Here is a 57671-nt window from a genome sequence, read left to right as displayed (position 1 = left end):
TTAATTAAATATCAATCATTTTGTCATAATTACTCATTGTTACCTACCAATTTGTGATTGTTTCTTAAGTTTTTGTTAATTGACGGCACCACCACGTCCTACAATGGGGGGTTAAATAAAAAATAAGTATACTTTTGAAGACATAACCCCATAGAATAATGGGTTTAGTTATATTTTTTTAGTTCTTTTTATAATTATTACCCCATAAAATAGCGCCATATAAAAAATACAGACAACTCAGGAAGGAAACTTAAAATGTATGTTTAACCCTAAAGAATGCTCAAAATGAAAAAACTTGTTACTGTAATCTTCTCATCACTGCTGCTGCTCACTGCAACAGTTGGTATAGCTCAGGAATCAAAAGGCTCCTGGGATGTTGGAGCAGATCTCTACAACCGTTACGTCTGGAGGGGTACCGATTTCGGTAATTCACCTGTTGTACAACCTACCATTGAATATTCGGTTGGTGGATTTGCCATTGGTGCATGGGGCAGTTACTCTCTCAGTGCCAACACTGGAGGAACCGAAGCTGACCTTTACATGAGTTATGCCTTCGATTCGGGACTAAGTTTCACATTTACCAACTACTATTTCCCCGTTGAACCAGGAAACACGGGTAATTATTTTGACTTTAGCAACAAATACCACACTTACGAAATTGGCGCATCACAAGCCTTGGGTGATTTCTCCCTTTCGGGATACTACTACCTGAATGCCAACAATGACCTTTACTTCGAAGCTGGTTACAACTTTAAACAAGTGAATCTTTTTGTCGGTGCCGGTAACGAAAGCTACACAACAGACAGCAATTTCAATGTAGTCAACATTGGCATTTCAACTTCCAAGGAAATTCCGATTACTGAGAAGTTTTCACTTCCGCTTACAGGTAGTGTTATTGTCAACCCTGACAAAGAGCAAATCTTTTTTGTCGTAGGTATTTCTCTCTAAACCATCATCAAGAAAAAATCACATACACATGAAAAAAATTGAAGCAATTATCCGCAAAACAAAATTCGATGAGGTGAAAGAAGCCCTCAACGAAGTAGGGATTGATTTCTTCTCGTACTGGGATGTCCGGGGTATCGGTCAGGCCCGCCAGGAAAGAGTCTATCGCGGAGTGGTTTACGACACGAGTTCCATTGAGCGTACCAAACTCTCGATTATTGTACGCAACAAAAACGTGGACAAAACGATAAAAGCCATCCTTGCTACGGCACAGACTGGTGAAATTGGCGACGGTAAAATCTTCGTCGTTGACATCCAGCAGGCTTATCGGATCAGGACCGGTGAGTCTGGTGATGAGGCCTTATTTATAAAAGGTCGGGAGGAGTAAAATCGGAAACCAAAACACTCAATATAGTAGATTATGCAAGAAACTTTGAAAATAACAGATATTGCGTCGGCGGTTAGCTCCAACGCAACCTCACTCGATACCGTCTGGGTACTCGTGGCAGCCGTTTTGGTCATGTTCATGCAACCTGGCTTTGCAATGGTCGAAGCTGGTTTTACCCGGGCAAAAAACACCGCCAATATCCTAATGAAAAACCTGATGGATTTCAGCGTTGGTTCATTGGCCTTTTGGTTGGTTGGATTTAGTCTGATGTTCGGCGGCGACATCGGTGGCCTTATTGGTAAACCGAATCTCTTCTTCACTGCAAGTTACGGAAATGACATTCCGGATTTAGCCATCCTGTTTTTCCAGACCGTATTTGCAGCTACTGCGGCTACGATTGTTTCCGGTGCCGTTGCTGAACGGACTAAGTTTAGTACGTACCTAATTTTCAGTGTCGTTATAACCCTTTTTATTTATCCTGTTTCAGGCCATTGGGTCTGGGGAGGAGGTTGGCTTTCGGAACTTGGCTTTCATGATTTTGCCGGCTCGACCGTTGTTCACTCTGTAGGTGCCTGGTTAGGCCTGGCTGGCGCCATTATGGTTGGACCCCGTATCGGGAAATACAACGGCAAATCAAAAGCCATTCCTGGCCATAACCTCACCTTCGGAGCCCTTGGCGTATTTATTCTGTGGTTTGGATGGTTTGGATTTAACCCTGGCTCACAGCTTGCCGCTGCCGGATCAGATAACTCCCATGCCATCTCATTAATATTTATTACGACTAACCTGGCTGCAGCGGCGGGAGCGCTGTCATCCATGCTGGTATCATGGGGACGGTACAAATTCCCGTCACTGTCATTAACCCTGAACGGTGCTTTGGCAGGATTGGTAGCCATTACAGCCGGCTGTGACACCGTCACTCCCGGTGGCGCTATAGCGATTGGTGCTATTGCCGGAATCATCCTGGTATTTGGTGTCGAATTTATCGACCAGAAACTACACATAGACGACCCCGTGGGTGCTGTATCGGTTCATGGATTGGGTGGGGCCGCCGGAACCTTGATGGTTGGTCTATTCTCTACCAATGGTGGTTTGTTCTACGGCGGTGGAGCACACTTACTGGGAATCCAGGCTCTTGGAGTACTGGCTGTTATGGCCTGGAGCCTGGGTACTGGCTATATCCTGTTCAAGCTTTTGAAATCAACTATTGGACTGCGTGTTTCACGCCGGATCGAAGAAGAAGGCCTGGATGTTTACGAACACGGAGAATCGGCTTACAACTAACTGCCATAGGTTAGTTATAAGACAGGGGGGAGTTGTTTATTCAGCTCCCCTTTTGTTTTCTTCATATCACCTCAATCTTCTATTCTCAATCCGCCATACTTGCCCATCTTTCAGATTTTCCTAACTTAGAAACCCCGAATTGAAAACAAACGTAATGAGCAAAGAACCTCAACAAACGGGACCTTTACTTAAAAATCCCAACCTTTATATCATCTTTTTCATTACACTAATGGCCGTCATGGGTGTAGCCAGCATTACACCGGCTTTCCCCGACGTTATTCACTATTTTAAAATCAGCCCCGCCGAAGTTGGGCTACTCATCACCTCTTTTACCCTGCCAGGCGTTTTACTAACTCCGGTTGCCGGCATTTTAGCCGACCGGCTGGGGCGGAAAAATATTCTGGTCCCGTCACTTATCCTATTCGGAATAGCAGGCCTGGCTTGCATGTTCACTCGCTCGTTTGATGTCTTGCTGGCACTCCGTTTCATACAAGGTATTGGAGCAGCCTCATTAGGAAGCCTGAACATTACACTCATTGGCGATTTGTTTGCCGGGCAGCAACGTGCAGCTGCCATGGGATACAATGCCAGCGTGCTAAGTATCGGAACAGCATCGTATCCGGCAATTGGCGGAATACTGGCCATGTACGGTTGGCAATATCCGTTTATATTGCCTGTTCTTGCCGTCCCCGTGGCTATTTGGGTTTTAACCCGATTGAAAAATCCGGAACCTGACAAGCAACCCGATTTAAGAACTTACCTGAAACGTGCCTGGAAAAACATTAACAAGCATGATGTATGGGGCCTATTTATCATGAATATCCTCATTTTCGTCATTTTGTATGGAGCCTACCTCTCCTATTTCCCTCTCTTACTAAAAAACAGATTGCATGCTAATGCCCTCCAAATTGGACTGACGATGTCCGGTTTTTCCATCGTTACCGCTATCACTTCTTCTCAATTAAAAAAAATTAACCGATGGTTTAAACCGCGGACCCAACTGATTTTTAGTTTTATTTTCTACTTAATTGCCATGGCCTTCATGTCCTTCGCTTCTTCCTGGACAATACTTCTGATTCCTGTCGTCACTTTCGGCCTTGGACACGGGATGGCCATTCCGGGAATCCAGAATCTCCTGGTAGGTTTTGCACCCATGAAGGAAAGGGCTGCATTCATGTCCATCAACAGCATGGTTTTGCGACTTGGACAAACGCTCGGGCCACTGTTTATCGGAATATTTTACAGCCTCGGAGGAATTACCACAGCATTTGTTGCCGGCGCCGGCGTTGCCTTCGTCATGGTAACACTTGCACTGTTCGTTATCAAGCTAAAACCCACGACAGAACCAACATCGTAAGAAACTTTTTCAATAAGCTGTATTATTACTAACGAAATTAATCTCAAAAGTACATGCGAAAAGACGATATAAAACTGGGAGAAGCCGTTTCGATGGGTATCGGAGGCATGGTTGGCGGAGGTATCTTTGCCGTTCTCGGGCTGGCCATCGCATTGAGCAAAGGAGGGACACCTGTCGCATTTATGTTGGCCGGGATTATCACTTTGTTAACGGCTTATGCCTATTCCAAACTCTCCCTAAAATATCCCAGCAAAGGTGGCACTGTTAATTTCATCAACAAGGCATTTGGTAAAAACGTTTTCAGCGGAGGCACGAATAACCTGTTATGGATAAGCTACATCATTATGCTTTCGTTATACTCCTCTGCATTCGGCAGTTATGCCGGCAATTTATTTCATATCGTCAGTGACAACACGCTCAACAAACACATTTTTATAACGGGAATCATTGTATTTTCTGCCATACTAAATTACCTGAGCGTGCGTATCATAGCCGAAGCCGAATCGATAGCCGTGTATATCAAAATGACGATTCTCACGCTATTTATTCTGATAGGTGGTTACGGCTTATTTCATACCAATCATCTGATGCAGTTCGAATTCAGCAACTGGACCGGTCCTGTAAAATTATTTAGTGGCGGCATGGTCATTTTTGTGGCTTACGAAGGATTTGAATTGATTGCCAATGCTTCACCAAACATTGTTAATCCGAAAAGAAATATTCCCAGGGCTTATTTCATCGCTATTTCCATTGTCATTTTACTCTATGTGCTTATTTCTTTCGTTACGGTAGCTTCACTCACCTTCGATAAAATTCAGAAGGCCCAGGAATATGTTTTAGCCGAAGCCGCCAAACCGGAACTGGGACAAGTGGGATTTACCATTATTTCACTGGCGGCAATGATTTCGACGTTTACAGCTATTAATTCCACCCTCTTTGGCGGAAGCCGTGTCAACTACGAACTGGGAGTAGATGACGAACTACCTCACGAGTTCACCAAACATTTCTGGAACCAACCCGTGGGAATTCTATTTACTTCCGTCTTCACTTTATTGGTTGCAAACACACTTGACCTGGAAAGCATCTCCACGTCGGGAAGTGCCGGCTTCCTCATCATTTTTGCGATTGTCAACCTGGCTAACGTCAGGTTATACAAAGAGACCGCTTCCAAGCGGTACATATCGATTGCCGGTTTTGCTATGTGCACAATCGCTTTTCTCTTTCTGTTGAAAAACCAACTGGGCAATAATTTCACGGGGATGATAATTTCGCTGGGAATTATTGCGGCATCGTATGTAATGGAATACATATACAAAGCCACTGAAAAAAAGAAAAATCCGGGATCGGCTTATTCCGAAGACTGACGAAAACAGCCTCTCTCCGCGCGGGACCAACGGGAATATAAAACCTCTGACCCTTTTGACTGTTTTATCTATGAAATATCGTAAAACAAGCTAAGATGAACCTGGAAGATATTACCCGATTAATCAAAGAAAGAAGAACACATCCGACCCGTTTTTTTAACGAACAGGGAGTCCCGAAAGAACTCATCAGGCAGTTGCTTGAGAATGGCAACCGAGCTCCAAACCACAAAAATACTGAGCCCTGGAGATTCATTGTTTACAGTGGCGAAGGCAGAGAAAAGTTCATTACGGAAGTTAAAAACACGCTTGAACAGGCACAGCAAAAAGGGACCAAAGTTCCTACCGATAAAGTAACTAAGTTTGCCTTACACTTCCGGAAAGCGCCGGTAGCTATTGCCATTGTCGCCAACCTCGATGCAGAACACCGTCTTCCCGAATGGGAAGAAATGGCCGCTGTATCGATGGCGGTTCAAAACATCTGGCTGTCAGCCACGGCTGCCGGACTAAGTGTTTTTTGGGCTACCCCATCGTTCATTAATCTGTTGGGCAGTTCTCTCGATTTGAAACCGAACCAGAAATCGATGGGCTTTCTATTCCTGGGCTATGCCAACCGTCCGTTTCCGGCAAACGGCAGAGAATCTATCGAAAATAAAATCGTCTGGAAAGAATGATCCATTTTTCTTATGCATTTCATGACAGAATATCCATTTATTTACTAACAACACAACTATGACATCGTCAGAAGATACCAAACTAGCCGTATTGATTGACGGCGATAATGTCCCCAACCGGAGCGTGAAAGAGATGATGCAGGAGATCGCCAAATACGGAAATGCAACCATTAAACGGATTTATGGTGACTGGACCCGTCCAAACCTGAGTGGATGGAAAGCGGTCCTTCTCGAAAATGCCATTACCCCAATTCAGCAATATGGCTATACCACTGGCAAAAATGCCACCGACTCAGCCATGATTATTGATGCCATGGACATTCTCTATTCAAAAAAAGCCGATGGTTTTTTCCTGGTTTCCAGCGATAGTGATTTTACCCGACTTGCGACCCGTCTCCGGGAGGCTGGAATGAAAGTTTACGGTATGGGTGAGAAGAAAACGCCTGATCCCTTCATTGTGGCTTGTGACAAATTCATTTATATTGAAATTCTTCAAGGTGACAATGAGCCGGATTCAAGAGCCGGTGAATCCACGAGCGCCAAAGGAAAAAGTACCCGCAAGAAAACATTTGACAAAATTACCGGTAAAGTAATCCGACTCATCGAATCAACAATTAACGATACAGCTGATGAGGATGGATGGTCATTCATGGGAGACGTGGGGACATTATTGTTGAAGAAACAGCCGAACTTCGATCCACGTAATTTCGGCTACCAGAAACTAACTCCGCTTATCAGTTCAATAGACAAATTTGAGATTGAGCAACGTGCCAATCAAAGAGGTAAATCCAATTTGATATACGTACGGAATAAAGAAGACTGAGACCTTAATCTCTTCGGGAAATGACCTGTTTTCCCGTGTGCCTGAGGTTATTTTAGCCTACGCAAGAATTAGTAACTTGCTGTTATCTAACATCTAATAATACTGTTTTCGCACACGGCAAATAACCTATAGCACTGTTTTATTCTAAGGAAAAGTCCTATATTTAGCGATACTAACCATGTATTTTTCTCGATGACAGATGACCGCAAAATATGGAATGACTTCAAATCGAGCAAAGATTACGCCCTTTCCCATATTTACCACCATCACATCGATCTCCTCTTTCGCTATGGCCGGAAGTTCTCCAGGGATGAAGAGCTAATTAAAGATTCTATCCAGGAACTTTTTTTCGATTTAATAAGAAATAGAGAAAATTTGGGCGATACAGACAATATCCAATTCTACCTTCTCAAGTCGCTAAAAAACAAGCTAATAAGAGCCATACAGAAAGACCGGAAGTACATACATCAGGTAACAGAAATGACCGGACCTGAATTTTCATCTGTCTATTCGCAGGAGGAGGACCTGGTTGAACGTGAAGACAGGGAACGAAACGAACAATTACTTTTAAAAGGATTCGACAAACTCTCTCCGAGGCAACGCGAGATTCTTTTTTATCGTTTTACCTGTGAACTTGACTACGCAGAAATTTGTGACATCATGTCCATTAAATATGACTCAGCCAGAAAGATGGTTTTCAGAGCATTGAACAAACTTAGGGAGGTACTCAGCGCAAGCGATATCATACTTCTCTTTTTACTGAAGTCATGTTAATGTTAATTAATTTTAAATTTTTTTAAAATTTTCTGTCCACAAACTTCCCTATTGTGTCTTTACTACTTAAAAGCATAACTGTAAAGACACATTCAATTGAAAATTAAGTACCTTAAATACACGACCGAGGAACTGATTGACAACAAGCATTTTATGGCTTGGATACTGCACGGAAAGAAACAGGAAAAATGGAAAGAGCTTACCGTCCAGTTTCCGGAATTTGAGGAAAAAGTGCAAAAAGCGCGGAAAATCATCCTCTTTTTACACGAAAACGGAACAAATTCTCAATCCGTTACGGTACATGAACTTTGGAACGAGATTCAACAATATAACAAGAATATAAATCGCCGAAAGCAATTCATCCGTTTCGGAGGATATCTTAAATATGCTGCCGTTGTTGTTTTTGCCCTGCTTCTGGCAGGTGTTGGATACCATGCCCTACGTAATGATGACAACACCTACCATTTCACTGAGAATTCAGCAACACAGGATGGAAATGATGCCAAACTGGTCCTGTCAAACGGCCGGCATATTGCCCTTCGCAAAAACGAGTCCTCGATTCGGGTTGATAATAGAAATGAGGCGATAAAAATCGATAACGACAGTGTCATCTATATGGATCAACTTGATGCACATAACAATGGACAAGGACTAAACGAAGTAACAATCCCTTACGGGAAGAAGAGCTATATCGAACTAACCGATGGGACAAAAGTGTGGTTGAATGCCGGAAGTAAATTTGCTTTTCCAACACATTTCAACGGGAAAAAGCGCCTGGTCTACCTCACAGGTGAGGCATATTTCGAAGTAAAACATAACGCTAAGCAGCCGTTTGAGGTGAGTGCCGGGGGAATCATCGTAAAAGACATCGGAACTCGTTTCAATATCTCGGCTTATGATTCGGACAAAAATATTAAAACGGTCTTGCTCGATGGAGAAGTCTCGCTGAAAGAAGCCGAGGGAATAAGTCTGCTAAATAAAGAGATTGTTATGACACCGGGGCACAAAGCTTCGTTCGATAAATCAAAAAAGGTTTTCAACGTCGTTCCCGAACCGAATGCCGACCAATATATTACCTGGATAAATGGGTGGTATCAATTCTCGGGACAACGAATTGACGACGTATTTAAACGGCTGGAAAGATATTACAATGTACAGTTCCTTTATCGTCGGCCATTCCCTTCATCCGAATTGATTGCCGGCAAACTGGACCTGAAAGATTCTCTAAGCAAAGTATTAACAACCTTGTCAGATATCGTACCAATCGATTACCGGATTTCGGGCAATCAGGTAATCGTAAACCAAAAAATAAATGAATTAAATCTAAGAAATTAAAACAATGAAGGCCGGGAGTCTGCCAACTCCCGGCCTTCTAAAAATCAATGTAACATAAGTCTCACATTAACAGTTCAAATGTATGAAAAAAATCTGTAGTAAATTGTGCCCTTCACAAGGGGGTACATTTAATCTCTTGCTCAAAATGAAGCTATTAGTTGTCTTCGTTTTTGCCGCTTTCTCAACCTACGCGGCAACAAGTTACTCCCAGGAAGTAATGTTTAACTTCAACCTGAGATCTGTCACTGTTAAACAGGTGTTCGATCAAATCGAAAATAACAGTGAGTTTATCTTGATCTACAACGAAAAAGCAGTCGATTTAAACCGGACGGTTTCTGTTCGTGCACGGAATGAATCTGTTCAGGACATTCTCGATCAGGTTTTCAGAAAAACCGGTAATACTTATAACATCTACGATCGTCAGATCGTTATTAAAGCGCCGGAACAGTCTTCCAGTATGCCGAAAGTCCGCACTTCCGGACAGCAGCAAAAAACCATTTCAGGAACCGTGGTTGACGAAGACGGCATGGCGCTGCCAGGCGTAACTGTTGTTATTCCGGGCACAACCACCGGTACGGTAACCGATATCAATGGTAAGTTTTCGCTCGACATTCCGACCGATGCCAAGAGCCTTTCTTTCTCGTTTATCGGTTATTCAACCCAGGTGGTCCCGGTTGGTCAGTTGACGACCTTTAATATTACCCTGAAGCCGGAAACGACCCAGCTGGGAGAAGTTGTGGCTGTCGGTTATGGTGTTCAGCGCAAAAGCGACATGACCGGTGCCACCGACCGCCTGACATCTGAAAATATGAACAAGAGCGTCGCCACTTCTCCTGTCGAGATGATGCAGGGACGTGTATCCGGTGTAAACATCACCCAAGACAGTGGTGAACCGGGAACCGGGATGACCGTCCGGATTCGGGGTTCCAACTCGATCCGTTCAGGACAGACCCCTTTGTATGTTGTGGATGGTGTGCCATTGGACAATAACAACATTACTCCTGCCGGAGGTTCTGCGTCTGGATATGGAGGTGGGGCAAACCTGAATCCCATCAGTTTTCTTAACCCGGATGATATCGAATCGATCGATATCCTGAAGGATGCTTCCTCTACCGCTATTTATGGCGCCCGTGGCGCTAACGGTGTAATTATTATTACCACCAAAAAAGGTAAACAAGGAAAAGGTACCATTACCTATGATGGTTACATGGGGGTATCGCAAATTCGTAAGAAACTGGATTTACTTAGTGCCAGCGAATTCCGTAGCTATACCAAGGCTGACGGGAGCAAACTGCTCGATATGGGGGCAAGTAATAATTGGCAGGATAAAATCTTTACCACAGCCATTACACAAAGCCATAATCTTAGCTATGGTGGTGGTACCGAAAACTTTACCTACCGATCTTCTTTCGGCTATCTCGACCAGAAAGGTATTGTTAACGGAACCGGTATGACGAAAATGAACGGTAGCATTAAAGTATCGCAAATAGCCTTCAATGGCAAGCTGAAACTGGATGGTAACCTGACGGTTTCCCATATAGAAGACCAACGTGCTCCTATTACTAGTGGCGCAAGTGGTGGGGGTTATGAAGGTGACCTTATCCTAACGGCACTTAAGCTGAATCCAACGTATCCGGTCTTCAATCAAGACGGAACCTACTATCAGAACGCCGTCGACCAACGTAACCCGGTAGCCATGCTCAACCTGGTAGATGACCAGACACAAACCGATCGCATCCTGGCCAACGTGGCTGCTGAATACGAAATCATCAAGAATTTCAAATACAAATTCAATTTAGGATTTGACCGTACCAATGCTGAACGTCGGGTTAACCAAAATAAACAATTATCTTACTTATCAAATAAAGGTGAAGCCGATATTAATAATATCACGGCCAATAACCGTTTGGTCAATAACTATTTCACTTATCTGACGAAAATCGGTGATGACCATTCATTTAACTTCCTATTGGGACATGAGTACCAATATGTAAAAGTAACCACGCATAATACCCATGTTAATGGATTTGAATCAGAAGGTATTAAATACACCAACAGCCTCGGTTACGGGAACTTCTCCAATGCCGATGTTTCGTCATCAGCTATCGAACGGGAACTTCAGTCGTTCTTTGGAAGGGTTAATTATAACTACAAACAGAAATACCTGTTCACCTTTACCGGACGTTACGATGGTTCATCCAAATTTGGTAAGAACAAAAAGTATGGTTTCTTCCCATCTGCTGCATTAGCATGGAGACTTTCACAGGAAGATTTCCTGAATAGTTCGACAACCATTAGTAACCTGAAACTTCGTTTAGGATGGGGACAGACTGGTAACCAGGAAATTCCCGATAAAATTTCGCTGATGGCTGTAGGAACATCTGCCGATGCAAATGGATATTTCAATGGTACCCTGTTACCGGGCATTACTTTCCAGAGAACTCCCAATCCAGACATCCAATGGGAAACAACCGAACAAACAGACGTGGGCCTTGACTTTGGATTCTGGGACAACCGTCTGTCAGGTACTATCGATTATTTCCATAAGAAAACAACCGATGTACTATTGGAAATTCCTTCAAAACAACCTGCTGCAACTCCAACACAATGGCAGAATGTTCCCGGACTAAAGATCCTCAACAATGGTATTGAACTCTCATTAAACGCCCTTTTGGTGCAGAAAAAAGACTTTACCTGGGAACTGGGAGGTAACTTCTCTTACGTCAAAAACGAGGTGAAAGATTTGCCTGTTAAATTAATCGAGACAGGTGTTGCCACTGGACAGGGACTTTCTGATACCCGGGTTCAGATTATTACCAACGGTGAACCCGTCGGAACTTTCTATGGAATGGTATTCCAGGGATTCGATGCCAATGGCATCAGCACCTATAAAACTGATGTTGATGGAAATCCGGTGAAGGAGCCTTTAGGATCGGCCCTGCCAGATTTCACCTACAGTTTTACGTCCAAGATTCAGTTCAAAGGATTTGATTTGAGCATGCTCTGGTATGGCTCACATGGAAATAAGGTGTATAATAATACCGCCAATGCATTGTTCACCAAAACTGCCCTTGATAAAGGGTATAACGTAACCCAGGAGGTATTTCACTCTAAAGAAAATCCCGATAACTCAAACGCGTATTCATCACGTTTCATTGAGGACGCTTCATTCTTAAGATGGTCTAATCTCACCATTGGCTATACTTTCAATACGAAAAACATCAGCTGGTTAGGTAGTGCACGTGTATACGTAACAGGTAACAACCTGGCGCTCATCACCAACTACTCCGGTTTTGACCCGGAAGTGAATATTGATGCCAACTACAAAGGCGTTCCTTCCCTGGGAATTGACTACACTCAATATCCGAAACCACGCACATTTACCTTTGGTGTTAACCTTACGTTCTAATGCTTAAAAATAACAAATATGAAAATGCTTAAGTTAATTAAATATAGTGCAGTACTCTTCCTGTTGGGAACGATCTCCTGTACCAATCTTGATGAAAACGTGCTCGATGAACAATTGGGCACCAACCTGGTAAATGACCCATCCAACGTCCAGTCATTAATCAATTCTCCTTATGCCAGCTTACGCCATACTATTGAATGGTTTGACTACTGGGCACTGCAGGAAGTAACTTCCGATGAAGTAATCGTTCCGACTCGTGGTTCTGACTGGTATGACAATGGCGCATGGATTCAGCTGCACTTGCAAACATGGACTCCTGACCATATCCGCATGAAGAACGTTTGGAATGCACTTAATCAAGGTGTTTCAAGGGCAAATACTGCGATTTATTATATCGGACAGTTTCCACAAAATGCAACTAACGATCTGAATATCGATGAAGCCCGTTTCCTTCGTGCATACTATATGTACCTGATTAATGACCTATACGGACAAGTGCCTTTCCGTTTAGCAAATGACCTTGATTTTTCGATGTCACCGCAAGTGCTTAACAGAAAAGAAGCCGCCGACTACGTTATTTCGGAGTTGAAGGCCATTCTGCCAAATCTGAAAACCAAGTCAGAAGTTGGCTCTGCAAGGGTTACACAAGGTGCAGCGGAAGCACTTCTTGCCAAAGTATACCTGAACTATGAGGTATATACGGGTGACGCAAAATGGGACAGCTGTAAATATTATTGTGATCAGCTGATTAGCAGCCCCGATTACGCTGTAGCAGATGACTACTGGTCCATGTTCCAGAAAGATGTAGCAGAGCATCCGGAGTTCATTCTGCGTGTTCCGATGGATGACAACGTGACCATGGGCAGTGGTAGTGTTTGGGTGAACTTTACCTTACACTACAGCCAGGTCTTTGGCAACATTACCAGTACATGGAATGGACCTTCCACTACTTCAACTTTTTTTAATACCTGGGATACGCAGGATCAGCAAAACGATGTACGTTTTTATGACGATCGCATCAAGAGCGAAACCGGTTTTAACCAGGGATTTTTGGTTGGCCAGCAATATGGACTGGATGGAACAGCATTGGAACAACGTAATGGAGATCCTTTGGTATTTGTTCCGGAAGTCAACCTGACCAGCTCTCCTGAAAATGCAGGTATTCGTGTTGTTAAATTTGCTCCAAATCCGGATACCCAGGACCAGTTCTCTTCACCGAATGACGTTCCGATCATGCGTATATCCGACATTTACCTAATACGGGCTGAAGCTGAACTGAGAATGGGCGATGAACCAGGCGCCCTGGCCGATGTAAACTATCTTCGCTCAAAACGCAGTGCACCGGGGCATACTTTAGCAGCCTATACAACCCTTACCCTCGATGATATCCTGAAAGAACGTGGACACGAGCTGTATTGGGAAGGCCTGCGCCGTCAGGATCAGATCCGTTTTGGCAAATTTACCGATGCATGGCAGGAAAAACCTGCGACTGATGCAACAAAAGAACTCTTTCCACTCCCACAATCAGCAGTCGATGTTAACGAAAATCTGATTCAAAATCCTGGTTATTAATCCGGGACAATTTCATAAGTGGATTAATAGAAAGATGCTGCCCCGGATTGGGGCAGCTCTTGTTTTAACATTGGCTAATTGAGTTTATGCATGACTTTTCAACGACTTTTTACCGCTGACCATGAAATATACCCTTGTCCTGCTTCTCCTTCTGTGGGTAGGAAGTAACGCTTCAACTGCGGCAGGTAATCAGAAAGACGGATGGAGAATAACGGCAACCGATTCGACAAACTATATAGGAATTGCCCTGGCAAACGGACGAATAGGACTCTTACCGTCCTCATCTCCCTTCAAAGTTAAATCCATCATCCTGAACAATGTATTCGATGAATACATGTACAACAAAAAGGAACGGCTTATCACCAGCCGGGTGTTATTGGGAATCAACTTTGCCAACCTGGATATGTTAATTGACGGAGATACTGTTACTGCAAATAACATCTCTAAATGGAAACAAGTCCTGAATATGAAAGATGCAAAACTGACAACCACCTTTCAATTCAAGAACAAGGCAATTATTTCTTACACCGTTTACGCTTTGCGTGGAATGCCCTATGCGGGTATGATGGATGTCAACGTAAAGGCACTGAAAAAAGATGTCAAAATATCGGTATCCGGACAAATCATTTGTCCTGAGGATTATAATCATGTGGTACAAGTTTTTAAAACTCCTCAGGACAATGACATCCGGATGCCTTTATTGCAAACGGTGGCGTTAAGTCCTACCGGGAAACACAAACTGGCAACAACGGCCACGTTCATTTTCAACAACAATGAAGAACCCGAACTCAAAGAATCGGTGGAATCTCAATACGAGCACGATCTTGCCTTTTCCAGGGAAGTAAAAAGCGGCACAGATTTCAGTTTTGCCTGGGCCGGGGCCGTTTGTACCTCAAAAGATTTCAGTGATCCGCAAAGTGAATCGGAACGAATGGCTATCTACATCATGCGCGGAAACAAACAGGCAGTGATTGATCAGCACACCCATCTGTGGCATCAACTCTGGCAGGGAGATATTCAGGTAGAAGGCGATTTGGAATCGCAACGCGATATTCGCCTGGCTCTTTACCATCTGTATGCCTTTTCCCGTGAGGGTTCCAATCTCAGTTTGTCTCCCATGGGACTTTCATCACAAGGCTACAACGGGCATGTTTTCTGGGACACCGAAATATGGATGTATCCACCATTGCTGATCTTTAACCAGGGAATCGCCCGTTCACTCCTGAACTACCGGGCTGATCGTCTGGATAAAGCCAAACAAAAAGCTTCCGATTACGGATATAAAGGAGCCATGTTCCCATGGGAATCGGACGATACCGGCGAAGAAGCCACACCGACTTTTGCTTTAACCGGGGCTTTCGAACAACACATTACCGCTGATGTAGGCATTGCTTTCTGGAACTATTTCCGGGTAACCGGAAACAAAGATTGGCTGAAAGAGACCGGTTATCCCGTTATCAAAGCAACAGCCAATTTTTGGGCCAGCCGTGCCGTCGAAAATCCCGATGGATCCTACTCCATCAACAATGTAGTGGGCGCAGATGAATTCGCACCAAATGTGGACGACAATGCCTTCACCAACGGCTCTGCGCAAACCGTGATGCGATATGCCGAAAAAGCAGCCACGCTACTCAACGAAAAACCCAACCCCCAATGGGAAAAAGTGGCTTCCAACCTCCGTTTTTATCATTTCCCGGATGGCGTCATCAAGGAACACAAAACCTACAAAGGTGAAATCATCAAGCAGGCCGATGTCAATTTGCTCGCGTACCCGCTGCAGATAGAAACTGACACGTCTGCTATCCGCCGTGATTTGGCCTACTACGAACCCAAAATGGCCAAAGACGGACCCGCCATGGGACATTCGATTGTTTCAATACTCTATTCCCGTTTAGGAAATGCAGAAAAAGCTTTTCTTATGTTCAAAAAAGCCTATGTTCCCAACAAGCGGCCTCCATTCGGCGCCCTGGCCGAATCAGCGACCAGCAACAACCCCTATTTTGCCACAGGTGCCGGGGGAATGCTTCAGGCTGTCATCTTCGGCTTTGCCGGATTGGAAATCACCAGCCAGGGCATCGTTCAGCATACACCATGCCTGCCTCAACAGTGGAAAAAGCTGACCATTACAGGTGTTGGCCCCGACAAGAAAACCTATACCATCACACATCACAATTAGTTTAGCTAGCAAACATTTGTTCTTATGTTTATTTAATTCTTATTGCTATGAATGTCAGAAAATATTTTGCGCTACTAACCGTAGCCATTTTAACAGCCATGGCGGCATGCCAGTCGCCCACGAAAAAGAATGACCAGGCTATTCCTGACCGCAAATGGTGGAAGGAAGCAGTCGTTTACCAGATTTATCCGCGAAGTTTCAAGGATAGCAACGGCGACGGTGTCGGCGACCTGAAGGGTATTATTTCGAAGCTTGATTACATCAAAAGCCTGGGGATCGATGTCATCTGGCTGAACCCAATCTATGCCTCACCTAACAACGACAATGGCTACGACATCAGCGACTACCGGAAAATTATGAAAGAGTTTGGTACGATGGCTGATTTCGACAGCTTATTAAACGGTATGCACCGCCGCGATCTAAAACTGGTGCTGGACCTGGTGGTCAATCATACGAGCAGTCAGCATGAGTGGTTCAAAGAATCGCGTAGTTCACGGACCAGTCCATATCGGAATTATTACCACTGGTGGCCGGCCGAAAAGGGAAAACCAGCCAAACGGTACAGCTATTTCGATGTCGATAACAATGCATGGAAATACGATTCAACTACCAATGCTTATTATCTGCACTACTTTGCCCGCTCGCAACCCGATCTGAACTGGGAAAACCCGGAAGTCCGCCAGAAAATCTACAGCATGATGCAATATTGGTTTGACAAAGGCATCGACGGTTTCCGGATGGATGTGATTCCTTACATCTCGAAGGATACTACTTTTCCTCCGATTCCGGCAAAATACCATGGCAATTTTCTCCACTACTATGCCAACGGACCGCATTTGCACCAGTACCTGCACGAAATGAACCAGAAAGTGCTCAGCCATTACGATATCATGACCGTAGCCGAAGGCGCCGGAGTAACCAGCGACGAGGCGATGAACTTTGTCGATCCCCAACGGGAGGAACTGAATATGCTGTACAACTTCGAAGTGATGGGGCTTGGACTGAGAGGTGGTGAATACAGAGACCTGGATTCCAGTGGAGTCAGCCTGGTTCAGTTCAAGAAAATCTTCACCAAATGGGACAGCGTCTACGGCTACAGAGGCTGGGGCACCATCTTTTTGGGGAATCACGATATGCCCAGGATGGTTACCCGCTGGGGAAATGATTCTCCTGAATACCGGGTGCTTTCGTCAAAAATGCTGACAACTTTCCTCCTGACAATGCACGGAACACCTTACTACTATTTTGGCGATGAGTTGGGAATGGATAACATCAAATTCGACAGCATCAGCAACTACCGTGATATTGAAACATTAAACATCTACAAACACATCAAAGAAACCGGCGGTGATTTACAGCGCTTCCTGAACAACGAAAAAATGATTGCCCGCGATAATGGCCGCACCCCTTTCCAATGGGACACCACCGCCAATGCCGGATTTACTTCCGGGACACCCTGGATTAACGTGAACCCGAATTATAAAACGGTTAACGAAGTGGTAGAGGAGAAAAATCCGGGGTCACCGCTCAATTATTTCCGCAAAATAGTTCAGTTCCGGAAAAATAACCTCGTGCTGGTTTACGGAAAATATGAATTGCTCGACCAGGACAATCCCAACGTATACGCATATACCCGCGAACTCAATGGCCGGAAGATGTTGATTCTGCTCAATTTTACCGACCATCAGGCGGAGGCCCACCTTCCAATAAAAATGAAGAATGCCAAACAGCTAATGGGCAACTATTCGGAGCCCGCTGAAAATGAAAATCCATTGTCGTTGAGGCCTTACGAAGCCAAAGTCTACCGACTGTAAATTTCAAGCACCGTGAGTTCGATGTAAAACAGAAGCTTATCCCCTGCCGGGCAAAACCGAATAGTACGGCAGGGGATGTTCCTGCTGTCAGGGCATGTGAGGTTTTTGTTGCTGCGCCCCGATGTAACCCCGGCACCATTGCACCTATTTAGCCGTTATCCCAACCAACAAAGTGCACGCGGGGCCAAAAAAGTAATCAAGATTATTACTAATTTTAATCGTCATTACCTTCATTTTAATGATGATTCAATTTATTTTAATCAGGATTCATTTTTTTCTAATGAGCTTTAGAAATATAATATAAAACCAAAAAGGTGGCACTGCAATTTAAAATCATGTCGACCCTTAAGCCCGGGCAAAACGAAGAAAAAAAGCCTGCAAATCGAATGATTTACAGGCCATTTCCCCGGTGGTCGGTCTGCAGGGGCTCGAACCCTGGACCCGCTGATTAAGAGTCAGCTGCTCTGCCAGCTGAGCTACAGACCGTTTTTCGGACACAAAAATAGAAAATATTCCGTATCTCGGCGCTCGAAAACACCTTTTAATTCGAGGTTTCGCTTCCATGCTCCCTGCCGGTTTATTTTTCAACGTGCCAAACAATTTTCTGCTTCGATGGTATGTATGTAGGGATGAACGAAAAAGAAAAAAAGCATTTACCCCGGAATACCGATTTACTGATTGTCGGGCAGGGACTGGCCGGAACCATGCTGGCGTTTGAATTGCATCGAAATGGTAAAGATTTCGTGGTAGTCGATTCTCCTTCCGGTGAAAAAACCAGTCGCGTGGCTGCCGGCATCATTAACCCGGTTGTCTTTCGCCGCCTGACCAAGTCGTGGCTGGTGGATGATCTTTTTCCGGTACTGAAAGATACCTACCGTGAATTGGAAGGACTTCTCTCCTGCCCGTTGCTGCATCCGTTGAAAATTGACAAAATTTTAGGCACGGAAGAAGGTTCGTTCTGGCGGACTAAATCGGTTGAAAATAAACTGGAAGCTTACATACACTCCGAACCGGATAACAATTTTCAGAAAGAAGGCATAGACACACCGTTCGGAGTTGGCAAAGTTTTTAACGCTTTTCGTGTCGGTTTACCTTTGCTAATCGACCGTTTCCGGGAATTTTTAGTCCGGGAAAACCGCTTTATTGTTGAAGAACTGGACACCAAAGATATCATCCGGAAAAACGGAAAAGTGCAATGGAAAGACATCACCGCTCAAAAAATCATTTTCTGCCAGGGATTCCGCGCCAGCGATAATCCATTCTTTCAACCGGTTAAATTCAAACACACCAAAGGCCAGGTATTGGATTTGGAGATTCCCGGGCTGGAAATTACGGACATGGTCAACAAGGGAATGTTTATGCTGCCGCTTGGCGAAAATCGTTTCCGGGCAGGGGCAACCTACCGTTGGGAATTCCAGGATACCCGTCCCGATGAGGAGGCAACAGCTGAGTTAACAGAAAAGCTGGAAAAGATTGTCAAATTACCTTATACCATCACTAAAGAACGGGCAGGCATTCGCCCAACTGCCCATGATCGCCGGCCGGTAATCGGCCTACATCCGGAATATCCGGAAATCGGCATTTTTAATGGATTGGGCTCAAAAGGAGCTATGCTGGCCCCCTGGTTTGCCCGTGAGTTTGTCCGCTTCCTTTGCGAAGAATCCGGTATCATTCATCCGGAAGTGAATGTTCTCCGGTATTACCGGAAAAAATAACCGGTTTAAGAACCAGTCTGAAAAAGGGTTGGCGGATTCTTCCATTTGATACCACATCCGGCAGAAGGTTTCTGCCCTTCCGGAACAGGTTTTCCATTCAGGACCGCATCGAGCGCTGCCCGCAAATCTTTTCCGGTTACCGGCACATCATTCTTCGGACGGGCTTCGTCCATCTGTCCGCGATACACACATTTCAAATCTTTGTCGAACACAAAGAAATCGGGGGTACAGGCAGCCAGATATGCTTTGGCAACTTCCTGGGTTTCGTCATACAGATAAGGGAACGGATACCCTTCTTTTGCGGCCACTTCTTTCATCAACTCCGGCGCATCATCGGGATAACTATCCACATCGTTGGAGTTGATGCCGACAAAACGGATTCCCTTTGCACCATATTCATTGGCAATGGCCGTAATTTCATGATTCACATGCTTGACGTACGGGCAGTGATTGCAAATAAACATCACGACCGTAGCTACATCAGATTTGATTTCTCCCAGCGAAATGGACTTACCCGACACGGTATCGGGCAACTCAAATTCTGGCGCTTTCCCGCCCAGCGGAAACATTCTCGAAAAAGTAAGTGACATAATAATTATCTTCTTTTCTTCACCCCCGTTTAACGAAAAAAATCCGTCATGGTTTAGAAAAATAAGGAGAAGGTCAGGCTCAAACTATTTTCAAATCTTCGAGTAACCCGATATAAGTATCAATACCGCTGCGAATTTCTTCTTCCAGAATATATTCATCCGGCGTGTGCGAGCGGGCTGAATCACCCGGCCCAACTTTCACGGTAGTAAATGGTAACACCGCCTGATCGGAAGTCGTTGGCGAGCCATAGGGTTGCAATCCCAACTCAAGGCCACGCTTCACCAACGGATGGTCAAGCGGAATACCCGAAGAATTAAGCCGGCAGGAACGGGCTTTCAGGTTACTTCCAAGTAAACCGGAAAGCATATCGAAAACTTCTTCGTTGGAGTAGCATTCATTTGTTCGCACATCGATAACAAACCGGCAACTATCGGGAACCACATTATGCTGATGTCCGGCTTCGATTTGGGTAACCGTCGTTTTTACCGGGCCCAGGACGGGTGATTCATCCGGAAATTTGAAATCCAGCAGACGCTGAATATCGGCCAGTGCTTTGTATATAGCATTCTCGCCTTCGTTGCGGGCTGCGTGACCGGTTTTACCAACAGCTTCTGCATCAATAACCAGCAGTCCCTTTTCGGCGATAGCCAGGTTCATCCCGGTAGGTTCGCCCACCAGGCCCAAATCAACTGGCCCCAACTCATCTAAAATGGAAGTGACACCATGGGCCCCGGAAATTTCTTCTTCTGCGGTAGCGCTCCAAATCAGGTTGAATGGCAGTTCCGCCAATTCGTTGAAATAGCGAAAAGCGGCCAATTGGGCCACCACCGAAGCGCCGGCATCGTTACTGCCTAATCCAGTCAGCCTGCCGTTATGCACAACAGGTGTAAATGGGTCGTTAGTCCAACCATTGGCCGGTTTCACTGTGTCTATATGCGAGTTAAACAACACCACCGGTTTACCATCCTGCCATTTTCTGTTTCTCAGCCAAAGATTGTTTCCCTTCCGGGAAGGAACCAGGTCCCACTCCTTTAACTGATTTTCCAAAAATGTAGCTACCGCACCCTCGTCCCGGCTTAGCGATGAAATGCCAATCATTTCTTGCAGCAAACGATATGCGTCGCTGTGTAGTTTTTCGATCGAAAGATTCATAACATAAGAAATCGCTACCTCCCGGACGAGAGGCAGCATCAGATAAGTACGTTCAACTATTTTTCCCCTTCTTCGTGGAATAGTACCAGACGGGTCCCACTTTTCGAACCGGATAGCACCGAGGCATTGGTGACCACAACGGAATTAACACCTTGTTTCATTGCATTGAAACCGGTTGTCAGCTTGGGAATCATTCCGCCATTGACCACTCCGCTTGCCTTCATTTCCTCAAATTCGGCCATGGTCATCTCATCTATTACCGAATTGTCATCCGATTCATCCATCAATACGCCGCGCTTATCGAAGCAATATATCAGGGTAACCCGGTAACTGGAGCTTAATGCAATAGCCAGTTCCGAAGCAATGGTATCGGCATTGGTGTTGAATAACTGGCCATCACCGTCATGCGTGATGGGTGCAATCACCGGAACCGCACCATTCATCAGCAATTCGCGAAGCATGCGATTATTAACATTTACCACATCGCCTACAAAACCGTAATCGACATCAACAACCGGACGCTTCTTCGCCCGGATAATGTCCAGGTCAGCGCCGGTTAATCCCAGCGCATTGGTCCCGAAAGCCTGAAGCCGGGAAACCAGATTTTTGTTTACCAAACCGGCATACACCATGGTAACAGCCTGCAGCGTCGCTTCATCGGTAATGCGGCGTCCTTCAACCATTTTCGGTTTGACGCCCAACTTTTCACCGATGGTGGTCGCCATGCTACCACCGCCATGTACCAGAATTTTATTCCCGGCAATGCGCGAGAAATCCCGAAGCAGGTTTTGAATCGATTCCTTTTCCTCAACCAGCTTTCCACCCACTTTGATGATGGTCAGATGTTCGATCATTTTAGTTCCTCCAATATCATTTTTAGCACGGCCTGTGCCGACACTTCGCGGTTGGCTGCCTCTTGAATGACGATGGAATTCGGACTGTCGATTACTCCATCAGAGACGACCATATTCCGGCGAACCGGCAAGCAATGCATGAATTTAGCCTGATTGGTCAGTGCCATTTTCTCCTCGTCAACTGTCCAATCTCTGTCGAGGGAAAGTACCTGCCCATAACTACTGTAAGATGCCCAATTTTTTGCATAAATAAAATCGGCACCCGAAAAAGCTTTCTTCTGATGGTATTCGACTTTGATATCTCCTATAAATTCAGGCGCTAACTCGTATCCTTCAGGATGCGTAACCACCAGCTCGTAGTCGGTTTGGCGCAGCCATTCCACAAACGAGTTGGGCACGGCCTGGGGCAATGCCTTCGGATGAGGCGCCCAGGTGAGCACTACTTTCGGCTTTTCTTTGGTCTTGAATTCCTCGATGGTAAAGTGGTCGGCAAACGACTGCAAAGGATGCCGTGTGGCTGCTTCCATACTCACCACCGGTACACCGGAGTAATCAACGAACTGATTGATGATTTTTTCCTGGTAATCGTCATCTTTATTTTTGAACTGCGCGAACGCACGAACTCCGATAATGTCGCAATACGAACCGATAACCGGAACCGCTTCACGTAAGTGCTCGGGTTTATCGCCATCCATCACTACGCCCAACCCTGATTCCAGCTGCCATCCTTCCTGATTGACGTTCAGCACCATGGTATTCATGCCAAGGTTCATGGCCGCCTTCTGCGTACTGAGCCGCGTACGCAAACTGGAATTGAAGAAAATCAAAATCATGGTTTTGTCCTTCCCAAGATGCTGATAAGCAAACGGATTTTTTTTCACTTCGAAGGCCGTTTCCAGCGCTTCGTTCAGGTTGGGTAAATCGTATACCGATGTGAAATGTCTCATCTTATTTTTTCAGTTTCATGATTTGTTTTGAATGCTTCAGCTCATTATTTGGGACGAACCTGGCCATCACCTTCTATCAGCCACTTGTAGCTGGTTAGTTCTTCCAGTGCCATCGGCCCACGGGCATGTAGCTTTTGCGTACTGATACCAATTTCGGCACCCAGCCCGAATTGCGATCCATCGGTAAAAGCCGTGCTGGCATTGGTATACACCGAAGAGGCATCCACCAGTTTACGAAACAGTTCGAGATGTTCATGGTTCCCGGAAACGATAGCTTCGCTGTGCTTTGAGCTGTACTTCGCAATGTGATCGAGCGCTTCTTCGAAGGAAGCGACCGTTTTGATGGCCATCTTGTAATCGAGGAATTCGGTCCCAAATGACTCTTCAGTAGCCGGTTTCAATAAATCTTCAGGATAATGATCTTTCAATGCTTCCATTGCCTGCTCGTCGGCAAAAATTTCCACCTGGCTTTCCGGCAGCAATTCGGCCAGATAGGGCAAATCGCCCAACCGCGACTCGTGAATAATCAGGCAGTCAAGTGCATTACACACACTGGGACGGCGTGTTTTCGCATTATTGATAATTTCGCGCCCTTTCTCCTCGTCACCGAACTCGTCAAAATAAGTGTGGCAAATGCCGGCGCCCGTTTCGATGACCGGGATAGTGGCATTTTCACGCACATAATTAATCAATCCCTGGCTTCCCCGGGGAATGATCAAATCAACATACCCCCGGGCATTCAGCAATTCGCCGGTTGATTCCCTTCCGGGAGGAAGCAAGGTGAGCACTTGCGTATCGATATTGAAAGCTTGAAGCACTTTATGAATGATGGACACAATGGCTTTGTTCGAATCGCCCGCATCGCTTCCCCCTTTCAGCACACATACGTTTCCTGATTTCAGGCAAAGCGAGAAGACGTCGAATGTTACGTTGGGACGTGCTTCGTAAATGATGCCGATAACGCCAAAAGGCACGCTGACGCGTTTAATGTACAGACCATTCGGGCGTGTTGTTTCCGACAACACTTTCCCCAATGGGGAAGACATGGATGCCACATTCCGCATATCTGCAGCAATTCCTTCAATGCGCCCAGCCGTCAACTTCAATCGATCATATTTTGGATCGAATGGAGCCATCCGCTGCAAATCTTTTTCGTTCTCCGCCAGAATAAATTCTGTCTCTTTTACGGCTTCATCGGCAACAGCCAGCAACACCTGATTGATGGTTTCTTCTGTTACCAGACTTAGTTTCCTGCTTGCCTGAAGCGCCTGCTCAAATTGTTCACGATACTGCATGTCCGGTCGTTTTTTTTCAGTTTCTGTTGTTTCAATAAGTGGGCCCTGTTATTCTTCCCCAACAGTGGAGAACAATATTCTTTAAACGATTTGCGCCCCATTAAAATTATTTAGCTATTTCTCAAACTATTTTGGATATTTCTTAAACCGTCTTAGATAACTATCGAAATTAACTAGAGCGATTTCTATATTGTATTACTTTTTATATGTCTTTTTATGATACTTCCCTAATTATTATCAATTTTTTACTGAATTGATTCAATACCTATAAAAATTCTATTGATGTTTTTCATAAATATATTGATGTCATTTAAATAGTTTTTGTCACCTTGCTGAAGTGTTTTAATTTTTCTAAAATTTCTTACAGACAATTCATTCGACTCCCCTAATTTTCCAACATCTCCAGAGAGAAACACCTCCGCTAAAACCGGGCGCTACCCCAGGTAAAGGTAATCGTAATGAATAAATGGCTTGTCGTATTTAACACCCATCTCGCGCTCCACTATTTTGGATGAAAAACCCGCTTTCCCCAGACCGAGTAGTTTACCATTACCATCTTTTACCCGCACGATGTCGCCGGTTTTAAACTGGCCCTGCACACCGGTAATCCCGATGGTGAGCAGACTGGTTGCTCTTTCTGAAAGCAGCGCATCGCGGGCGCCATCGTTCACAAAGACTTCGCCTCGCGCAAAATCGTCGGAGTGGGCCAGCCACTTTTTCACCGTATTTGATTTCCTTTTCTCCGGCTCGAACCAGGTATGCGGAAGCGCTGAACCCTTCTCCATTAGATCGGTGATGACATTGAGCCGAATACCGTTGGCAATGTGTACCGCTACTCCCTGACTGGCTAGTTTGGAAGCAATAGAACTTTTGGTTAGCATGCCCCCCCTGCCGAAATTCGATTTTTGAGCCGAGACCAAATCCTTCGGAATTCTTTCCCCTGCCGGGATGTGTTCGATCAACCCGCTTCCCGGAACGTCGGGACTTCCCCTGAATACACCATCCACATTGGTCAGAAGAAACAGCGCTTCAACATCCATCATCGAAGCGATTAAGCCGGAGAGCTCATCGTTATCGGTGAACATCAACTCCGTAACTGAAATCGCATCGTTCTCATTAATAATCGGTATGACACTGCTCTCGAGCAACGTATTGATGCAATTGCGCATGTTCAGGTAGTGCTGCCGATCGCTGAAATTTTCCTTGGTTGTCAACACCTGGGCACATGTCAATCCGTGTTCCCGAAACAGGTCGGCATACCGGTTGATGAGCTTAACCTGCCCCACCGCCGACCACAATTGCCTTCGCGAAACGGTATCGTGTTTTTTCTGCGGTTCCACTTCTGCCCGTCCTGCCGCCACTGCGCCCGAAGAAACAAGAATGACCCGGACTCCCTTCTTCTGCAAAGCAGCAATCTGATCGACAAAGTGGGCCATACGGGCCACGTTCAGCATGCCATCGTCACGGGTGAGCAAATTGCTCCCGATTTTTACCACAATACTGGAATAGCGATTTGCCATGGGAAGAATGCTTTTTTTTTCCTGAAAAGTACATTTCAGGTGAATCGTGTCCCACATTTTTAGAGACAGATATTTAACCGTTGTTAATTTTATTGTACGAAACCAATAACCCCTGGATGAGTGCCGATGAAAATCCCTGATGTTCCATCGCGTTAAGCCCGGAAATGGTGATTCCTTTCGGCGTGGTTACTTTGTCGATCTCCCTTTCGGGATGATGGCCGGTTTGCAGAATCAGTTCGGTAGCCCCTTTCACTGTTTGGGCCACAATTTCCTGTGCCACTTCGGCTCCGAAGCCAATTTCAATTCCGCCTTGCGTTGCTGCGCGAATAAAACGAAGCGCAAAAGCAATTCCGCAAGCACCCAAAACAGTGGCGGCGGCCATCAGTTCTTCGTTGATATAGATAACTTTTCCCAACGTTTCGAACAGTTCCTGAATTACTTCTTTTTGCCCATCATTGCAATCAGGCGCCGAAATACAGGTCATCGATTCCTGCAAAGCGATAGCCGTATTGGGCATCACCCGGAACGGGATAACGGTTTCGGGCAACCACAATTTCAGACTTTCGAGACTCACACCGGTCATCAACGAAGCCAGCATTTGACCGGGAATCAAAGAACTACGAATTCCCTGAAGTACACCTTCAGCCTGGTAGGGTTTGACTGCCATAATAACCAAATCGGCTCCTTTCACTGCAGCGGCATTGTCTGCAGTAACACGAACACCTTGTTTCGCCAAATCTTCCAGCAGGTGTGGCCGCCGACGGGTAACCACCAGCTGTTTAGCCGGCATTCCGGCTTTCAAAAAGCCTTCGGCTATGGCACGTCCCAGATTTCCTCCGCCAATGATGCAAATATTCAGGTTCTTCATAGCTATCTACGTTTTTTTATATTGTATTCCACATTACCACAAACCTAAAGCAGAATCAAAATAAGACATTCAATTTAATACATTTTGCCAGTATTTTTAACCAATTATTAACCCAATACCTTTTCAAGCGCCGATAAAAACCGATCGACTTGCTCACGTGTAACGCTTAGGGGAGGTAAGAGCCTGATAGTGTGGGTGCCGGTGACTCCGGTAAATATCTTTTCTTCGAAGAGCAATTTCTTCCTGATTACTGCAATGGGCTGGTCAAATTCCAGTCCGATCATCAGACCGCGGCCCCGAACTTCCTTGATTTTATCAATGCCGGCCAGCGATGTCATCAGGTAATTACCAATGATTTCGGCATTTTCGATCAATTGTTCGCTCTGCATGATATCCAGCACAGCAATGCCGGCTACACAAGCAAGGTAATTTCCACCGAACGTAGTTCCCAGCATTCCTTTCCGGGCTTCGAATTCCGGGCTAATCAACACACCGCCTACCGGGAAACCGTTTCCCATGCCTTTCGCTACGGTGATAAGATCGGGTTTTACGTTGGCATACTGGTGTGCAAAGAATTTGCCGCTTCGTCCGTAACCCGACTGAATTTCATCGAGAATAAGCACGGTTCCATAACGACGACACAGTCTTCCGGCTTCTTCCAGGAAAGAAGGTTCTGGTACACGGCAACCGCCAATGCCCTGAATTCCTTCCACGATAACGGCAGCTACATCGCCTTCCATGAGTTCGTTTTCCAACGCATCTATATCATTCAGCGGGAGGATGATTCGGTCGACAGTATCGTTCAGTGGTGATATAATGGCTGGATTATCGGTGACGGCCACTGCTGCCGAAGTTCGTCCATGAAAGGATTTTTCGAATGATACAATGCGGGCTCTTTCGGTATGGAACGAAGCCAGCTTTAACGCATTTTCATTGGCTTCGGCACCGGAGTTACACAAGAAAAGTGAATAATCTTCGTAACCGGAAAGAGCTCCCAACTTATGAGCTAGTTCATGTTGCAGCGGATTCTGTACCGAGTTGGAATAGAATCCGATCTTTTTCAATTGCCCAACCAGCACCTGCACGTAATAGGGATGCGAATGCCCCACTGAAATAACGGCGTGCCCGCCATACAAATCGAGATACTCAACGCCATTTTTATCGGTAATGATACATCCTTTGGCTGTCACCGGTTCCACTTCGAACAGCGGATATACATCGAAAAGTTCCATATGTTTCGAATTTATTTTCGGGATTAAAATGCGACCGGCTTCAGGTTGAGGCCGGCTGTCTCATTCAACCCGAACATCAGGTTCATATTTTGTACGGCCTGTCCCGAGGCGCCTTTCAACAGGTTATCAATGCATGACAGGATGAGCAGTTTCCCGTCGTGTTTTTCCAGGTAAAGCAATGCTTTGTTGGTATTCACTACCTGTTTCAGGTCGGGATTACCGGGCGACAGGTGCACAAACGGATGCCCTTCGTAATAGCGTCGATACAATGCGCGGGCCTCTTCAACTGTTCCTTCAAAACCGGTGTACACCGAAGCAAAGATGCCACGTGTGTGGTTTCCCCTTACGGGAATGAAGTTCAGCCGCTGCTCAAATTGTCCCTGTAACTGCGCCAGACTTTGCCGGATTTCGCCCAAATGCTGATGCTGAAAAGCTTTGTACACCGACACGTTGCCGTTACGCCAGCTAAAATGTGACGTACCCGAAGGCGACTGTCCTGCCCCGGTTGAACCGGTAATAGCATGCACGTGCACTTCCTGCGTAAGCAAACGGGCCGAAGCCAGCGGCAGTAAAGCCAACTGAATGCCGGTAGCAAAACATCCCGGGTTGGCAATGCGCTTCGCCGAGCGAACCGCTTCGCGGTTCAACTCAGGCAAACCGTACAGAAAGTCATTCCCTTCCCGCTTTAAGCGGAAATCGTGGCTCAGATCGATAATTTTAACCCGCTGCGGGACATTGTTCTTTTCCAGGTATTCGGCCGACTTGCCATGTCCCATGCACAGGAAAATTACATCAACGGCATCGAAGTCAATATCCGAAAACACCAAATCGGTTTCCCCGATTAAATCTTTGTGCACCGAAGTAACCGGTTGCCCGTCGTTACTGGAACTTTGTATACAGGAAACATCGGCAGCCGGATGATTTAACAGGATGCGCAAAAGCTCACCCGCCGTATAACCCGCACCGCCCACGATCCCTGTGCTTACTGTAGCCATTGAATGCGTTTATTTCTTATTGACCGAATAGAAAATCTTCAACTGGTTGCCCAGAATTTTGGTAAACCCTTTGGCGTCATCGGCTGTCCAGCCTTTGTTCATCTCGCCGTATTCACCAAATTCCGACTTCATCAAATCGTGCTCCGATTCAATTCCCACCAACTGGAAGGTGTAGGGACGAAGTTTGATAATCACTTTGCCGGTGACATTTTCCTGCGTACTTTCCAGAAATTTCTCGATGTCGCGCATGACCGGTTCCAGGTACATCGCTTCGTGAAGGAACATCCCATACCAGTTGCCCAGCTGATCTTTCCAGTATTGTTGCCATTTGGTCAGCGTATGTTTTTCCAGCATCTGGTGCGCTTTGATGATGAGCATTGGGGCGGCAGCCTCGAATCCCACACGGCCTTTGATACCAATGATGGTATCGCCGATGTGCATATCACGGCCGATGGCCCACACCGAACCGATTTCTTCCACTTCGCGAATAGCATCAATGGAGCTGAAATGCTTGTTACCATTCACTCCTTTCAGCTGTCCTTTCACAAAATCGAGGGTCAGTATCCCCTCACCTTCCTTCTTCAGCTGGCTCGGATAAGCCTCTTCCGGAAGTGCCTGATTGCTGGTCAAAGTCTCCTTGCCGCCGATACTGGTTCCCCATAGTCCGGCGTTGATGGAGTAAGTCATTTTATTGTAATCGGCTTTCACGCCATGCTCTTTGAGATAGTTGATCTCAAATTCACGGGTCAGCTCCATGTCACGCGTTGGCGTAATAATTTCGATTTCGGGAGCCAAAACCTGGAAAGCCAAATCGAACCGAACCTGGTCGTTTCCGGCCCCGGTACTACCGTGAGCCACATATTTGGCGCCAATTTTTTTCGCATACTCAATGATGGCGATGGCCTGAAAAATGCGCTCCGAACTGACGGAAATCGGATACGTATTGTTTCGCAATACGTTACCATACACCATGTACTTAATGCCTTTCTGGTAATACTCTTCCGTTACGTCAAGCATTTTATGACTCTTCACGCCCAGTGCGTAAGCCCGTTTTTCAATATCGGCCAGTTCTTCCGGAGAAAATCCTCCAGTATTGGCAATTGCCGTATGAACTTCCAGGTCCTTTTCTTTCGACAGATAGATGGCACAATACGATGTATCCAAACCTCCGCTAAATGCCAGAACTACTTTTTCACTCATAACTGTTTATGCTTTTTTCCGTTAACCGGATAAGATGATTACTCTGATTTTTTCCCGTTTTTGTTTTCGGCCAGCGCCTGTTTTTCCGCTTTGCGTTTATCGACCCACTCGCGAAATACCTGGAAAGGCGTTTTCCCCTTTTTCCCGTTGCCATTTTTCCATGCAGGATCGTAAAGCATTCCGGTACAAAGGCATTTGCTACGACTGGTACGCTGCAGAATATCGTAGTTCACACAGCTCTGGCAGCCTTTCCAGAATTGCTCGTCGTCGGTTAGCTCCGAGAACGTGACCGGCTTGTACCCCAGGTCGGAGTTGATTTTCATTACGGCCAGACCGGTAGTCAAACCAAAAATCTTGGCCTCCGGAAATTTGGAACGCGACAATTCGAAAGCACGCTGCTTGATGCGCCGGGCCAAACCATGTCCCCGGTAATCGCGCGGCACAATCAACCCCGAGTTGGCCACAAATTTATTGGTACCGAAGGTTTCGATGTAACAAAAACCGGCAAACGTATCACCGTCGAGGGCAATAATGGCTTTGCCTTCTTTAATCTTCGATTCAATGTATTCATGTGTCCGGCGCGCAATACCCGTACCGCGCTCCTTCGAAGCCAGGTCGATGGCGTCGTTCACTTCGTCCACATACTTAACGTGCACCTCGGTGGCCACAACGACCTTGATGGCAGATTTTTCGTCTTTGTTATTCTTCTTTAGCGGAAACATCTTTTGCCTTATTAATCAATTTTATCTTCCAGTTTGGGCATGGTCATCGTTAACACGTTGATGACATCATTACGACCAACTCCCTCTCTGACAATTAGCAGGATGGTATCGTCACCTGCAACCGTTCCTAATATTTCAAATAAATTTGCTTTATCAATTACCGATGCAATGCTGCTGGCATACCCGGGCAGTGTTCGTACTACGCCCAAATTTCCTGAGAATTCCACCTTCAGAAAACCGTCGGCCAAAAAATTGGCATGCGACATATCGGGCATTGATTCATCGATATCCGCCAGATTTTCACGCAAACGGTATATATATCCATGTTGTGAATCGCTGATTTTCATTACCTGAAGCGATTTTAAATCACGCGAAAGCGTCGCCTGCGTCACCTCATATCCCTCTTTATTCAACCGAATCAGCAACTCGTCCTGGCTGCTGATTCGGTCACCGGAGATGATTTTTTTGATGGCCAACAGACGTTGTGTCCGATTCTTCATTATGAATATTTATTTATCTTGATTGCAATTTTATGCATTAACATCGAACTTTTATGCATTTAAATGTAAATTTATTCATAATTTTGACCCATACGCAAAAGGTGATGAATAATTATTAATTATTTTACATTGAAATTTTGGGCTCATTGCAGGAAATAACCTATTTTTGTGCCGTGCAACATGTCTTTAGAATATCAGAAAGACACGCTGAGAAATGCGTTTTTACTGCCGGGTCCAAGGCAGTGGGAACGCATTTTTTTTGTCCATGTGTTTCGAAAAATCAATACACTCAGCAATAAAACCAACCGGAAATGCAAAACGTGCAGAAAGCAAAACTGATTCTTGAGGACGGGACTGTATTCGAAGGAAAATCATTTGGATACGACAAGTCGGTGGCCGGAGAAGTGGTATTTTACACGGCTATGACGGGTTACCCCGAGAGCCTCACTGATCCTTCCTACACCGGGCAAATCCTGGTATCGACTTACCCCATGATTGGAAACTACGGTGTTCCGAACGACAGGGAAGAAGATGGAATATTCAGGTATTTTGAGTCGGACAAAATTCATGTGAGCGCACTTATCGTGTCGGATTATTCATTTGAATACAGTCACTGGAACGCCATGAAAAGCCTGGGAAACTGGCTGAAGGAAAACAAAGTACCGGGACTGTTTGATATCGACACCCGCGCCCTGGCCAAAATACTTAGGGAAAAGGGTTCGATGCTTGGTAAGATTGTTTTCGATGGCGATGCCATCGATTTTTACGACCCGAACGAGGAAAACCTGGTTTCCCGCGTGAGTACCGATAATGTGGTTACCTACGGAAACGGCGACCACAAAGTAGTATTGGTCGACTGTGGAGTGAAAAACAACATTATCCGGTGCTTGCTGCAACGAAACACAACCGTTATCAAGGTTCCATGGGACTACGATTTTAACCGGGTAACGTGCGACGGCATTTTCCTCTCCAACGGCCCCGGCGACCCTGCCATGGTGCAGGAAACCGTCGAGAATGTTGGCAAAGCAATAGACGAAGTAAAACCCATTATGGGTATCTGCCTGGGTAATCAGCTGCTGGGACGCGCTGCCGGAGCCGATACCTATAAATTGAAATACGGTCACCGCAGCCACAACCAGCCGGTTTTGCTTACCGGAACCGATAAATGTTACATCACTTCGCAGAACCACGGTTTTGCCATCGACGACAAAACCCTGCCGGATGATTGGGAGCCAATGTTTGTGAACGTGAATGATCAGACCAACGAAGGGATTCGCCACAAAACAAAACCCTTCTTCTCTACGCAGTTCCACCCCGAGGCCTCTTCCGGCCCGGTGGATACGGAATTCCTCTTTGATGATTTTATTGACAACATCAAAAAGTACAAAAAGCAATGAACCGGCCGAATGAAGCAGGTACCCTGACTTGTTCATTCATCATTCAAAACGACTGAAAATCATGCTCAACAAAGATATCAAGAAAGTAATCGTCCTCGGTTCGGGGGCACTGAAAATTGGCGAAGCCGGCGAATTTGACTATTCCGGTTCGCAGGCACTCAAAGCGCTGAAAGAGGAAGGTGTAGAGACCGTTCTGATTAACCCGAATATCGCCACCATTCAAACATCGGAAAACATTGCCGACAAGGTTTATTTCCTTCCGGTAACGGCAAAATTTGTAGAAGAGGTCATTAAAAAGGAGAACCCCGACGGTATCCTGCTCGCCTTCGGTGGACAGACCGCCCTCAACTGTGGTGTCGATTTATTCCGTGGCGGCATTCTCGAAAAATACAACGTCAAGGTGGTCGGTACGCCGGTGCAATCCATCATTAATACCGAAGACCGGGAGATTTTTGCCGGCATTCTGGGCGAAATTAATGTCAAAACACCCCGAAGCGTTGCCTGCTCAACCATTCAGGAAGCACGGGCTGCCGCCGAAAAACTGGGATTCCCGCTCATCATACGGGCTGCCTATACATTGGGAGGCATGGGCTCGGGTTTCAGTTCCAACATGGACGAGCTGAACAAACTGGCCGATAACGCCTTCTCCTACTCGCCGCAGATTCTCGTGGAAGAATCGCTGAAAGGCTGGAAAGAGGTGGAGTACGAAGTGGTTCGCGACCGTTTCGACAACTGTATCACCGTGTGTAACATGGAAAACTTCGACCCGCTGGGAATCCACACCGGTGAATCGATTGTGGTAGCACCTTCACAAACGCTTTCCAATAGCGAATACCATAATCTGCGTCAGCTCTCCATCAAAATCATCCGTAAAATCGGTGTGGTTGGCGAATGCAATGTGCAGTTTGCCCTCGATCCGAACTCGGAAGATTACCGCGTGATTGAAGTGAACGCCCGGTTGTCGCGATCGTCCGCGCTGGCATCGAAAGCAACCGGTTATCCGCTGGCTTTTGTGGCGGCCAAACTCGGACTGGGCTACGGCTTGCACGAGCTGAAAAACGCCGTGACCAAAGTTACCACCGCCGCTTTTGAACCGGCGCTCGATTATGTGGTGGTGAAGATTCCCCGCTGGGACCTCACCAAATTTTCCGGCGTGTCGAAAAACCTGGGCTCCAGCATGAAGTCAGTTGGCGAGATTATGGCCATCGGCCGCTCGTTCGAGGAAGCCATCCAGAAAGGTATCCGGATGGTTGGCCTGGGCATGCACGGCTTTGTAGCCAACAGTGGGCAGGCGAAAATCGACGATGTGGAGAGCGAACTGCAACAACCGACCGACCGTCGTATTTTCGCTATCGCGGAAGCCTTCCATCATGGTCATTCGGTTGACAAAGTGTGGGAAATGACCCGCATCGACAGGTGGTTCCTGCAGAAGCTGAACAATATATATATCCTGCGTAACGAGCTGGAGAAAATCAACAAGCTGGAAGACATCCCTTATGACATGCTCCTGCTGGCCAAAAAGCAAGGCTATTCCGACTTCCAGATTGCGCGCCTGGTCCTCAAAAGCCCCGATGAAGAGATACACGGCGACTTGCTGAAGGTACGCGAATACCGGAAAAAACTCGGTATCGTTCCTTACGTGAAACAAATCGATACCCTGGCGGGCGAATATCCGGCCCAGACCAATTACCTGTACATGACCTACAACGGGTCGGAGCACGATATCACCTTCCAGCACGATAACCAATCGGTGATTGTGCTCGGTTCGGGTGCTTACCGGATTGGCTCGTCGGTGGAGTTCGACTGGTGTTCGGTGAATGCCATCAACACCATCCGGAAGGAAAAATACCGCGCCATCATGATCAATTACAACCCGGAAACGGTTTCGACCGATTACGATACCTGCGACCGGCTCTATTTTGACGAGCTCACCTTCGAGCGTGTGATGGACATCGTGGAACTGGAACAGCCCAAGGGAACCATTCTTTCTATGGGCGGTCAGATTCCGAACAACCTGGCCATGCGCCTGCACAAGCAGCATGTCCCGATTTTGGGAACCACGGCAGAGAAGATTGACAACGCCGAAGACCGGAATAAATTCTCGGCCATGCTCGACCGTCTGGGCGTTGACCAACCGCGCTGGAATCAATTGACCACCATTGAAGACATTTACAAGTTTGTAGGTGTAGTCGGTTTCCCGGTACTGATTCGTCCTTCGTACGTACTCTCGGGCGCGGCCATGAACGTGGTATCGAACAAGGACCAGCTGCAACACTTCCTCGAACTGGCAGCCCATGTTTCGAAAGAGCATCCGGTGGTGGTTTCCGAGTTCATCGAAAATGCCAAGGAGATTGAGATGGATGCCGTGGCCAAAGACGGTGAAATGGTGGCTTACGCCATTTCGGAACATGTGGAATTTGCCGGTGTACACTCCGGCGATGCAACCATCGTTTTTCCGCCGCAGAAATTGTACGTGGAGACCATCCGCCGCATCAAGAAGATTTCGCGCCAGATTGCCGAAGCGCTGGAAATTACCGGCCCGTTCAACATGCAATTCCTGGCCAAGGATAACGACATCAAAGTAATTGAGTGTAACCTGAGGGCTTCCCGCTCCTTCCCGTTTGTTTCGAAGGTCCTGAAGACAAACCTGATTGAGATTGCGACCCAGTCCATGCTCGACGTGCCATTCGAGAAGCCTGACAAATCGCTGTTCGAACTGGATTACGTGGGAGTGAAAGCGCCGCAGTTCTCGTTCCACCGGTTGCTAAATGCCGACCCGGTACTGGGCGTGGATATGTCCTCGACGGGCGAGGTAGGCTGTATCGGTGAGAACTTCTACGAAGCGCTGCTGAAGTCGATGCTTTCGGTGGGTTACCGCATTCCGAAGAAGAGCATCCTGATTTCTTCGGGGCCAACCCGCGGGAAAGTGGAATTGCTGAACAGCGCCCGCATGCTGAAAGAGCGCGGATTTACCATTTACGCCACCGGTGGAACGCACAAATTCTTCCTCGACAACGGTATCCAAACGGAAATGGCTTACTGGCCCGACGAAGAAGATCAGAGCCCGAACACGCTGGATTTGATTCGCGAGAAGAAAGTGGAAATGGTGATCAACATCCCGAAAAATCACACCAAACGCGAGCTGTCGAACGGTTACCAAATCCGGAGAAACGCCGTCGATTTCAATATTCCGCTCATTACCAATGCGCGGGTGGCCAGTGCCTTCATCTATGCCTTCACGAAAATGACGGAAGAGGATATTGTCATTAAATCGTGGGACGAATACAAATAAAGCACAACTCCATAAATTGAACAAAGGCTGTCCCGAACGTGCATGGCACAATTGGGGGCGGCCTTGTTGGTTATCAGGCCTATGCTTTTCATCGAAGGGGCGTAGCCCTTCAATCTTCGTAGTATCGTTTATTTAGTGGTAAATTAGGGGCGTAGCCCTGGCATCTATCTTTTTTCATACCATTCAAATAGATATTTCGGGTCATATTCCACATCAAATTTTTTCAAAAACAACACATATTCCTCCTGAAATGATTGTTTCTTATGATGTTCAGGCTGGTTCAACACATATTTTACTACCCTGTCGATATGAGACCTGGAATAGGTAAATGCCCCATAACCATCTTGCCAGGCAAATTTTCCAGGTATAAGTTTTCTATTGTTTAACCAATTTGACGAACCCGATTTTACCTGTTCCATTAATTTGGATGGAGATATTGTGGGGTGCATCCCCACAAAAACATGGGAATGATCCGGGTTACAATATATTGCATAGGTTTTGCAATGATGGTTGGTAATAATGCCACACATCACTTTTTCCAGTTCATCCCTGAATTTTTCCTTTATAAAATTCCCCCTGCCTTTTACAGAGAATACATATTGGATATATAGCTGGGTGTATGTGTTTGCCATGTCCTTATTATTTTGAGATTTCAGGGCTACGCCCCTTCTGTTTTATATCGACTCATTTTTCTACGAAGATTGAAGGGCTAACGCCCCTTTTTTCTATGAAAGATGACAGCTTGCTCACTCAACGGCTATCGCTATTGTTTCCATCAACAAAAAGGTAAACTATTATTTACTTTTCGACAAGCAAAGCACAACTCCATAAATTGAACAAAGGCTGTCCCGAACGTGCATGGCACAATTTGGGGCGGCCTTGTTGGTTATCAGGCCTATGTTTTTCATCGAAGGGGCGTTAGCCCTTTTTTCTACGAAGATTGAAGGGCTAACGCCCCTTTTTTCTATGAAAGATGACAGCTTGCTCACTCAACGGCTATCGCTATTGTTTCCATCAACAAAAAGGTAAACTATTATTTACTTCCTGACAAGTAAAGCACAACTCCATAAATTGAACAAAGGCTGTCCCGAACGTGCATGGCACAATTGGGGGCGGCCTTGTTGGTTATTACTATGCTTTTCATCGAAGGGGCGTAGCCCTTTTTTCTACGAAGATTGAAGGGCTAACGCCCCTTTTTTCTATGAAAGATGACAGCTTGCTCACTCAACGGCTATCGCTATTGTTTCCATCAACAAAAAGGTAAACTATTATTTACTTCCTGACAAATAAAGCACAACTCCATAAATTGAACAAAGGCTGTCCCGAACGTGCATGGCACAATTGGGGGCGGCCTTGTTGGTTATTACTATGCTTTTCATCGAAGGGGCGTAGCCCTTCAATCTTCGTAGTATCGTTTATTTAGTGGTAAATTAGGGGCGTAGCCCTGGCATCTATCTTTTTTCATACCATTCAAATAGATATTTCGGGTCATATTCCACATCAAATTTTTTCAAAAACAACACATATTCCTCCTGAAATGATTGTTTCTTATGATGTTCAGGCTGGTTCAACACATATTTTACTACCCTGTCGATATGAGACCTGGAATAGGTAAATGCCCCATAACCATCTTGCCAGGCAAATTTTCCAGGTATAAGTTTTCTATTGTTTAACCAATTTGACGAACCCGATTTTACCTGTTCCATTAATTTGGATGGAGATATTGTGGGGTGCATCCCCACAAAAACATGGGAATGATCCGGGTTACAATATATTGCATAGGTTTTGCAATGATGGTTGGTAATAATGCCACACATCACTTTTTCCAGTTCATCCCTGAATTTTTCCTTTATAAAATTCCCCCTGCCTTTTACAGAGAATACATATTGGATATATAGCTGGGTGTATGTGTTTGCCATGTCCTTATTATTTTGAGATTTCAGGGCTACGCCCCTTCTGTTTTATATCGACTCATTTTTCTACGAAGATTGAAGGGCTAACGCCCCTTTTTTCTATGAAAGATGACAGCTTGCTCACTCAACGGCTATCGTTATTGTTTCCATCAACAAAAAGGTAAACTATTATTTACTTCCTGACAAGTAAAGCACAACTCCATAAATTGAACAAAGGCTGTCCCGAACGTGCATGGCACAATTTGGGGCGGCCTTGTTGGTTATCACTATGCTTTTCATCGAAGGGGCGTTAGCCCTTTTTTCTACGAAGATTGAAGGGCTAACGCCCCTTTTTTCTATGAAAGATGACAGCTTGCTCCTCAACGGCTATCGTTATTGTTTCCATCAACAAAAAGGTAAACTATTATTTACTTCCTGACAAGCAAAGCACAACTCCATAAATTGAACAAAGGCTGTCTCAAACGTGCATGGCACAATTGGGGGCGGCCTTGTTGGTTATCAGGCCTATGTTTTTCATCGAAGGGGCGTTAGCCCTTTTTTCTACGAAGATTGAAGGGCTAACGCCCCTTTTTTCTATGAAAGATGACAGCTTGCTCCTCAACGGCTATCGTTATTGTCCATCAACAAAAAGGTAAATTATTAGCATTTACTAACTGCTCCTCGGCAAAAAGTAAAGCTTTTAGCATCTGTTAATTCCTTCCCTAACGGAAAAAGGATGCTTTCAGCATTTGCAAATCCCTTCCCTGACGAAAAAGTGAGGCTTTCAGCATTTACTAATGGCTTTCCTAACGGAAAAGTGGAGCTTTTAGCATTTACTAATTGCTTCGCTGGCAAAAAGTCGAGGTTTTCGCATTGGTGAATAACATTCTTCCCAAAAAAATATGTCCTGGCGTTTTGTTGAACATCCGGGTTAATTTTCCTAAAATTGCAGGCGAAACAAACCTGCCGGACAAACCAATGAATGTAACAGGAATAAGTAATGAACCGCAAAAACATGTATCTATGAAGACTTGGTATTCCTTATTCGCTATATTGATTCTCTTTTCGGCATGCAGCCATAAAAAGGCGAACAAGCTGAAGCACATCCCGTCGTTGCAGACCATTGACAAACCTTATGGCCAGCTGACGAAACTGGAAACTGATACAACAAATGTAAGGCATTGGCCATTTTTGGTTTACACCCCGTCGGAGGAACGCATTAAGCACAAAATGCCTGTTATTCTATTTGTCCCGAACAACTCCGGAAAAGCAACTGACAATTTCGATTGGGAGGCCAGGCAGGCCATTAAGGATGCCCGCTCCATGGCCCCGGAGCTGACTGAAGAACTTCCGGTGATTTATGTAACGTCTATTTTCCCACGTCCGCTGCAATACGAACGGTGGAGAATCTATACACAGGCCCTCGACCGCGACGTAATGACCACCGAGCACCAGGCTCTGTCACGCCTGGATTTGCAGGCCATCGAAGCCATTAATGAAATTAAAGACATTCTGAAAAAGCGTTGGGACATTAAAATCGGATCAAAGATTGCCATCATGGGATTCTCGGCTGCCGGTATGTTTGCCAACAGGTTCACCGCGCTGCACCCGGAACTGGTGAAAGCAGCCGTAGTAGGCTCGCCCGGTGGCTGGCCTATTGCACCGCAAAGCGAATGGGAAGGAAAAGTATTGCGTTACCCGGTGGGTACGGCCGATTTCAAGGAGCTGACCGGTGAAACATTCAACCTGGAGGCTTTCCAAAAAATTTCTATGCTATTCTTTATCGGCAGCGATGATACCAATGATTCAGTACCGTATGACGATGGATATGATAAGGCAGACCAGGATTTGATTTTCACGCTTTTCGGGAAAGACATGCAACAACGTTGGGCCGAATCAGAAAAACTCTACCAAGCGGACAGCACCAATGCAACATTTAAAACTTACGAAGGTGTTGGCCATAAGGTAACCGACCGGATGAAACAGGATGCAATTTTATTCCTGAAGGAAAATCTTCAGTAGTTTGTTACATTTAAACACCTGACTTCCCCGGCTATTACCTAACAAAGGAGCGGTTTCTGAAAACGCCGCTCCCGAATATTTTTTTAACAAAAAGTACAGGTTATGGCACTCAAAAGACGTGAGTTCATCCGAAAATCAGCCATATGGGCCGGGGTGTTGGCCATTAATCTATCCATGCAATTTTGCACTTCGGGCCCCCGGCCCGAAAATGTTTCATTTGCTGTTTGCTCCGAGGTAAATGCCGATGTGATCCCCGATGCTGCGACACGGCTGAAGGAATTCGTCAAAGCGGCGGAAAAGAATCACGTCGATTTCATCATTTCACTGGGTGCGTTCTGTCCGCCAAAGCCCGAGTACAGGGAATTCATCAATATATGGGACCGTTTTGACGGCGACAGCTACCAGGTTATTGGCGAGCACGACCTGGATGAAGCGACCAAGAACGATTTTATTCGCTTTACCGATATGCCTTCGAACTATTACGCTTTCGAAAAAGGCAACATCCATTTCATTGTGCTCGACACCAACTACCTTTTTTTCCGCAACGAATACATCGGTTACAACCACGGGAACTTTTACGACCAGGTGAAAAAAGGGTTGAACTATGTTAGTCCCAAAGAGCTCGATTGGCTGAAGAAGGAGTTGAAACGCTCCAACCTCACCACCATCATTTTCTCGCACCAAAGCCTCGAAGATCCGAAGGGCTGTGCCAATGGCGCTGACGTACGGAAGATTCTGGAAGAAGCAAACAAAGAGGCGGGTTACACCAAAGTGATCGCGGCTTTCAGCGGACACGGTGCCACCGATGTTGAAAAGGCCATCAACGGCATCCACTACATCCGCATTAACAGCATGTCGTACCGCTGGGTGGGCGAAGACTACCAGAGCAGCAAGCATTACACGGCAGCTATCGACCACGATTTCCCGCTGGCAAAGTTCACGCTTCCCTACAAAGAACCACTATATGGCATCGTGAAAATTACGCCCGGAAAACTGACGCTCACCGGAAAGCAGACGAGCTTTATTCTGCCCGGGCCAGCCAACCTCGGAGTGCCTTATGTTCTCAATGGCTCACCGGTAACTCCGGAGATTTCGAATCGCCAATTTACCTGGAGAAAGCCGACGAAATAACTTCTCTTTAAAAGAATTCATTTACCTTTAACTGAATATAATCAAAACGAAATCGTAGCCGAACCTGACATTCAGCCGGCCAAATCAATTGACAATTAACCTTAAAACCATGGAATTATTTTCAGCGCATGATGTTGTAAAAAACTTCGACAAATTCCGGGCGCTGTCTGAGGTCAATATCTCGGTAACCGAAGGAAGCATTTTCGGGTTGCTGGGCCCCAACGGTGCCGGAAAAACAACACTGATACGCATCATCAACCAGATCACTGCGCCAGACAGCGGTACACTGGAATTCAAAGGACGCCCGCTCAAAGCGGACGACGTTTTCCGGATCGGCTACCTGCCGGAAGAACGCGGCCTGTACAAAAAAATGAAAGTGGGCGAGCAGGCGCTTTACCTGGCCCAACTGAAAGGCATGGGCCGCCGCGATGCCATGAAGCAACTGAAATACTGGTTCGAGAAGTTCGATATTACTCCCTGGTGGGACAAAAAAGTGATGGAGCTCTCCAAAGGGATGCAGCAAAAAGTACAGTTCATTTGCACAGTGCTACATCAGCCCGAGTTGCTCATCTTCGATGAACCTTTCAGCGGTTTTGACCCCATCAATGCCGATTTGCTGAAAAATGAAATCCTGAAACTGCGCGATAAAGGTGCCACCATTATTTTCTCAACGCATAACATGGCTTCGGTTGAAGAGCTGTGCGATCACATCGCGTTAATCGATAAATCGAAGAAAATACTTGACGGCCCAACCCAGGAAATACGCCAGCAATACAAGTCAAACATTTTTGAAGTGGAATACCGGGGCGATTACGGTAACCTGACCAGGAATCTGGGCGATGCGTACCAAATTCTGCGTAACGGACCTTCGGAAAGAGCTCACAAACTCGCCGTGCAATTTGTCAATGGCAGCACACCCAATGAATTGCTCCGTGGCTTACTCGAACATGTTGAAATTCTTTCGTTCAACGAAATTATTCCCAGTATGAATGATGTCTTCATTAAAGTCGTCACCGAAAATAAGCCAAATTAATCCAGGTGCCTGTAGACAAAACGTGATCATTGTTCCACAAATTCCAATCACAGAAAAACATTGACGATGAAAAAAGTTGGTATCATCATAAAAAGAGAATACAACACACGGGTTAAAAAGAAGTCGTTCATTATTCTAACCCTGCTGATGCCGGTACTTTTTGCCGCTATCACCATTCTGCCTACCTACCTGGCAACCATGAACAATAGCGAAGAGCGCACGGTAGCCGTATACGATGGCTCCGGTATATTTCTTGGAAGGCTCGAGAGTAGTGAATACACAAAATTTCATTTTATTCCGAAGGAAGAATACAACAAACTGCGCGATAATCTGAAAGATTCGAAGTATTATGCTATTTTGGCCATTCCGCCCAATGTGGTTACCACCAACAATGTTGAGATCTTTTCAGAGAAAAATGTTCCCTTCGATCTGAAGAACAGCATCGACCGGAACCTATCCTCCATTGTTGAAAAAGACAAACGCTCTGCCCTGTTAAAGGAAGCAGCCGTTCCCGATCTGGAACGAAAACTGGAGGCTGCACGGACGAATATCCATGTTAATACCATCCGCGTAGGCGATAAAGGCGAAGAACACAAGAGTTCCACCGAAATTGCCATGGTGCTTGGGTATATTTTCGGTTTCATGATCTACATCTTTATCTTCATCTACGGCACCATGGTCATGCGCGGTGTGATGGAAGAAAAGCAGAACCGTATTGTAGAGGTCATTATCTCCAGTGTGAAACCCTTCGAGCTGATGATGGGAAAAATTGTTGGTATCGCACTGGTGGGACTGACACAGTTCGCTATTTGGGTGGTGCTGTTTATCGGGATCTTCCAGGCAGCCAAAGGCTTCATTCCCGATATGTCGCCCGACCAGGCACAGAACCTCATGGCACAAAGCCAAATGAGTGGCCAGATGGAAAACGTTGCCCAAAGCAGCCAGGTGCAGGAAATCTTTTCGATGATGAGCAGCATCAATTTCCCGTTAATCATTGGCTGTTTCTTCTTCTTCTTTATTGGCGGCTATCTGTTGTACAGTTCGTTATTCGGTGCCGTCGGTTCGGCAATCGATTCCGAGGAAGATGCACAACAGTTTACCCTTCCGGTGACCATACCGCTCATTATCGCCATCATTGTGATGATGAATGCCATTACCAATCCGGAGGGACAAATCGCTTTCTGGTTCAGCCTGGTTCCATTTACCTCGCCGGTAGTTATGATGGTGCGAATACCGTTTGGAGTTCCGGCCTGGGAACTTATCCTGTCGATGGTATTGCTGGTTGCTACGTTCGCCGGGACCGTTTGGGTAGCCGGAAAGATTTACCGTACGGGTATTCTGATGTATGGCAAGAAACCAACCTGGAAAGAGTTGGGCAAATGGCTAACGTACAGAAGTTAAAACAGAAAGACTGCTATTCGTATTATTTAATACAATATTGACCTTATCCATTCGGATAATTTTGTCCGAAATGTCTTATATTTGTCACAGCATGAATATTCGAAAATGCCATATGTGCAATTGTTGTACCTGTTATACCGTTATCAGGAAGGATATTCTATACACAAGTTGATTCTGATTTTTTAGTTCCATAGAAAAACCTTCCCGAACCAGGAAGGTTTTTTTTTGTTCAATTATACTGTTACATCATAACCAATTTCACATGAATTATGAAAGTTAAAACTATTCTCGAAACTATTGGTGATACGCCGCACGTGCGTATTAACAACCTTTATCCCGACGACTACGAAGTATACGTCAAAGTGGAGAAAACCAATCCGGGAGGCAGCATCAAGGACCGTATCGCGCTGCAAATGATTAATGATGCGGAAGAAAGAGGAGTATTAAAACCCGGTAATCTTATTATCGAACCAACCTCCGGGAACACCGGTATTGGGTTGGCTTTGGTTGCTGCCGTTAAAAAGTACAAGCTCATTTTGGTGATGCCTGAGTCCATGTCTGTCGAACGCCGCCGCATCTTAAAAGCGTACGGCGCCCAACTCGAGCTGACCCCGAAAGGACAGGGAATGAAAGGTGCCATCAACCGCGCGAAGGAACTGGCAGAACAAAATACCGGTTCGTTCATCCCCTCTCAGTTCGATAATCCGGCCAACATCCAGGCCCATGCTGAGTATACGGCGAAAGAGATTTTGGCCGATTTCCCGGACGGAATCGATTACCTGATTACCGGTGTGGGAACCGGCGGGCACATTTCCGGCGTTTCTATCGAGTTAAAAAAACGCTTCCCCGATATGCAGACCTTTGCGGTCGAACCGGAAACTTCACCGGTTATTTCGGGCGGAGCCCCGGGACCACATCCTATCCAGGGAATTGGTGCCGGCTTTATCCCGGAAAACCTGAAAACGGAAACACTCGATGGAACCATCCAGGTATCCAAAGAGGAGGCATTTATGTTTACTCAGAAAGCTGCTTCCGAAGAAGGCTTACTGGTCGGAATTTCTTCCGGCGCCTCGCTGGCCGCTATCAATAAGAAAATCCAGGAACTTCCGAAAGGCAGCCGTATTCTGACTTTTTCTTACGATACCGGAGAACGTTACCTGTCGGTTGACGGATTATTTTAATTCAGGATATTTTACCTAGAAAAAGAGGATGGCAACAAGCTGTCCTCTTTTTATTTGGTAATCATGCACATCGATTACACGCCCTGATTCTCCTTGCTTTTCAGTAACAACATTGCTAATTTTCGTATATCTTTCCATACCGTAACCGGATACACCGGCAAATAATTATCAACAATAAACAGCCAAGTATAAAAATGCCTTCAATGAGTCGAAAAGCCATTATCGATCTGGGAACCAATACCTGCAATCTTTTAATTGCAGAGTCACTCGCCGATGGTGGGTTCGTCACCATGTATGAAGGGAAGGAAGCTGTTAAACTCGGCCTGGGCGGTATCCACAAAAAATTGCTGACTTCCGATGCCATTGAGCGGGGATTAAAGGCGCTACACAAACATGCACTCACCATCAACGAACACCAGGTTAAAGACGTAAAGATTTTAGCCACATCGGCAATACGGGGTGCAAAGAACCGGAATATTTTCCTCGAGGCTGTTTGGGCTAAACTGGGATGGGAAATCGAAATTATTGATGGCGACCGCGAGGCAGAACTCATTTTCAAGGGGGTCAACCTTTCGCTTCCGGTAAACGGCCAAACTGTTCTGATTCTCGATATCGGTGGCGGAAGTAACGAATTTATTCTTTCGCAAGGTGATAACATCTTGTGGAAACAAAGCTTCAACATCGGAATAGCCAGGGTACTGGAAATATTCCACCCTTCCGATCCCTTAAGCCCCAAAGAAATTGCAAAAATGGAGCAATGGTTCGAAGATGAACTGACCATCTTGTGGCATGCGTGCGAAAATCACCGCCCGGATATTCTGGTTGGTTGTTCCGGTGCATTCGACACATTTACTGACCTATACGAGGAAGTCGGGCCGGAAAGTACTTATCGCACCGCTTCTCTTTTACCCGTGGGTGCTTTTCAAAAAATTCATGAAATGCTGAAGATCTCAACCCTCGGCGAACGACAAAAAATGAAAGGAATGGATCCGATGCGTGTCGAAATGATTGTGGTTGCCTCGGTATTCGTTAACTTTGTGCTGCGCAAACTGGACATCAGCCGGATGTACCAGTCGCATTTCGCTTTAAAAGAGGGCGCCATGCACGAATTTATGTCCTACGAAATCTAAATCATGTAATATTATGTCTAAAATTCTGGTCATCGACGACGAACGCAGCATCCGTAACACCATGAAAGATATCCTTGGTTTTGAAGGATATACAGTCGACCTGGCAGAAAATGGCCCGGAAGGTCTCGAGTTGGTGAAAGCCAATGAGTACGACACCATTTTTTGCGACATTAAAATGCCCGAGATGGACGGTATTGAAGTGTTGCAACGCATTATGGAAATGCGGCCAGATGCTACAGTGATTATGATTTCAGGGCACGGCAATATCGATACAGCCGTCGATTCCATAAAAAAAGGCGCTTACGATTTCATTGAAAAACCGCTTGACCTCAACCGATTACTAATTACCATCCGCAATGCCAGCAATAAGACTAATCTGGTCCAGGAAACCAAAGTCCTGAAACAAAAGGTTGATAAACGGTACCAGATTGTCGGCGAATCGGAAGCCATTTCGCGCGTGGTTGACATGACCGACCGTGTTGCCCCCACTGAAGCACGTGTTTTGATAACCGGAAATAACGGGACCGGAAAAGAGTTGGTTGCCCGCCGTTTGCACGAAAATTCTGCCCGTGCCCAGGGCCCGTTCGTAGAAGTGAACTGTGCCGCTATTCCTTCCGAGCTAATCGAAAGTGAACTGTTCGGACATGAAAAGGGTGCGTTTACATCGGCCAATAAACAACGAATAGGAAAATTCGAGCAGGCCGACGGCGGAACCCTTTTCCTCGACGAAATTGGGGATATGAGCCTTTCGGCGCAAGCCAAAGTTTTACGTGCTTTACAGGAAAACATTGTAACCCGCGTAGGCGGAGACAAGCAGATAAAAATAGATGTGCGGGTAGTTGCAGCTACCAATAAAAACCTTCAGGAAGAAATTGAAAAAGGGAATTTCCGGGAAGATTTGTATCACCGCATCAGTGTCATCTTAATCCATGTTCCCGCACTGGAAGATCGAAAAGAAGACATTCCAATATTAGCGGAGCATTTCAACCGACAAATTTGTGCTGAATACGGCCAGCAACCGAAAACGATTACGGAAGAAGCCATCCAGGAATTGAAAAACAAAAAGTGGACAGGCAACATCCGCGAGTTCCGGAATGTAATAGAACGCTTGATTATCCTTTGTGATAAAATTATCACCGACAAAGACGTCCGAATGTATGGAGGAAATTGATTTTTTCGTTAAATTCAATTGATTATAAGTTCATACAAACCACTTAATCAATTAACTTATGAAACAATTGCTTTTCACCATCCTCGTCCTATTGGCCGGAATACCTTGCGTATTCAGCCAGGATATTCAGCTTCCCGAACCAGACAAAACCGGAGGCATGCCATTGATGGAAGCGCTTGCCAATCGACACTCTACCCGCGAATTCACCAATGACACCATCCAGCCACAGACGATGGCAGATCTGCTGTGGGCCGCGTGGGGAATCAACCGCAAAGACGGGAAACGTACCGCCCCTTCCGCCATGAACCGGCAGGAAATTGACATTTATGTTGCCACTCCCGACGGACTTTACCTGTACAATGCCATGACCAATCGTTTAAAGACCGTCCTGACCGGAGACATCAGGGCGTTGTGCGGTATGCAGCCCTATGTGGCTACTGCTCCGCTGAATTTTATCTACGTCGCCGATCTCGACCGGTTGATGCTCGGCGATTTCAACGATACCCCTTCGGATACATATGCCAATTGTGGTTTTATCGCCCAGAATGTTTATCTTTTCTGTGCTTCCAATGGATTGGGATGTGTTGTGCGGGGTTCGATTGACAAAGAATCATTGGGCAAGAAAATGAAATTAAGGCCTCATCAGAAAATTCTGTTGGGACAAACCATCGGTTACCCGGGAGAAGAATAGTTACTCCTCAGTACTTTGAATTTTCATCAGCCTATCCAGCGAAAAACGGGCCGGCAAACGTTCTGATATTTCCGGGGACAAGTATATTCAATGACTTTCCATCCACAGAAAGTTGAAGAGGATGGTTATTGATTACCGGTTCGCCATCGACCTGGCAGCTCAAAGTTTCGCCTTCAATCAGAATTTCTTTTCCCTGATGATATTCGCAATACTTCGAATGATCGAGCTGGCCATTGAATAATCGCAGCGCCAAATCAGGTGCCACGCCTACCGGGAACGGTTTCAAAATACAGATATCCAGTAAGCCGTCATCGATTTTGGCCCGTGGCGCAATAAACGCGTTGTTCCCAAACTGCGAAGTATTGGCCACCGTCACCGCGAAAGCTTTTCTTCTGAACATCTTTCCATCGATGGTAATCCGGTACCCATGTGGTTGGTATGCCATAAAATCACGGATCACAATAGCAATATATGGAAAAGGGCCACGGAGTTTAGTCTTCGCAAAACGTTCGGCAATGTGCGCATCGAACCCCACACCGCAAACGTTCACAAATCGGCGACCATTAACTTTCCCCGTATCGATTATTCTCAGATGACTGGCAACCATCTCTTTTAGTGCACGCGCAGGCCACATCGAGAGTCCCAACTCACGCCCCAATGCATTACCTGAGCCGGCAGGTATCAGGCTGAACACTTTTTGTGTCCCGGCTACAGCCGAAATCACTTCGTTTACCGTTCCGTCGCCACCAACTGCCACAAAAACATCAAACCGCTCCCAATTTTCCCTGACCAGGCGTGACGCATCGCCCCGGCCGGTTGTGAAACAGGTTTCAACAATAACATCCATTTCACCAAACACGCGCATTATCATTTCGGGGAAATGCTTTTTCCCACCGATTCCAGCTACCGGATTGATGATGAACAGATAACGATAGTTTGATTTTTCAGCCATCCTTTTGTTTACATTAACAAAAGTAACCTTTTCGTTTTTCCGGCGGACCAGGCAACCTTATATTTCTTTCCCCTTTATTTTGTGCCTTAGGGCACGTATTGCTTTTCAGTTGCCAAATCTTTCTGGAACAAACCGGATGATTTGATTATTTCCAGGGAACCATCACCCGATCCAAACTTTTGCGGCCCTGAATGTAGGAAAGAAAAATGCCGTAGTTCGTGAACGGGACTCCGATCGCTTCCAGGTCGCGGATACGTGCCTGCATCTTTTGACCGCTGATCATGCAGCCTCCGCAATGAATGACCAGGCTGTATTTTTCGAGCTCCTTATTTTCCTGAAATTCGCGGCCAAAGTTATGTTCCACCTCAACACCAGGAAAATGTTGCTCAATGTATCTTGGAATCTGAACAATACCGATATCCTCCTTTATTCGGGAATGATTACACGCCTCCGCAATCAAAATCCGGTCTCCGGGCTTTATGTGTTCCAATGCATTGATTCCTTCGCGGAAACCATTTAGTTTGCCCCGACTAACATAGTTGATCATCATAATGGAGAAAGTGGTCAGTAGCATATCATCCGGCGCCCAGTCCTTCATGATATCCATTGCCTGCGAATCGGTAACGATAGCTTTGGGACGCCGCTGCAAACTAGCCAGAAAATCATTCCAGCGTTTTCTTTCTGAACGATCACCGCTGCGTGCTTTTCCCAAATCCATCCGATAAGAAACCGGGAAAGCCCAATGGCGTGTTATATACTCTTCGGCCATGGTTTGCGGGCGAAGATAACGTCCCTGCGGTGTTTCTTCATCCATCGGAATATTCAGGATATAAAACTGATCTTTTTCAACAAAGGGAAGTAAATCCAACTGCTGATTTTTCGATTCGAAGTTCTCGAGGATAAACTCCAGTAACGGTTGGCGAAATGCCGGGTTGGTCGCCGCCAAGCGCAATTTATGATGGAACCGGATGTAGGGCAATTCCCTCTCCACCCGTGCAATCTCCTTTTCATCGACATCCTGAAACAGGTTGTATATCACTAACAATTGTTTATCCAGTTGCCGTGCCTCCTCAAGCACCATGGTTTCAGTTTCAAAATCACCGGTAGATGGATCGATGATCAAAAGGACCAAGTCACACTCTTTTAGTGTAGCTAACACTTTCTTCCGCTTCTTTTCGCCAAGACTGGTCCCTTCATCCAGTCCAGCCGTATCGAAAAGTTTCACCGGCCCCATTCCGTGAATTTCCTGTAGCGTAATTTTGGTATCGGCCGTGGTTCCCGGCGTTGAATCGACTATGGAGGTTTCCTGCTGTGTGAGGAGGTTCATCAGGGTACTTTTACCCGAATTCATCTTACCGAAAATGCCGATGTGATCGCGTTCGACAAGCATGGTTATTGATTTCTATTTGGTTATGATTATTTTCCAGTTCCGCCAATTTAGGAAACTTTTTTCTTGTGATTCAGGAAAACCGGCAGGAAAACTGAATTACCTTACCTTTCCAACAAAATGGCGGCTTTCCAGAAATTCTTTTTAGTTTTGTAATACACAAACAGCAATCAATGGAAAAAATCGCAATTTTCCCTGGCTCTTTCGACCCTTTTACCATCGGACACGAGTCCATCGTCAGACGTGCCATCCCGCTTTTTGATCAAATCATTATTATGATTGGCTACAACTCAAACAAGAAGCCGTTCTATCCACTTGCCAAGCGCAAGGAATGGATCAAAAAGGTTTTCGAGAATGAACCCAACGTGAGCGTAGGAAAATTTCAAGGACTGACTGTTGATTACTGCCGGAAGGTACATGCGCAGTACATTCTGAGAGGTTTGCGTACCGCTGCCGATTTCGAATACGAACGCGCCATTGCCCAGGTCAACAAAAAGATGCATCCGGAAATTGAAACGGTTTTCCTCTTGACGACGCCAGAGCATACACCGATTACGTCGACCATTGTGCGTGACATTCTCCGGCACGGTGGCGATGCCAGCATGTTCCTCCCAAAGCAATTGAATATTCAAGAGTTTTATACCGATCAGGAAGAATCGTGAGTCGATGATAAAAAGATTGTTTTTACTCCTAACGGTTAGTTTCACCTTGACCTTTCAGGCAAAAGCTGCCGAAGTGGTTATAAAAGGAACTGCCCCGGATTATGCCGGAAAGAACATCACTTTTTATTATCACCCCGAGCCGGTTTTGTACAAAAATGTTCTGCTGGCCTCCACAACGATTAAAAGTGACGGGAGCTTTTCAGTTTCTTTTTCCACATCCCAAACACTCCAGGTTTATTGCAACCTGGATAAATACCAGGGAGTTTTGGTGGTGGAACCGGGCCAGGAGTATCAGGTTATTCTTCCGAAATATGTTCCTCTAACTCCAGAACAGAAAAAAAGTCCGTATTTCAAACCAACCCCTTATTGGCTGGGCTTGAAAAACCGGCCAGGGAACGATCTCAATTTCAAGATACGGGAGTTTGTGGAAGAACTTACCCACCAAATCAATCAGAATGTAAACGATATTTACCGCAACGCTTCACAACGGGTTGCCGGTGAAATTATCGTACAACTTGAAAAGACCTTCCCGGATACGGAATCTCCTTATTTCAATTTAACGAAAAAGTATTACTATGCCGGTCTCGAATATGATGTCAGCCAACGAAACCCGGATGCGGCCGTCATGAAATATTTTGCCACTCAGCCAGTAGAAATGGGAAATGCTAAATACCAGGAATTATTTCGGGCCATGTTTACCAATTTCCTGAAGAAGAAAGCACAATCGGTTGAATTTGCAGAAATATCTCCTTTGGTAGACAGCGGAAACTGGAAAGGATTGGTGAATTTATTAACAGGAAAAGGATACCATACTTCCTTTGCTGAATTAGCGATTCTGAAAGGACTGAACGACGGATTTTATTCTTCCTTCTTCGACAAAAAAGGAATTTTACAGACGTTGAAACACGCCGAAACAGAAGCAACCACTGCTGAATACCGGAACTTGGCCAAAGGCATTACCAAACACCTGACGGAAGTGATGGAAGGAGGTGAAGCCCCTTCGTTTAACCTGAAAAACAATACAGGAAAGAAGACTGCGCTGAGCTCTTTTCATGGTAAGTATGTGTACCTGAACTTTTTCAGCACCGATAATAATGAAAGCCTACAGGATTTGAAATTATTAAAAAATGTCCAGCAGCGCTTCCAGCAAGTTCTCACAGTGGTTTCTGTTTCCCTGGGAGACGACTTCAATGCCGCGAAACAACTCTGGGAAAAGACCGGTTACAACTGGCCGTTACTGGATGCTTCGGGCAATCAAAAGCTTGCCGGGGCTTACCGAGTGAAAGACTTTCCAACCTATTACCTGATAGGCCCCGACGGGAAATTGCTGCTGGCTCCTGCACCAGCTGTTTCCAGAGGATTTCAGGCTGCCTTTATCCGGGTTTTCCGGAACACGGAAAATCAGCGAAAGAGAGCGGTTGTCCGTCCTTCCGGCAGGTAGTGGTATGCAAACACTTATACAAGATGCTCCTTATCTTAATTCGTTTAGCACACTTAATCGGTCTACTTAAAAAATCTTGTTAATTTTGTATGAAAACAAAAATCAACTACTGTTATGGAAGCTTTACAAATTGAGGTCGCCAAACGATTACTCGCTATAAACACCATTAAAATATCGCCTAAAACACCTTTCACCTGGGCATCAGGCTGGAAGTCACCAATTTACTGTGACAACCGAAAGATTTTATCATACCCGGAAACACGCAAATTCATTTATGAACAATTTGCTAAACTTATAAAAGAGAAATATCCGGAATCCGAAGTAATTGCCGGAGTGGCAACAGGAGCCATCGCTCACGGGGCTTTGGTCGCAGAAGAACTTGGTTTACCATTTGTGTATGTTCGCTCGAAGCCGAAAGATCACGGATTGGAAAACCTTATCGAAGGTGATTTACAACCAGGCAAAAAAGTTGTTGTCATTGAGGATTTGGTTTCTACCGGATTAAGCTCCCTGAACGCCGTTACCACTTTACGGAATTACGGTGCCGATGTTATGGGAATGCTCTCCATCTTCTCCTACAATTTTTCGGTTGCGGCTGAGAAATTCAAAGAAGCAGATGTTGAACTAACTTCGCTTAGCAATTACAATCTGTTGCTGAAAGTCGCACACCAATCTGGTGAGATTACCGATAGTCAACTGGAAAATCTGAACAGATGGAGACAAGATCCGGCTCACTGGGGACGATAATCAAACGATATATCCTATTTTTGCAGCCGGGCACTGGTTATCAATGCCCGGCTTATTTTTTTAACCAAGACAAATACCATGGGAACAGAAAAATATGTGAGTGAGGTAAAGGCCATCGAATTTGGTCAGGAACTTGTTTACCAAAAACTCTCAAATCTGGAGAACCTGAAACCGCTGCTAAAACCGGAAAACATCGAAAAAGTCCGTGAACAGATACCGAGTGCCCCGAAAATCAACATCGAAGAATTTAAAGCAACACCCGATAATTGCTCTTTTAAAATCAGCCCTATCGGGAAAGTCGGGATGAAAATTGTTGAGCGTGAACCGGGAAAAACCATCAAACTGACGGGTGACGGAACCGTTCCTTTTCAGTTCTATTTCTGGATACAACTTGTCCCGGTAGACGAAAACTCATGCAAACTAAGATTAACGCTCCACGCCGATTTGAATCCAATGACCAGGATGATGGTGAACAAACACCTAAAAGAAGGTATTAATAAAATAGCAGAAGCCGTTAGCCGGATTCCTTTTAATCTGAGCGGTGAATCGTCCAGTGAAATCGAAGAATAATCAAATGATAAATTCCACCTCCTTCAGGTGGAATTGTTGTTTGGTACCATCCCGTTTTTCAATCACCAAACGTCCAATTTCATCGACACCTGTAATTCTTCCTTCGAACGATTCTTCTCCTGCTCCATACGATGCCCATTCGTTCATCCGGAATAATCTTCGCTCGTAAGTTTCATCGATTTTCTGAACTTCACCGGCTTTTAACTGCATATACCAGTCATCCAATCGATCGCAAAGTTCCTCCAGGCAATCATCCAGGTTAAATCCTTTATTTGTTAGTAATGCCAATGAAACCGGATTCGGCGCATCACTCACAAATAACCTTTGATTAATATTCAGCCCAATGCCTACAATGCTCGACGATATAATTCCTTCGCGCAGGGAATTCTCTATCAGCGTTCCGGCAATTTTCTTTTTACCCACATATATATCGTTGGGCCATTTGATGTGCACATCTGGCACATAAACACTCACAAAATCATAGACTGCCAGAGCAACCGCTTTCGATATTAAGAACTGACTGAGAATAGGGACAAATTCCGGATAAAGGACAACACTCACGGTTATATTTTTCCCTGGCTCACTCTCCCAATGTTGATTTACTTGTCCTCTACCTTTTTCCTGGGCCGAAGTTGAGTAAACAATTCCTTCCGGCAGACGTTTTGTCATGAGTTGCCTGCTGGCATGGTTATTGGTTGAGTCTGTCCGGCTCAGATGTTCGATCTGATTGCCAATGATTGTGCGCATGTTGTAATTACATTTTGGATGTAAAGATGGCAACGAATTTTTCAATAACTTAACAAGATCGCAATTTTACAGCGATCTGGTTAAAAAAATTATCTTTGTAATTTTAAATTCAATACATGGTGAATAAGGCCCGGGACAGCGATTCCGAACATCTTATCGAGGCAATTGTTGAAGGGATACGCCGCAAGAAAGGCCTCGATATCATAAATATTGATCTGAAGAAATTGGGAAACACAGAGTGTGACAATTTCATTATTTGTCACGGAAATTCCAATACCCACACCGATTCGATTGCCCATTCAGTTGAAGAAACCGTCGAGGAAATTGAAAATACCAGGGTTTGGCATAAAGATGGATATCAAAATGCTCAATGGATTTTGCTTGACTATGGCGATGTGATGGTGCATGTTTTCCAGGAACAGTACCGAAGGTTTTATGATCTGGAAGAACTATGGGCCGATGCCCTGATTATACAAATTGAATCAGAAAGTTGAACTTTATATGGCTGATAATAACATCAAAAAGAATAACGGATCGGGCACGCCGAATAACAATAAAAAGCCGCAAGGTGGCGGTGGAAAAGGTCGCTTTAACCCTAAGTTTAATCCCATTTATGTTTACGGGATTATTATCCTGATCTTCATTGCGCTTCAGTATTTTCGTTCGGGTGGTTCTCCTGTCGAAACCAATTGGCGAGAAGTGAAAAACACCATGCTGAAGAATGGTGACATTAAGAAAATAGTGGTCGTTAACCGCGAGAGGGCTGAAATATTCCTGAAAGATAGCGCTTATGAAAAATACAAATCGAAATTCGACCAGGGTTTCGGCACTCCCAGTCAGGCAGGGCCTCAGTTTTACTTTATCATCGGTTCAGTCGACACATTCGAGCAAAACCTGAAACAAGTTCAAGCAGATCTTCCCGAAAAGGATCAGGTAATTCTGACCTACGAAACACGACGGGACATTTTCATGGAAGTGATGAGCTGGATACTGCCCATTTTGTTGCTGATCGGTATCTGGTGGTGGATTTTCCGCCGAATGAGCCGTGGTGCCGGAGGCGGCGCGGGTTCGAATATCTTCAATGTCGGGAAATCGCAGGCAAAAGTTTTTGACAAAGATTCTCATGTCAGCACAACTTTCAAAGATGTTGCCGGACTCGCCGAAGCGAAACAGGAAATCGAGGAAATTGTGGAATTCCTGAGGAACCCCGGCCGATACACCAAGCTGGGAGGAAAAATCCCGAAAGGGGCGTTACTGGTTGGACCTCCCGGGACCGGGAAAACCTTGCTGGCCCGTGCCGTAGCCGGTGAAGCCAATGTTCCCTTCTTCTCCATGTCAGGTTCCGACTTTGTCGAAATGTTCGTGGGGGTTGGTGCGTCGCGTGTACGTGACCTGTTTAAACAAGCTAAAGAGAAGGCTCCGTGTATCGTCTTCATCGATGAGATTGACGCCATTGGACGTGCACGTGGACGAAATCCCAATATGGGCTCCAACGACGAGCGAGAGAATACGCTGAACCAGTTGCTGACCGAAATGGATGGGTTCGATACCAACTCCGGAGTCATTATTCTGGCAGCCACCAACCGGGCCGATGTCCTCGACCGTGCCCTGATGCGTGCCGGACGTTTCGACCGCCAGATTCATGTAGAACTACCAGACATCAACGAACGAAAAGAGATCTTCCAGGTACACCTGAAACCTTTGCGGAAAGGAGAAGATGTGGATGTTGCTTTCCTTGCTAAACAAACGCCCGGATTCTCAGGAGCCGATATAGCCAATGTTTGTAACGAAGCTGCATTGATTGCTGCCCGTCGGTTGAAGGAAACAGTACAAAAACAGGACTTCCTCGATGCGGTTGACCGAATCATTGGTGGACTCGAGAAGAAAAATAAAATTATATCGCCGAATGAGAAAGCAACTATTGCTTACCACGAAGCGGGACACGCTACCGTTAGTTGGCTGCTGGAGCACGCGCATCCGCTGGTGAAAGTAACCATTGTCCCCCGTGGAAAAGCCTTAGGTGCAGCCTGGTATCTTCCTGAAGAAAGACAGATTACTACGCGTGAACAGATGCTGGATGAAGTTTGCGCGACACTCGGAGGCCGGGCCGCGGAAGAAAACGTATTTGGTACCATCTCTTCCGGTGCACAAAATGACCTGGAGAAAGTATACAAAACAACGTACGCTATGGTTTGCTATTTCGGAATGAGCGATGCGGTAGGAAATGTAAGTTTCTACGATTCCACCGGGCAGTCGGATTACAGTTTCAGCAAACCGTATAGTGAACATACGGCTGAATTGATTGATCACGAGATTAAAGATCTGATTGATGTTCAGTATCAGCGGGCTCGGAAGATCCTGGCCGACAACGCTGAAGGACATAAGCAACTGGCTGAAAAATTACTGGAACGTGAGGTTATCTTCTCGGAAGATTTGGAAGCGATTTTTGGCCCCCGCCCTTGGGATGATCAGAAAGGTCCTGAAAAAAAGATGGAAGTTCCAATGGCAGATAACAGTGAAAACAAACCACTGACTTCGCCTCCAACTACCGCTCCGAAAGATTCGCCAAAGGATAACAAAGAAACTGCCTGACATGAAAAAGCCCGGTGCCAGGGGACAAATACTTGAAAGGATAAAAAATTCTGCCCCCGGGCAGAAAAACGACCAAAATGAAATAACCGGAAAGGCGCAGGAAAAGCCCTCTCCGGTTTTTCCTGTTTCTGAACTGCCATTAACCGAACAGTTTCAACAGGAACTGGAGAAAATACAAGGCACATTTCATTCGGTTAAAAATCGGGAAGAGCTGCTTAATACGTTGAACAAACTCCATGACCACTATAGATGGCCATTCGTATTTTGTCGCGATAATGAACTGACAGAAATTTTGAAAGATGCCGGTTTAGAGGTAACTTCAGACATGCAGCGTTTCCCGGAAACCGAAGCAACACTTACCGGCTGTGAATGCCTGATTGCTGAAACCGGAGGAGTATTAGTACATTCGGGTAGCGCCAGCGGACGAAAGCTACATTTCTTTCCCGCCGTGCACATGGTTATGGCCAGCCCTAATCAACTTGTCAGAACACTGGAAGAGGCACTTATCAAAATGGAAGAGCAATACGGTGAAAACCTTCCGTCGCAGATAACGCATATTGCAGGCCCCAGCCGAACAGCCGATATTGAGAAAACATTGGTAATGGGCGCACATGGTCCCAAAGCGGTGCATGTTTTGCTAACGGAACATAAATAAACAAAAAAAGGGATTGTTATGGAAAAAGGATGGAAACAAATTTTCATGACCGGACAGGACTTTAAGGCTCAGAT

At 45.7% G+C, this 57671-nt stretch carries 49 protein-coding genes and 1 tRNA gene (1 of these 50 only partly in view); 32 read left to right on the top strand and 18 right to left on the bottom strand.

Annotation, left to right across the window (positions count from 1 at the left end; all coding sequences use genetic code 11):
- Positions 1-285: 285 nt before the first annotated feature.
- From GJU82_RS16600 to GJU82_RS16540, 13 genes are all read left to right on the top strand, one after another.
- Positions 286-948 carry a hypothetical protein gene (locus GJU82_RS16600; RefSeq protein ID WP_153633174.1) on the top strand — a complete coding sequence of 221 codons (663 nt, stop codon included), beginning with the start codon at positions 286-288 and terminating at the stop codon, positions 946-948.
- A gap of 28 nt (positions 949-976) precedes the next feature.
- A complete protein-coding gene (locus tag GJU82_RS16595; RefSeq protein ID WP_153633173.1) occupies positions 977-1333 on the top strand; it encodes a P-II family nitrogen regulator in 357 nt (118 codons plus the stop codon).
- A 33-nt stretch (positions 1334-1366) separates the two neighbouring features.
- Positions 1367-2617, top strand: a complete 1251-nt coding sequence (locus tag GJU82_RS16590) for an ammonium transporter (protein WP_153633172.1) — start codon at positions 1367-1369, stop codon at positions 2615-2617.
- A 154-nt stretch (positions 2618-2771) separates the two neighbouring features.
- Positions 2772-3974 carry an MFS transporter gene (locus GJU82_RS16585; protein ID WP_153633171.1) on the top strand — a complete coding sequence of 401 codons (1203 nt, stop codon included), beginning with the start codon at positions 2772-2774 and terminating at the stop codon, positions 3972-3974.
- A 53-nt stretch (positions 3975-4027) separates the two neighbouring features.
- On the top strand, positions 4028-5338 hold the full coding sequence (locus GJU82_RS16580) for an APC family permease (protein WP_153633170.1): 1311 nt from the start codon (positions 4028-4030) through the stop codon (positions 5336-5338).
- A gap of 95 nt (positions 5339-5433) precedes the next feature.
- Complete coding sequence (locus GJU82_RS16575) at positions 5434-6009, top strand: nitroreductase (RefSeq protein ID WP_153633169.1); 576 nt, start codon at positions 5434-5436, stop codon at positions 6007-6009.
- Between the two features lie 58 nt (positions 6010-6067).
- Positions 6068-6832 carry an NYN domain-containing protein gene (locus GJU82_RS16570; RefSeq protein WP_153633168.1) on the top strand — a complete coding sequence of 255 codons (765 nt, stop codon included), beginning with the start codon at positions 6068-6070 and terminating at the stop codon, positions 6830-6832.
- Positions 6833-7024: 192 nt separating this feature from the next.
- Positions 7025-7606, top strand: a complete 582-nt coding sequence (locus tag GJU82_RS16565) for an RNA polymerase sigma factor (RefSeq protein WP_153633167.1) — start codon at positions 7025-7027, stop codon at positions 7604-7606.
- Positions 7607-7759: 153 nt separating this feature from the next.
- Positions 7760-8941, top strand: a complete 1182-nt coding sequence (locus GJU82_RS16560) for a FecR family protein (RefSeq protein WP_194831089.1) — start codon at positions 7760-7762, stop codon at positions 8939-8941.
- A 145-nt stretch (positions 8942-9086) separates the two neighbouring features.
- Positions 9087-12350, top strand: coding sequence for a TonB-dependent receptor (locus tag GJU82_RS16555; RefSeq protein WP_228488746.1), 3264 nt, complete (start codon positions 9087-9089; stop codon positions 12348-12350).
- Between the two features lie 18 nt (positions 12351-12368).
- Complete coding sequence (locus GJU82_RS16550) at positions 12369-13922, top strand: RagB/SusD family nutrient uptake outer membrane protein (RefSeq protein ID WP_153633164.1); 1554 nt, start codon at positions 12369-12371, stop codon at positions 13920-13922.
- Between the two features lie 121 nt (positions 13923-14043).
- A complete protein-coding gene (locus GJU82_RS16545) occupies positions 14044-16098 on the top strand; it encodes a glycoside hydrolase family 65 protein (RefSeq protein ID WP_153633163.1) in 2055 nt (684 codons plus the stop codon).
- Positions 16099-16145: 47 nt separating this feature from the next.
- The gene (locus GJU82_RS16540; RefSeq protein WP_228488745.1) at positions 16146-17912 is read left to right on the top strand and encodes an alpha-glucosidase; all 1767 of its coding nucleotides are present in this window, start codon (positions 16146-16148) and stop codon (positions 17910-17912) included.
- Between the two features lie 410 nt (positions 17913-18322).
- Here the strand turns inward: GJU82_RS16540 and GJU82_RS16535 are convergent.
- Positions 18323-18398, bottom strand: a tRNA-Lys gene (locus GJU82_RS16535).
- A 143-nt stretch (positions 18399-18541) separates the two neighbouring features.
- Here GJU82_RS16535 and GJU82_RS16530 point away from each other — a divergent pair.
- A complete protein-coding gene (locus tag GJU82_RS16530; protein ID WP_194831088.1) occupies positions 18542-19627 on the top strand; it encodes an FAD-binding oxidoreductase in 1086 nt (361 codons plus the stop codon).
- Positions 19628-19632: 5 nt separating this feature from the next.
- Here GJU82_RS16530 and GJU82_RS16525 read toward each other — a convergent pair whose 3' ends face one another.
- The 12 genes from GJU82_RS16525 to GJU82_RS16470 all read right to left on the bottom strand — a co-directional run bounded on the left by GJU82_RS16525 (position 19633) and on the right by GJU82_RS16470 (position 31503).
- A complete protein-coding gene (locus GJU82_RS16525; RefSeq protein WP_153633161.1) occupies positions 19633-20217 on the bottom strand; it encodes a thioredoxin family protein in 585 nt (194 codons plus the stop codon).
- A 79-nt stretch (positions 20218-20296) separates the two neighbouring features.
- Positions 20297-21370, bottom strand: a complete 1074-nt coding sequence (locus tag GJU82_RS16520; RefSeq protein ID WP_153633160.1) for a M20 family metallo-hydrolase — start codon at positions 21368-21370, stop codon at positions 20297-20299.
- A 56-nt stretch (positions 21371-21426) separates the two neighbouring features.
- The gene (gene argB / locus GJU82_RS16515) at positions 21427-22224 is read right to left on the bottom strand and encodes an acetylglutamate kinase (RefSeq protein WP_153633159.1); all 798 of its coding nucleotides are present in this window, start codon (positions 22222-22224) and stop codon (positions 21427-21429) included.
- Entirely contained in the window at positions 22221-23171 is a 951-nt protein-coding gene (locus GJU82_RS16510) for an N-acetylornithine carbamoyltransferase (RefSeq protein WP_153633158.1), read from the bottom strand. Before GJU82_RS16510 ends, argB begins: the two co-directional genes overlap by 4 nt.
- 44 nt (positions 23172-23215) lie before the next feature.
- Positions 23216-24466, bottom strand: a complete 1251-nt coding sequence (locus tag GJU82_RS16505) for a glutamate-5-semialdehyde dehydrogenase (RefSeq protein WP_153633157.1) — start codon at positions 24464-24466, stop codon at positions 23216-23218.
- A gap of 434 nt (positions 24467-24900) precedes the next feature.
- Positions 24901-25986, bottom strand: a complete 1086-nt coding sequence (proB, locus tag GJU82_RS16500) for a glutamate 5-kinase (RefSeq protein WP_153633156.1) — start codon at positions 25984-25986, stop codon at positions 24901-24903.
- A 73-nt stretch (positions 25987-26059) separates the two neighbouring features.
- On the bottom strand, positions 26060-26854 hold the full coding sequence (proC, locus tag GJU82_RS16495; RefSeq protein WP_153633155.1) for a pyrroline-5-carboxylate reductase: 795 nt from the start codon (positions 26852-26854) through the stop codon (positions 26060-26062).
- A gap of 107 nt (positions 26855-26961) precedes the next feature.
- Positions 26962-28086 carry an aspartate aminotransferase family protein gene (locus GJU82_RS16490; RefSeq protein WP_153633154.1) on the bottom strand — a complete coding sequence of 375 codons (1125 nt, stop codon included), beginning with the start codon at positions 28084-28086 and terminating at the stop codon, positions 26962-26964.
- A 23-nt stretch (positions 28087-28109) separates the two neighbouring features.
- Positions 28110-29081 (bottom strand): N-acetyl-gamma-glutamyl-phosphate reductase, encoded by a 972-nt coding sequence (gene argC, locus GJU82_RS16485; RefSeq protein ID WP_153633153.1) that lies wholly within the window; start codon positions 29079-29081, stop codon positions 28110-28112.
- A gap of 9 nt (positions 29082-29090) precedes the next feature.
- Positions 29091-30281: an argininosuccinate synthase gene (locus tag GJU82_RS16480; RefSeq protein ID WP_153633152.1), complete on the bottom strand. Its 1191-nt coding sequence runs from the start codon at positions 30279-30281 to the stop codon at positions 29091-29093.
- Between the two features lie 38 nt (positions 30282-30319).
- Positions 30320-31003 (bottom strand): GNAT family N-acetyltransferase, encoded by a 684-nt coding sequence (locus GJU82_RS16475; protein ID WP_153633151.1) that lies wholly within the window; start codon positions 31001-31003, stop codon positions 30320-30322.
- A gap of 11 nt (positions 31004-31014) precedes the next feature.
- Positions 31015-31503 (bottom strand): arginine repressor, encoded by a 489-nt coding sequence (locus tag GJU82_RS16470; RefSeq protein ID WP_153633150.1) that lies wholly within the window; start codon positions 31501-31503, stop codon positions 31015-31017.
- Positions 31504-31814: 311 nt separating this feature from the next.
- On the opposite strand from GJU82_RS16470, the gene carA reads away from it, so the two are divergent.
- Both carA and carB read left to right on the top strand, forming a co-directional pair.
- Complete coding sequence (gene carA, locus GJU82_RS16465; RefSeq protein WP_153633149.1) at positions 31815-32900, top strand: glutamine-hydrolyzing carbamoyl-phosphate synthase small subunit; 1086 nt, start codon at positions 31815-31817, stop codon at positions 32898-32900.
- Positions 32901-32961: 61 nt separating this feature from the next.
- A complete protein-coding gene (gene carB, locus GJU82_RS16460; protein WP_153633148.1) occupies positions 32962-36192 on the top strand; it encodes a carbamoyl-phosphate synthase (glutamine-hydrolyzing) large subunit in 3231 nt (1076 codons plus the stop codon).
- A 164-nt stretch (positions 36193-36356) separates the two neighbouring features.
- Here carB and tnpA (GJU82_RS16455) read toward each other — a convergent pair whose 3' ends face one another.
- Both tnpA (GJU82_RS16455) and tnpA (GJU82_RS16450) read right to left on the bottom strand, forming a co-directional pair.
- Positions 36357-36824, bottom strand: a complete 468-nt coding sequence (gene tnpA / locus GJU82_RS16455) for an IS200/IS605 family transposase (RefSeq protein WP_153633147.1) — start codon at positions 36822-36824, stop codon at positions 36357-36359.
- Between the two features lie 819 nt (positions 36825-37643).
- Positions 37644-38111 carry an IS200/IS605 family transposase gene (tnpA, locus tag GJU82_RS16450; RefSeq protein WP_153633147.1) on the bottom strand — a complete coding sequence of 156 codons (468 nt, stop codon included), beginning with the start codon at positions 38109-38111 and terminating at the stop codon, positions 37644-37646.
- A gap of 996 nt (positions 38112-39107) precedes the next feature.
- Here tnpA (GJU82_RS16450) and GJU82_RS16445 point away from each other — a divergent pair.
- From GJU82_RS16445 to GJU82_RS16410, 8 genes are all read left to right on the top strand, one after another.
- Positions 39108-40106 carry a S9 family peptidase gene (locus GJU82_RS16445; RefSeq protein WP_153633146.1) on the top strand — a complete coding sequence of 333 codons (999 nt, stop codon included), beginning with the start codon at positions 39108-39110 and terminating at the stop codon, positions 40104-40106.
- A 102-nt stretch (positions 40107-40208) separates the two neighbouring features.
- Positions 40209-41237, top strand: coding sequence for a metallophosphoesterase (locus GJU82_RS16440; RefSeq protein WP_153633145.1), 1029 nt, complete (start codon positions 40209-40211; stop codon positions 41235-41237).
- 109 nt (positions 41238-41346) lie between these two features.
- Positions 41347-42270 carry an ABC transporter ATP-binding protein gene (locus tag GJU82_RS16435; protein WP_153633144.1) on the top strand — a complete coding sequence of 308 codons (924 nt, stop codon included), beginning with the start codon at positions 41347-41349 and terminating at the stop codon, positions 42268-42270.
- Positions 42271-42336: 66 nt separating this feature from the next.
- On the top strand, positions 42337-43671 hold the full coding sequence (locus GJU82_RS16430; RefSeq protein WP_153633143.1) for an ABC transporter permease: 1335 nt from the start codon (positions 42337-42339) through the stop codon (positions 43669-43671).
- Positions 43672-43940: 269 nt separating this feature from the next.
- Positions 43941-44852, top strand: a complete 912-nt coding sequence (cysK, locus tag GJU82_RS16425; RefSeq protein WP_153633142.1) for a cysteine synthase A — start codon at positions 43941-43943, stop codon at positions 44850-44852.
- Between the two features lie 203 nt (positions 44853-45055).
- Positions 45056-45982, top strand: coding sequence for a phosphatase (locus tag GJU82_RS16420; protein WP_194831087.1), 927 nt, complete (start codon positions 45056-45058; stop codon positions 45980-45982).
- Between the two features lie 13 nt (positions 45983-45995).
- The gene (locus tag GJU82_RS16415; protein ID WP_153633140.1) at positions 45996-47153 is read left to right on the top strand and encodes a sigma-54 dependent transcriptional regulator; all 1158 of its coding nucleotides are present in this window, start codon (positions 45996-45998) and stop codon (positions 47151-47153) included.
- A gap of 58 nt (positions 47154-47211) precedes the next feature.
- Positions 47212-47844: a SagB/ThcOx family dehydrogenase gene (locus GJU82_RS16410; RefSeq protein WP_153633139.1), complete on the top strand. Its 633-nt coding sequence runs from the start codon at positions 47212-47214 to the stop codon at positions 47842-47844.
- A gap of 31 nt (positions 47845-47875) precedes the next feature.
- On the opposite strand, the gene GJU82_RS16405 is transcribed toward GJU82_RS16410, so the two are convergent.
- Together GJU82_RS16405 and GJU82_RS16400 are read right to left on the bottom strand one after the other, a co-directional pair.
- Positions 47876-48796, bottom strand: coding sequence for a diacylglycerol kinase family protein (locus GJU82_RS16405; protein WP_153633138.1), 921 nt, complete (start codon positions 48794-48796; stop codon positions 47876-47878).
- A gap of 145 nt (positions 48797-48941) precedes the next feature.
- Complete coding sequence (locus tag GJU82_RS16400) at positions 48942-50186, bottom strand: GTPase (protein WP_153633137.1); 1245 nt, start codon at positions 50184-50186, stop codon at positions 48942-48944.
- 170 nt (positions 50187-50356) lie between these two features.
- Between GJU82_RS16400 and coaD the strand changes: the two genes are divergently transcribed.
- From coaD to GJU82_RS16380, 4 genes are all read left to right on the top strand, one after another.
- Entirely contained in the window at positions 50357-50845 is a 489-nt protein-coding gene (gene coaD / locus GJU82_RS16395; protein WP_153633136.1) for a pantetheine-phosphate adenylyltransferase, read from the top strand.
- 4 nt (positions 50846-50849) lie between these two features.
- Positions 50850-52286: a TlpA disulfide reductase family protein gene (locus tag GJU82_RS16390; RefSeq protein ID WP_153633135.1), complete on the top strand. Its 1437-nt coding sequence runs from the start codon at positions 50850-50852 to the stop codon at positions 52284-52286.
- 114 nt (positions 52287-52400) lie between these two features.
- Positions 52401-53033 carry an orotate phosphoribosyltransferase gene (gene pyrE / locus GJU82_RS16385; protein ID WP_153633134.1) on the top strand — a complete coding sequence of 211 codons (633 nt, stop codon included), beginning with the start codon at positions 52401-52403 and terminating at the stop codon, positions 53031-53033.
- Positions 53034-53111: 78 nt separating this feature from the next.
- Positions 53112-53603 (top strand): SRPBCC family protein, encoded by a 492-nt coding sequence (locus GJU82_RS16380; protein ID WP_153633133.1) that lies wholly within the window; start codon positions 53112-53114, stop codon positions 53601-53603.
- Here GJU82_RS16380 and GJU82_RS16375 read toward each other — a convergent pair whose 3' ends face one another.
- The gene (locus GJU82_RS16375; protein ID WP_153633132.1) at positions 53604-54350 is read right to left on the bottom strand and encodes a biotin--[acetyl-CoA-carboxylase] ligase; all 747 of its coding nucleotides are present in this window, start codon (positions 54348-54350) and stop codon (positions 53604-53606) included.
- Positions 54351-54466: 116 nt separating this feature from the next.
- On the opposite strand from GJU82_RS16375, the gene rsfS reads away from it, so the two are divergent.
- The 4 genes in view from rsfS to GJU82_RS16355 are tightly spaced (at most 18 nt apart) and all read left to right on the top strand, a layout consistent with a single transcriptional unit that may run on beyond the window.
- Positions 54467-54844: a ribosome silencing factor gene (rsfS, locus tag GJU82_RS16370; RefSeq protein ID WP_153633131.1), complete on the top strand. Its 378-nt coding sequence runs from the start codon at positions 54467-54469 to the stop codon at positions 54842-54844.
- A 7-nt stretch (positions 54845-54851) separates the two neighbouring features.
- Positions 54852-56942 carry an ATP-dependent zinc metalloprotease FtsH gene (ftsH, locus tag GJU82_RS16365; RefSeq protein WP_153633130.1) on the top strand — a complete coding sequence of 697 codons (2091 nt, stop codon included), beginning with the start codon at positions 54852-54854 and terminating at the stop codon, positions 56940-56942.
- A gap of 1 nt (position 56943) precedes the next feature.
- Complete coding sequence (locus tag GJU82_RS16360; protein ID WP_153633129.1) at positions 56944-57597, top strand: lactate utilization protein; 654 nt, start codon at positions 56944-56946, stop codon at positions 57595-57597.
- 18 nt (positions 57598-57615) lie between these two features.
- Positions 57616-57671, top strand: the beginning of a protein-coding gene (locus GJU82_RS16355; RefSeq protein WP_106540358.1) for a DUF2007 domain-containing protein. 160 nt of this gene lie beyond the right edge of the window; 56 of the gene's 216 nt are visible here — the first part of the coding sequence; the start codon lies at positions 57616-57618; the stop codon falls past the right edge of the window.

Origin of the sequence: Prolixibacter sp. SD074, from assembly GCF_009617895.1 — a bacterium.
In the GTDB taxonomy this organism is placed as follows: domain Bacteria; phylum Bacteroidota; class Bacteroidia; order Bacteroidales; family Prolixibacteraceae; genus Prolixibacter.
This window is presented reverse-complemented; position numbering and strand designations above follow the sequence as displayed.

Bases quoted from the DNA above. Each gene is read 5' to 3' on its own strand.
- cysK (WP_153633142.1), top strand. From the start codon at position 43,941: ATGAAAGTTAAAACTATTCTCGAAACTATTGGTGATACGCCGCACGTG.
- argB (WP_153633159.1), bottom strand. From the start codon at position 22,224: ATGATCGAACATCTGACCATCATCAAAGTGGGTGGAAAGCTGGTTGAG.
- proC (WP_153633155.1), bottom strand. From the start codon at position 26,854: ATGAAGAACCTGAATATTTGCATCATTGGCGGAGGAAATCTGGGACGT.
- GJU82_RS16430 (WP_153633143.1), top strand. From the start codon at position 42,337: ATGAAAAAAGTTGGTATCATCATAAAAAGAGAATACAACACACGGGTT.
- ftsH (WP_153633130.1), top strand. From the start codon at position 54,852: ATGGCTGATAATAACATCAAAAAGAATAACGGATCGGGCACGCCGAAT.
- tnpA (WP_153633147.1), bottom strand. From the start codon at position 36,824: ATGGCAAACACATACACCCAGCTATATATCCAATATGTATTCTCTGTA.
- GJU82_RS16545 (WP_153633163.1), top strand. From the start codon at position 14,044: ATGAAATATACCCTTGTCCTGCTTCTCCTTCTGTGGGTAGGAAGTAAC.
- GJU82_RS16600 (WP_153633174.1), top strand. From the start codon at position 286: ATGAAAAAACTTGTTACTGTAATCTTCTCATCACTGCTGCTGCTCACT.
- GJU82_RS16480 (WP_153633152.1), bottom strand. From the start codon at position 30,281: ATGAGTGAAAAAGTAGTTCTGGCATTTAGCGGAGGTTTGGATACATCG.
- GJU82_RS16400 (WP_153633137.1), bottom strand. From the start codon at position 50,186: ATGCTTGTCGAACGCGATCACATCGGCATTTTCGGTAAGATGAATTCG.
- carB (WP_153633148.1), top strand. From the start codon at position 32,962: ATGCTCAACAAAGATATCAAGAAAGTAATCGTCCTCGGTTCGGGGGCA.
- GJU82_RS16380 (WP_153633133.1), top strand. From the start codon at position 53,112: ATGGGAACAGAAAAATATGTGAGTGAGGTAAAGGCCATCGAATTTGGT.
- GJU82_RS16585 (WP_153633171.1), top strand. From the start codon at position 2,772: ATGAGCAAAGAACCTCAACAAACGGGACCTTTACTTAAAAATCCCAAC.
- GJU82_RS16440 (WP_153633145.1), top strand. From the start codon at position 40,209: ATGGCACTCAAAAGACGTGAGTTCATCCGAAAATCAGCCATATGGGCC.
- GJU82_RS16410 (WP_153633139.1), top strand. From the start codon at position 47,212: ATGAAACAATTGCTTTTCACCATCCTCGTCCTATTGGCCGGAATACCT.
- GJU82_RS16530 (WP_194831088.1), top strand. From the start codon at position 18,542: ATGAACGAAAAAGAAAAAAAGCATTTACCCCGGAATACCGATTTACTG.
- GJU82_RS16565 (WP_153633167.1), top strand. From the start codon at position 7,025: ATGACAGATGACCGCAAAATATGGAATGACTTCAAATCGAGCAAAGAT.
- argC (WP_153633153.1), bottom strand. From the start codon at position 29,081: ATGGCTACAGTAAGCACAGGGATCGTGGGCGGTGCGGGTTATACGGCG.
- GJU82_RS16580 (WP_153633170.1), top strand. From the start codon at position 4,028: ATGCGAAAAGACGATATAAAACTGGGAGAAGCCGTTTCGATGGGTATC.
- pyrE (WP_153633134.1), top strand. From the start codon at position 52,401: ATGGAAGCTTTACAAATTGAGGTCGCCAAACGATTACTCGCTATAAAC.
- GJU82_RS16375 (WP_153633132.1), bottom strand. From the start codon at position 54,350: ATGCGCACAATCATTGGCAATCAGATCGAACATCTGAGCCGGACAGAC.
- GJU82_RS16590 (WP_153633172.1), top strand. From the start codon at position 1,367: ATGCAAGAAACTTTGAAAATAACAGATATTGCGTCGGCGGTTAGCTCC.
- GJU82_RS16505 (WP_153633157.1), bottom strand. From the start codon at position 24,466: ATGCAGTATCGTGAACAATTTGAGCAGGCGCTTCAGGCAAGCAGGAAA.
- GJU82_RS16560 (WP_194831089.1), top strand. From the start codon at position 7,760: ATGGCTTGGATACTGCACGGAAAGAAACAGGAAAAATGGAAAGAGCTT.
- GJU82_RS16405 (WP_153633138.1), bottom strand. From the start codon at position 48,796: ATGGCTGAAAAATCAAACTATCGTTATCTGTTCATCATCAATCCGGTA.
- GJU82_RS16555 (WP_228488746.1), top strand. From the start codon at position 9,087: ATGAAGCTATTAGTTGTCTTCGTTTTTGCCGCTTTCTCAACCTACGCG.
- GJU82_RS16435 (WP_153633144.1), top strand. From the start codon at position 41,347: ATGGAATTATTTTCAGCGCATGATGTTGTAAAAAACTTCGACAAATTC.
- GJU82_RS16490 (WP_153633154.1), bottom strand. From the start codon at position 28,086: ATGGAACTTTTCGATGTATATCCGCTGTTCGAAGTGGAACCGGTGACA.
- GJU82_RS16520 (WP_153633160.1), bottom strand. From the start codon at position 21,370: ATGAATCTTTCGATCGAAAAACTACACAGCGACGCATATCGTTTGCTG.
- rsfS (WP_153633131.1), top strand. From the start codon at position 54,467: ATGGTGAATAAGGCCCGGGACAGCGATTCCGAACATCTTATCGAGGCA.
- GJU82_RS16360 (WP_153633129.1), top strand. From the start codon at position 56,944: ATGAAAAAGCCCGGTGCCAGGGGACAAATACTTGAAAGGATAAAAAAT.
- GJU82_RS16415 (WP_153633140.1), top strand. From the start codon at position 45,996: ATGTCTAAAATTCTGGTCATCGACGACGAACGCAGCATCCGTAACACC.
- carA (WP_153633149.1), top strand. From the start codon at position 31,815: ATGCAAAACGTGCAGAAAGCAAAACTGATTCTTGAGGACGGGACTGTA.
- GJU82_RS16540 (WP_228488745.1), top strand. From the start codon at position 16,146: ATGAATGTCAGAAAATATTTTGCGCTACTAACCGTAGCCATTTTAACA.
- GJU82_RS16445 (WP_153633146.1), top strand. From the start codon at position 39,108: ATGAAGACTTGGTATTCCTTATTCGCTATATTGATTCTCTTTTCGGCA.
- GJU82_RS16525 (WP_153633161.1), bottom strand. From the start codon at position 20,217: ATGTCACTTACTTTTTCGAGAATGTTTCCGCTGGGCGGGAAAGCGCCA.
- GJU82_RS16575 (WP_153633169.1), top strand. From the start codon at position 5,434: ATGAACCTGGAAGATATTACCCGATTAATCAAAGAAAGAAGAACACAT.
- GJU82_RS16420 (WP_194831087.1), top strand. From the start codon at position 45,056: ATGAGTCGAAAAGCCATTATCGATCTGGGAACCAATACCTGCAATCTT.
- GJU82_RS16550 (WP_153633164.1), top strand. From the start codon at position 12,369: ATGAAAATGCTTAAGTTAATTAAATATAGTGCAGTACTCTTCCTGTTG.
- GJU82_RS16390 (WP_153633135.1), top strand. From the start codon at position 50,850: ATGATAAAAAGATTGTTTTTACTCCTAACGGTTAGTTTCACCTTGACC.
- GJU82_RS16470 (WP_153633150.1), bottom strand. From the start codon at position 31,503: ATGAAGAATCGGACACAACGTCTGTTGGCCATCAAAAAAATCATCTCC.
- tnpA (WP_153633147.1), bottom strand. From the start codon at position 38,111: ATGGCAAACACATACACCCAGCTATATATCCAATATGTATTCTCTGTA.
- GJU82_RS16510 (WP_153633158.1), bottom strand. From the start codon at position 23,171: ATGAGACATTTCACATCGGTATACGATTTACCCAACCTGAACGAAGCG.
- coaD (WP_153633136.1), top strand. From the start codon at position 50,357: ATGGAAAAAATCGCAATTTTCCCTGGCTCTTTCGACCCTTTTACCATC.
- GJU82_RS16570 (WP_153633168.1), top strand. From the start codon at position 6,068: ATGACATCGTCAGAAGATACCAAACTAGCCGTATTGATTGACGGCGAT.
- GJU82_RS16595 (WP_153633173.1), top strand. From the start codon at position 977: ATGAAAAAAATTGAAGCAATTATCCGCAAAACAAAATTCGATGAGGTG.
- GJU82_RS16475 (WP_153633151.1), bottom strand. From the start codon at position 31,003: ATGTTTCCGCTAAAGAAGAATAACAAAGACGAAAAATCTGCCATCAAG.
- proB (WP_153633156.1), bottom strand. From the start codon at position 25,986: ATGGCAAATCGCTATTCCAGTATTGTGGTAAAAATCGGGAGCAATTTG.